This is a genomic window from Micromonospora sp. NPDC049204, from assembly GCF_040647935.1.
Lineage (GTDB): Bacteria > Actinomycetota > Actinomycetes > Mycobacteriales > Micromonosporaceae > Micromonospora.
In genome coordinates this window covers 1-57405 of the sequence record NZ_JBEZDC010000010.1, presented here as the reverse complement: position 1 = coordinate 57405, position 57405 = coordinate 1, and the positions used below count along the sequence as shown (strand labels likewise).

Here is a 57405-nt window from a genome sequence, read left to right as displayed (position 1 = left end):
AGAACGCCACCGCCGGCAACGTGCAGGGCTACGAGGTGAACGAGGACGGCTCGCTGAAGCTCGTCACCACCGTGGAGGGCCTGCCGAAGTTCGAGAACGGCATCGGCATGGAGGGCATCGCCGCCTCCTGAACGGCGTCACCCACTGGTCCCGGTCGCTCGCCGACCGGGACCAGTTCCGTGTGGTGCCCGCACCCGAGGGCCGCGCCCCGCCGAGGACCTGGCCCCGACGTCAGGAACCGACGGCCCGTCGGAGCACGGCAGCCAACTCCGCTGAGCGGTGGTCGGCCTCGACTCCCTCGACGAGGATCAACTCGCCCTCGAGATGCCTCGTCCGCAGGGGTTTGATCTCCTGGTACGCGGGCGAGTGGTACCAGGATCGGGCACTGGCCGAATCGGGAAACTCGACGATGACCAGGTCGCCCGACCACCCACCTTCGAGCACCTCGACAGACCCACCGTGGACGATGAACCGGCCACCGAAGGGCACCAGAGTGGCATCGATGCGCTCCAGGTATTCCAGCACCTCGGCATGGACGGGTGCCCGGCGCAGATGAGCAAGCGCGTACGCGGTCATGATTCTCCTTCGTTGCGGACGGGTCGTGGCCTTTCCGGAAATGATCGCGAGTGCCGGCGCTCGCTGTCGATTACGTCGCAGGTAATAGGGCGTAACCCGTTGTGGTCACTAGGGTCAGGGAGTGACGACCAGGACCAGGCCGGGCCGGGCGGTGGGGGAGCTGCTGCGCGACTGGCGTCGAGCCCGTGGGTTGAGTCAGCTCGACCTGTCGATCGGGGCGGGAGTGTCGGCCCGGCATCTGAGCTTCGTGGAGACTGGACGGTCCCGGCCAAGCCCGGACCTGATCCTGCGGCTGGCGGAGCAGCTCAACATGCCACTGGCGGAGCGCAACACGGTGCTGCTCGCCGGCGGATACGCCCCCGCCTATCCCAGCCAGGAGCTGAGCGACCCGGAACTCGCCCCGCTACGGGCCGCCGTACGGCAGATGCTCGACGGGCACAGCCCGTACCCCGCGGTACTCGTCGACCGGCACTGGCAGCTCGTCGAGGCCAACCCCGCCGTCGCCCTGTTCACCGACGGCGCGGCACCTCACCTGCTGACCCCACCGATCAACGTGCTGCGGCTCAGCCTGCACCCCGACGGGATGGCGTCAAGAATCATCAACCTGCCCGAGTGGCGGGCCCACCTGCTCGCCCGCCTGCGTCAGCAGGCCGAGATGACCACCGACCCGGTCCTGTCCGACCTGCTCGAAGAACTTCGCGGCTACCCCAGTGGCGACGACGTCGTGGCGCCCACCAGCGACGAACGGTCGCGTGTCGTCATACCACTGCGGTACCGCCACGGCGAGCGGGAGCTGTCCTTCATCAGCACCACCACCCTCTTCGGCACCCCGCTGGACGTCACCGTCGCCGGACTGGCCGTCGAGGCATTCTTCCCCGCCGATCCGGTGACCGCCGCCGCGCTGCACGCCCTCGGCACGCCCGGAGCCGGCACGCGCTGACCTCGACGCGTGTCGGGGTGTCCTGTCGGCACACGTCGGCCGGGGCGACTCCTCCCGCGTCCGCCATGCCGGCCGTGCCGCGGGCGTTTCAGAATGAACCTATCGGTCATATTTTCCGTGTTCCCGGTGAGGTCACCCCACCAGAGTCGCGGAGGCACGATGTCAACGGTTCGAACCGGTCCGGTCCTCGGACTGATCGTGCAGATCGCTCTGCTGGCGGTGCTTTCCGGCACGGTCGGTCTCGGCGCTGCGGGATGGGTGGCCGGCCTGGCGTACGGGGTGGGCCTGTGCGTCCTGCTCGGCCGGGGGATGTCCCGGTCGGCCGCGCGTGGTCTGAGCCCGGCGGACCGGGTGACCCTGAGCCGGGCGATCCTCGTCGGCGGCGTGACGGCCCTGGCCGCGGACGCGCTCACCCGGCCGGCGCCGATCGCGTTGATGGTCGCCCTGACCGCCGTGGCGCTGGCCCTCGACGCGGTGGACGGGTACACGGCCCGACGCACCGGGACCACGAGTGAGCTGGGCGCGCGCTTCGACATGGAGATCGACTCGTTCCTGGTGCTGGTGCTCTGCCTCCACGTCGCTCCGGCGGTCGGCGGCTGGGTGCTCGCGATCGGCGCGATGCGCTACGTCTTCGTCGCCGCGAGCTGGGTGCTGGGCTGGATGCGCGGGTCCCTGCCGCCGCGCTACTGGCGCAAGGTCGTCGCGGCGATCCAGGGCGTGGTGCTGCTGGTGGCCCTGGCGGACGCGCTGCCCGGACTGCTGACGACAGTGGTGTTGATGGCGTCGCTGGCGCTGCTGATCGAGTCGTTCGGCCGCGACGTCAGGTGGTTGTGGGTGACCCGGCACCGTCGCCGCACCCCGCTCCACAGCATCCTGGGCGTACCGGCCACGATGGTCCAGGTGAGCAGCCACCGCCCGACGGTTACCGCGACCCGCGGTGACATCGCCCGCGTCTGAGCCGCCCGTACACCGCACCGACCATGGAAGGATGCCCGGGTTGTCGCTCTTGACGCGAGTACGTGAGCTGCCGAGCCAGAGACGAGCGATGCGGGACGGGGTCCCGGGTGGCACCGCCGACGATGGCACCGCGGGCGCGGGTCGAGCGAGGCGTTCCGTCGCCGCCGGGCTGACGGCCGTCCTCGCCACGCTGCTCGTGCTGGTCGTCCTCACCATGCCGTACGACTTCGGCCGTCTCACCCCTGCCGCGTTCGTCCGGATCCCCCTGGAGGCGCTTCTGGTCGTGGCCCTCCTGCTCGCCCTGCCGCAGCGGGGCAGCCGACTGGTCGCCACCCTCGCCGGGGTGGCCCTCGGGCTGCTGGGCCTGCTGAAGTTGCTCGACCTGGGGTTCACGGCCGCGCTCAGTCGGGCGTTCGACCCGGTGCTCGACTGGGCGTTGCTCGACGAGGGGTTCGCCTTCCTCAGCGAGTCGTACGGCCGGCCCGCCGCGATCGGCGTCGCCGCCCTCCTGGCGGTGGTGCTCGTGGGACTGCCCGTCCTGGTGACGCTCTCGGTGCGGCGACTGCGACGGCTGGTGGTCGGGCACCGCACCGGCACCACCCGGGTGGTGGCCGCGCTCGTGGTCATCTGGGTGGCCTGCGCCGCGTTCGATGTGCGGGTGACGCCGGCCGTGCCGGTCGCCGACACGTCCGCGACGACCCTGGCCAACGGCCACGGCTTCCAGGTACGCCTGCGTCTGGACGACCGGAAGACGTTCTCCTCGCTGATCGAGGCCGACCCGTTCCGCGACACCCCGGGCGACCAGCTGTTGACCGCGCTGCGGGGCAAGAACGTGGTGGTCGCGTTCGTGGAGAGCTACGGCCGCGACGCCGTCGAGGACCCGGAGTTCGCGCCGCAGGTCGGTGCCGTCCTCGACGGCGGCACCAGCCGGCTGGGCGCGGCCGGCTTCGCCGCGCGGAGTGGCTTCCTCACCTCGCCGACGTTCGGTGGCGGCAGTTGGCTCGCGCACGACACGTTGCTCTCCGGCCTCTGGATCGACAACGACCAGCGTCACCGCACCCTGCTGGCGAGTGACCGGATGACCCTCAACGGCGCCTTCCGGCGGGCGAGTTGGCAGACCGTGGGAGTGATGCCCGCCGTCAGCAGGGCGTGGCCGGAGGGGTCGTTCTTCGGCTACCAGCGGTTCTACGACGCCAAGGCGCTCGCGTACCGTGGCCCGAAGTTCAGCTTCGGCACGATGCCGGACCAGTACACCCTGGCCAGTTGGCAGCGCCTGGAGCAGGCGAAGCCGGACGGCAACGTGATGACGGAGCTGGCGCTGGTGTCGAGCCACGCGCCCTGGACCCCCGTTCCGCCGATGCTCGACTGGGCCGCCGTCGGCGACGGGTCGGTCTACCGCGCCGCCGGCGCGGACGGGTCGGACGACGACCGGCGCCGGAACACCACCCAGATCCGGGCGGACTACCGCACGTCCATCGAGTACACGCTGAGCACGCTCATCTCCTACGTGCAGACCTACGGAGACGACGACCTCGTGTTCGTCTTCCTCGGCGACCACCAGCCCGCCGCGGTCGTCACCGGTGAGGACGCCAGCCACGACGTCCCGATCACGATCATCACGAAGGACCGGGCCGTGCTGGACCGGATCTCCGGGTGGGGTTGGCAGGACGGCCTCAAGCCGGGACCGCAGGCGCCGGTCTGGCGGATGGACACCTTCCGGGACCGGTTCCTGACCGCCTTCGGACCGTGACCCGGCCCCCGTCGCACCCCACCAACGGACTGGACCCAGACGCATGACGGCTACCACCGACACCAGGATCGCCGCGCTCCGGAGCGATCCGGCGATGTCCCCGCTGCACCGCTCGCTGGACGTCTACTACGGCGATCCCGAACGCGACGCGCGGATGGACGCCTTCTACTCCCGGTTCGTCACCGGTGGGGATCTCGTCTTCGACATCGGCTCCCACGTGGGTGACCACATCGGCAGCTTCCGCCGACTCGGAGCCCGGGTCGTCGCCGTGGAGCCGCAGCCGCTGTGCCTGCGCGCCCTGCGGGCGATCTACGCCGACGACGATCAGGTGAGGCTCGTCGACGCCGCGTGTGGCGCGGCCCCCGGCCGTACCCGGTTGCACCTGAACTCCACCAACCCCACCGTGTCGACCGCCTCGCCCGAGTTCGTGCGGGCGGCCCGGGGCGCGGGCGGGTGGGAGGGCGAGGTGTGGGACTCGGTCATCGAGGTCCCGGTGGTCACCGTCGACGCCCTGATCGACGAGTACGGCACGCCACGCTTCACCAAGATCGACGTGGAGGGTTTCGAGGACGAGGTGCTGGCCGGCCTGAGTGGGCCACTGCCGGCGCTCTCGTTCGAATTCACCACCATCGCGCGCGCGGTCGCCGGTCGGTGTCTCGATCGCCTGACCGTGCTCGGCTTCGACGGCTTCGACGTCGCGCTGGGCGACGACAAGTCGATGACTTTCCAGAGCTGGGTAAGCGCGTACGACATGGCCGCGCACCTCGCCGCGCTGCCGCATTCCGCGAACTCCGGCGACGTCTACTGCGTATCCCTCGGCAGGAAGACCATCGCCACGCCGTAGCCGAGCGCGACGCCACATTACGCGTAGGGCCAGCGGCGGAGACCCCATCACCAGACCGTGCCGCGCCGCCGAGGGTTTGTCGACGACGGTTCTTCCGGCGCGCACCAGATCGCGTACCCTCCGCGGATGGACCTCGATGATCTTCCACTCGCCGAGTTCGCGTTTCCGGGGCCGCTGCGGGACACGCTGGTCGCCGCGATCCTCACTGGCGCGAAGACCTCGACGACCGGCCTGCTGGTCGGTTACGAGTGCGCGAACGAGCCGCTGCCCGAGGTGGGCCAACTGTCCGCCGTGGTGGACTCCGCCGGTCGGCGGGTCGCGGTCATCGAGTTGACCGACGTACGGGTGGTTCGGCTCGCGGACGTCGACCTGGCACACGCCCTGGCCGAGGGCGAGGGCGACGAGTCGGTGGCGCAGTGGCGGGCGGGGCACGAGACGTTCTGGCACAGCGCGGAGGTGCGCGAGGAACTGGGCAATCCCGACTTCACGGTCGACGACGACACCCTGGTCGTGACCGAGCGTTTCCGGCTGGTGCGCGTCGTCTGAGCACCAATGCCCACCGTGGACCGTCGGTAGCGGACCACACCGTCGTGCAAGGTCACCTATGCTCGGCGCGTGATTTCCCCGGCACTGGAGATTCGCGGCCTGGTGAAGACCTTCGGGGCGCATCGCGCGGTGGACGACATCGACCTGACGGTCCACTCGGGCACGTTCCACGGCATCGTCGGTCCCAACGGTGCGGGCAAGTCCACCACCATCGGAATGGCCGTCGGGCTGGTCACTCCGGACGCCGGTGAGATCCGCATCCTCGGGCACGACGCGCTGCGCGACCGCGGCCTGACCCGGGCGCTGACCGGGGTGTTGCCCGACGGCCTCGACTTCCCGGAACGCCTCACCGGCGCCGAACTGCTGCGCTACAGCGCCGGCCTGCGGGGGCTGCACCGCGTCGCGGCCACCGAACGCGCCGCCGAGCTGATCGAGGTGCTCGGCCTGGCCAAGGGCGCCGGCACACCACTCGCCGACTGCTCGACCGGCACCCGCAAGAAGCTCGGCCTCGCCCAGGCGCTGCTGCACGCCCCCCGGCTGCTCGTGCTCGACGAACCGTTCGAGGCGGTCGACCCGGTCTCCGCGGCCACCATCCGCCGGGTGCTGCGCCGGTTCGTGGGCGGCGGCGGCACCTGCGTGCTGTCCACCCACTCGATGCTGCTGGTCGAGCAGATGTGCGACGAGGTCACCGTGATCCATCAGGGCCGGGTCGCCGCCGCTGGGCCGGTCGCCGAGGTCGCCGCCGGCGGCAGCCTGGAGGAACGGTTCGTCGAGTTGGTCGGCGCCGACGCCTCCGGCAGCGCCGGCCTGGACTGGCTGACCGAGGCACGATGAGCGCGCAACCGCACGCCGGCGCCCTGCACACGATCGCGGTGCCGGCCCGGATGCGCGCGGCCATGCTGCGTCGCTCGCTGCGCGAGCATCCGGGACCCACGGTGGCCGGCCTGGCGGGTCTGCTCGCCGCCGTCTGGCTGATCCGGTACGCGCTGCGCGGTGACCAGCACACCCTCGCCCTGCTCGTCGGGGCGTGGGTGCTCGGCTGGATCGTGCTGCCGCTGCTGCTCGGCGGCGGGCGCGGCCGGGTCCGCCCAGCTCACCTACGGTTGGAGCCGATCGGTGGCCTCCCGGCCGCCACCGGTCTGCTCGCCGCGTCGGCGATCGGCATCGGCCCGGCCGTCTCACTCGTGGCGCTCGCCGCGCTGCCGGTGCACGCCGCTCGGCACGGCCTCGTCGCGGTCCTCGTCGCCGCCGTCGGCGCGGTGCTGCTCTGGTTGCTCGGGCTGATCGGTTCGGCGATCGCACTGGAGATCGTCGGCCACGCCGGCGGTCCGGCCGGGGCGCTGCTCACCGGCATCCTCACCGGCACGGCGATGGGTGTCGCCGGGTCGCTCTGGGCGGTCTTCCCCTGGGTGTCGGTCCTGCTCGTCGGGGCGCCGGACGAGGTCGTCCGGGCCATGGGGTATGTGCCGAGTGCCTGGCCGGTCGCCGCCGCTTCCGGACCAACCGGGCAGGGGGTGCGCCTGATGGCGACCCTGGTGGGCATCGTGGCGCTCTGCGCCGCCGCGTACCTCCTGCTCGTGCGAAGGGTGATCACCACGGGCGTGCCGTTCCGGCCGCGCGGGACCACCGCGTTCCCGCCCGTGCGGCGCGACGGCGGTGAGCCGGCCGCGCGGCGCGCGACCACGGCGGCGTCACCGGCCGGAGACGGGCGTCCCGGGCGCGGCTGGCGGGCGTGGGTGCCGGCCGCGACGCGGGCGGTCGTGGGCCGTGAGGTACGGGCCTGGATGCGGCATCCGCTGCGGTTGCAGTATCTGGCGTTCGCGGTGGTGTACGGCGCGCTGCTCGCCGGGCTGCCGCTGCTGTCCGACGTGTACCTGCTGCTGCCGTGGGCCGGGTCGCTCGCCGTGCTCGGCGCGGCGGCGATGTCGGCGGGACTGGTCGGACTGGACGGCACCGCGTTGTGGCTGCCGCTCACCACACCTGGCGGCGAACGGGCCGAGGTCCGCGGTCGGGCCCTGGCCTGGCTGATGCTGATCACCCCGATCGGGGTGCTGCTCGCCGTCGTCGGTGTGCTCCTCGCGCCCGACGTCGACCCGCTGGCCGCGCTCTCCACCCTGCCGGCTCTGCTCGGCGCGGGCGCATCGGTGCCGGTGTGGGTGTCGCTGCTGCGGGTGCGGCCGGTAGCCGACCCACGGCACCCCACCTCGGCCGACAACCCCACCGACATCGTCAGCGTGCTGGTCGCCACCGGGTCCGGGATGGTGGCCGCCGCGCCGGTGCTCGCCCTGGTGATCTGGGGTCCGCCGGAGGTGGCGCCGCTGCTGCCCCTGGTCGGGCTGCTCGGCGGCGCCGCGGCCTGGTGGGGCGGCATCTGGTTGGCCGACGAACGCCTCACCCAGCGCGGAACCGACGTGCTCGCCGCGGCCGGCCAGCGGAGCCGACCCGCGGAGACGGTGCTCCCGCTGAACTGGGACGCGCAGTGGTACCGGGAGAACACCGCGACCGCGTGGGCACTCGGACTGCTCACGGTGGGGTGGATCCCGGTGATCCCGCAGGGGGTGATGCCGTTGGCGTTCGGGATCGACAGCGGGTGGATCGTGGCCGGTCACCTCAGCGGGAGCGCGCACACGGCGGCGGGGTTGGCGATGGTCGGGCTGGGCGTCGCGATGCTGCTCACCGGCCTGGTGCTGTGGGACCGCCGGCCGCGGCCGGGCCGCTCGTGATCGCCACCGTATCTTCTAGTCATGAGAATGGATGCCGCCTCGGCGTACGTGGTCCGGCGGAGCCGGCTCCGGACCGGACTGACGTTGGCGCTGTACAGCCTGTTACCGGTCACGGCCATCGTGGTCGGCCTGCAGGACCTGCGCGTCCGCTTTCTGTTCGTCATCCTCGGCGTGCTGTTCGAGGTCATCTTCGTCAGCATGGGGCTTCGTCGCGTGCGGAGCGCGATGCGGCGGGAGCTGCTCTTCGCCATTGACGAGCAGGGCGTCTATCTGGGTCCGGATGACTTCGGCCGGCCGGCGATGCGCGAGAAGTGGTCCAACATCGACGCGATCGTCTACTTCCACGGTCGGGTGTGGACGACCCGTAATCTGCCACCCATGACCCGTCACGTGGGCATCGTCCAGGGTGGCAGAATCGTCGCCTCCCGGGGGAGGGGCGGCTGGTGGCTGAACGTCCGGCGCGCCTCCGCGGCCGCTGCTCGGTTCGGCGGGGGAACGCCGGTGCTCAAGGCGCCGTTCTACGGCCAGATATCGCGGGAGTGGTTCCACACCATCCCCTTGCCGCCGAACTGGCTCGCCACCCACGCCGGATCTCGCAACAGGTGACTCCGAGCGCGACCCGCCCGGCGTGAGCTGATGTGTCTCTAGGGGAGTGCGACTACAGCATTTCGACGGGGACCAGATTGAGGCCGTCGACCCCGTCGAGTGTCATCAGGTGTGATACCCCGGAGCCCTTGCCATTCAGGGGATGCGCGAACCGCCACGACTCGTGCGGTATCAGCGCCTTGAGCTGCGTGGTCAGGTCACCCTTGCCCTGGCACCGCTTGCGCAGGCGCTCGTACGCGGCGGAACGGTCCTCGAACCCGACCGACGTCGCGTGTGGCAGTGCCCGGACGGCGTCGTGGATGGTGGCTCGTTGGTCGCTTGTCGCCGAGGTCTTCAACCGGACGATGACCCCGATCCGGGAGGGCCGAGGATCGGCGTCCGCCATCCGGAACGACACCCCGTCGACACCGTCGGCCTCGGCCATCACCAACTCGATCGCCTCGGCGATCAGAGAGTCGGTGACGGTGGCGTGCACCAGCTCGGGCGCGTACTCCGGCTTGAGATCCGCCAGCAGGTCGGGCTGGTCCTGGAAATCGGCCTTGGACCGCTCGTACACCTGGTCGCGGGTTTCGAGAGCCACGCCCTGCACGCTCGGCATCGACCGGAGTCGCTGCTGCACGGCGTCTCTCTGTGTCGCCGTCGCGTCGTTGTCCAGGAAGACGGTCAACGCGACGTCCCCGGAGTCGTCGGGCTTACCGGTGCAGGTCGACAGGACCAGGAGGAGCGTGAGTGCCAGGGACCGTGCCACGCGACGCATGGGGCCGATGGTAGGTGATCGTGAAGCGCCACAGGCGCCCACGCGACGTGGTCAGGGACTCAGTCGAGCACTCCGGCCTGGTGGGCGAGGATCGCCGCCTGGACCCGGTTGGTCAGGCCCAGCTTCGCCAGGATCCGGCTGATGTGGGTCTTCACCGTCGCCTCGCTCAGGTAGAGCTCGGCCGCGATAGCGGTGTTGGACAGGCCGCCGCCGACGGCGACCAGGACCTCTCGTTCCCGCTCGGTGAGCACCGTGAGTCGTTGTTCGGCGTTGCTGCGCCGATCGGGGGTCGGGCCGGAGAACTGGCGGAGCAGTCTGCGGGTGACCCGCGGGGAGATCATCGCGTCACCGCGCGCCGCGCTCCGCACCGCGTTGATCATGTCTTCGGCGGTGGCGTCCTTCAGCAGGAAACCGACGGCGCCGGAGCGAAGCGCCGTGTGCACGTACTCGTCGAGATCGAACGTGGTGAGCACGACGACGTGGGGCGGCCGGTCGAGCCGGGCGATCCGCTCGGTCGCGGTGAGCCCGTCGGTCCGCGGCATGCGGATGTCCATGAGGACGACGTCGGGCCGCAGCGTCCGTGCCAGCTCGACCGCCTGGGACCCGTCGGACGCCTCTCCCACCACCGTGATGTCCGCGGCCGCGTCGAGGATGGTGCGCAGCGTCGAGCGCACCATCCACTCGTCGTCGACGATCAACGTCCTAGTCGGTGCGGTCATGATCCTTCCCGGCTGCGATGGGTATCTCGGCGACCAGGCTGAATCCGCCGTCGGGGGTCGGATCCGAGGTCAGTTTCCCGCCGATCAGGTGGACGCGTTCGGCGAGGCCGAGGAGCCCGTGGCCGCCGACCGGCAGGGGCGGGGCGGTGGCCGGCCGTCCGCGCCCATTCCTGATCGTCACCCGCAGCGACTGCTGTGTCTGCCGGATGCATATCCGGGTTCGGGCGCCTGGCGCGTGTTTGTGCACGTTGGTCAGGGACTCCTGCACGATGCGGTAGGCGGCATGCTCGATGAGCAGCGGTAGGCGTTCCCCGGTCACGTTCCCCACCTCCAGGGTGACCGGTACGCCGAGCCGGCGGGAATCCTCGACAAGCGCATCCAGCTCGGCCAGGCCGGGCTGCGGGGCGAGTGGCGCGGCGTCAGCACCGCGCAGGATTCCCACCAGGGTGCGCAGTTCGGCAAGCGCCTCCCGCCCAATCGCCGCGATCTGCCGTCCCCGGGCCACCGCGTCCCGGCCCCTGGCCGACTCCAGTGCGGTGGCCTGAAGCACGATGAGCGCCACCCGGTGGGCGACGACGTCGTGCATGTCACGGGCGATGTTGGCGCGTTCGTCGCTGCGGGCCTGGACCACCCGCTGGTGCTGCTCGCGTTCGAGCCGCTCGGCCCGTTCCCGCATCCGCTCGATCAGCTCCCGCCGGGTCCCGACGTAGAGGCCGAGCAACGCTGGCGCGACGCAGATGGCAACGCTGAGCGGGATCGCCCCATCGGCACCGGAGTACCGCCAGATCGGGATGCCGACCAGGACCACCGAGACCAGGACGCTGGCGGCGACCTTCGGCCATGCCGTGGTGCGCTCGGCCAGCGTGTAGAGCGCGAGCAGGACCGTCACGTGGGCCGACACGAGAAAGGTCGCACCCAGGGAGCAGGCCAGCAACAGCACCGGGGTCTGGCGCCGCCGCCAGGTCAGCAGCCCGACCGCGAGGCCGAGGGGGATGCCGAGCCACAGCGGAGGATAGCGGGGCCTGAAGCCGGCGATGGTGGGGCCGAAGAAATCTGTCCCGAACTCCCCGGTCGCCACGAGCACCGCGATGGCGCACGCCGCCAACGCGTCGATCAGCGGCTGGTGGCGGGACCAGCGCACCACCTGGTCCAGGAGACGCGACGTCATGATGGTGCCAGCGTAGGGCCGATCGACCGGCGCAGGCGTCGGTCGAAAGTTGTACACCGCCCCCGTTGGTCATCGCCGATGGACTGACCCGTTCCATCAGATCCGCCGACGCCCCGACCTGCCCGCCCCGGCGAGGGTGGGGGCATGGCCAGACCACGTCTCAATCCGCGAACAACGCAGCTCGTCTTCGGTGTCTTCGCCGTCACCGCGGGTGCCTTGATCGCGCTGCGTCCCGACCCACCGCACCCGCACTTCACGACCGCGGGGACGTACGGTTACGCGCTTGCCGCGGTGCTGTCGTTCGGCGGCTGGCTCGCGCTCGGGCGCCCCGCACTCGCCGCCCGTACCCGCCAGGTGCTGATCGTCTTCCACCTGCTCTTCGTACCGGCGCAGTTCCTGTTCCTGTTCGCCCACGACACGCCGTGGCTCGGCATGGCGCTGTCCTCGGCGATCGTGGGTGGTCTGAAGCCGCGCTTTCCCCGGCTGGGTCGGATGGCGCGGAAGGTGTGGCTGACGCTGCACGTCGGCATCGGGGTCGGCTGGCTGGGCATCGCGACGGGCATGCTGCTGCTGGCGATCATCGGGGCGACGGCCGACAGCCACGAGCTGCAGCACGGGGCCTACCTGTTGCTGAGCAAGTTTGATGTCTTCCTGGCGATTCCGAGTGCATTGCTGACGATCATCATCGGTGTCGTGGTTTCGCTCGGCACCCCGTGGGGCCTGCTCAAGCACAGGTGGGTGCTGGCCAAGCTGGTCATCGCGCTCGCCATACCTCTCCTGGCGGGCGCCGAGGGCCCCTGGATCGAGGAGCTTGAGGCCCGCGGCGCAGCGGGACTGATCGAGCCCGGCACCACGGGGATGCTGCTCGTCGGCGCCATGGGGCTGTTCACCGTCCTGCTGTGGACCGCGACGATCCTCTCCGTCGTCAAGCCCGGCGGGCGTACCCGGTGGGGCCGCCGCACGGAGGAGCGCCGGCCCGCCCCGAACGCCGAGGCCGCGCGTCCGGTCGCTGCCGGCACCGTTGCCCCGTCCTCCCGATGACCCGGATTCGTCCTCGACGCGTGCGAACGCAACACGTCCCAGAAGGAGAAGAAAGTCCATGACCAGTGCGTACGCCATCGAGGTTGCGGCGCTGACGAAGACGTTCGGCACGCTCAGAGCCGTCGACGGCCTGAGCTTCACCGCCGAGTACGGCAGCGTGGTCGGCTTCATCGGCCCCAACGGCGCGGGCAAGACCACCACCATGCGCTCGCTCGTCGGGCACATCCGGCCGGACAGCGGCCGGGCACACGTCGCCGGACGCCCCTACCGGGAGTTGGCCGACCCGTTGGGCACCGTCGGCACCGTGCTGGAGGCCGGCGCCGTGCACCCGGGCCGCAGCGGCCGCAACCATCTGCGGATCCTGGCCCGCCAGGCCGGGCTCTCCAAGCGGCGGGTCGAGGAGGTCATCGACGACGTCGGCTTGGAGAGCGCTGCCGGCCGCCGGGCGGGCGGCTACTCGCTCGGCATGCGTCAGCGGCTCGCCCTGGCAGCGGCCCTGCTCGGCGACCCGGCGATCCTGATAGTCGACGAGCCCGCCAACGGGCTGGACCCCGAGGGCGTCCGCTGGCTGCGCGAGTTCCTCCGTGGCCTCGCCGCCGAGGGCCGTGCCGTGCTGGTGTCCAGTCACGGGCTGGCCGAGCTCGCGCTGATGGTCGACAAGGCGGTCGTGGTCGGGCACGGCCAGCTCATCGCCCAGGAGACGCTGGCCGGGCTGAGAAAGCTCGCCGGCGACCCGACGGTGCGGATCAGTGTCCCCGAGCCGGACCGTCTCGCCGGTCTGCTGGCCGCACGGGGCCACCAGGTGCTCGAACGCACCGGGACCACCCTCACCGTCGCCGGAGACGACCCGCGCGCCGTCGGCCGGGTCGCCTTCGACAACGGCATCGGCGTGGACCGCCTTCTCGTAACTGAGCCCTCGCTGGAAGAGGCCTACTTCCGCCTCACCCGTGGAAAGGAATCGATCCGATGATCGCACTGACCCGCGCCGAGCTGATGAAACTCCGTACCGTGCGGTCGACCTGGGCGGTGCTCCTCGTCCTTCCGGTCGTGGCCTTCATCAGCCTGCTGGATGTCGCACTCGACCAGGTGGAGGACAACACGAGCGTCGTCGACTTCATGGACGTCTCGCTCGTCGTGGTGGGCGTGGTCGTGGCCGCCCTGGCCGCGGCCGTGGTCGGCAGTGAGTTCGTCCGCCGGACGGTGGGCCTCGACTACCTGGCAGTGCCGCGGCGCTTCCCCGTGCTCGGCGCCAAGGTGTCGGCGTTCGCCTGCGTCGGCGCCGTCCTCGGGCTGCTGTCCACGCTGCTGGCGACCGCTGTCGTCACACCGATCGCCATGGGTCGGGACGTCGTCCTCGACGGACCGGGCGAGGCCGTCCTTCGCATCCTGGCCGTGACGGCGGCGATCAGCGTGCTCGGCGCGCTCGGCGCCGCCATCGGGGTGCTGGTGCCCCAGCCGGCCATCGCCGTCGCGGCCGTCATCGGATGGCAGTTCGTCGAGATGCTCCTCGGGTTCGCCTTCGGTATCGGCGACTACCTGCCGATCGGCCTCGTCACGAAAGTCGCTCATCTGGGCGGCACGGTGGCGTTGCCGGTGGCGTTCGGACTCCTGTTCCTGTACGCCGCGAGCGCCGTGGGCGTCGCCCTGCTCGTCGCGAGGCGCCGCGACCTCACCTGAACGGAGTTGGTGTTTCGTAACCTGGATCCGCCAGACTGCGCGGTATGGGAGATCGTTGGCGTCGGTGGGCGTGGGTCGGGGTGCTCGTCGTCGGGCTGGTTCTTTACCTGGCGGTGCTGCGGACGCTGGTCAGCACCAAGAATCCGAACTTCGTTCCGGCGCTCATCCTGCTCGGCGCGACGCTTGTGCCGTTGACGTTCCTGACGTTCGCGCAGGCGCGTACCGGTCGGTGGCAGGTGCCGGCGTCGGTACTGGTGACGTCGGCGTTCTTCGGCGGGGTGATCGGCACGGTGGTCGCCGGCACGCTGGAGTACGACACCCTGCGCGGCCTCGGCGCCCTGCCCATGCTGTTCGTGGCGTTGATCGAGGAGTCGGCGAAGCTGATCGTCCCGGTGGTGCTGCTGTTCACGGTGGTGGCCCAGCATCGGCGTCGGGTGCCCTCGGACGGGTTGATCATCGGTATCGCCGCCGGCATGGGATTCGCCGCGCTGGAGACGATGGGGTACGCCTTCACCGCGCTGCTGAGTTCGCAGGGCAACATCGGCGCGGTGGAGCAGACCCTGTTCATCCGTGGCCTGACCGCGCCCGCCGGGCACACCGCGTGGACCGGGCTGACCGCCGGCGCGCTGTGGGCGCTGTTGGCCAGCCCGAGCGTCGGCCGGCTCTTCGGCTTCCTCGGCACGTTCCTGGGTGTCGTCGTTCTGCACACCCTGTGGGACACGTTCTCCGGTTCACTGGTCTTCGTCGTGCTGGCGATCATCAGCATCGGCTGGCTGCTCTGGGAGCTGCGCCGCTACCGGGCCTTCGGTGACCACCGGGTTGGGCAGCTCCAGCCGAACTGACCCTCGCCGTACACCACCATGCCTTTCCCGGCCTGCTTGCGAGGGCCGGGGAAGGCATGACTGTTGGTGATCTCGCTGCGATCGGGTCGGTGCCTCGTCTACTGTCAGGCTGTTCACATTTGGTGTGATTAGTCGGGAAGGTGTGGCGATGGGGGTGCGGACCTGGATCGAGGGCTGGCCGGTCTACCGCCAGCTCACCGGCACCGACCCGCTCGGCCGGGGTACGGCGGCCGAGTCCGACGGATCCCGGGCGCTCACCGCCCGCACCGACACCGCCGACTCGATGGCCCGGTCCGTCTGCCCGTACTGCGCCGTCGGCTGCGGCCAGCGGGTGTACGTCAAGGACGGCCAGGTCAGCCAGATCGAGGGCGATCCGGACAGCCCGATCTCGCGGGGTCGGCTCTGCCCGAAGGGCTCGGCCAGCAGGAGCCTGGTGACCAGCCCGCTGCGGCAGACGACGGTCCGCTACCGCCGGCCGTACGGCACCGAGTGGGAGGACCTCGACCTTGACACGGCGATGAACATGATCGCCGATCGGGTCCTGGCCGCCCGGGACGAGACCTGGGAGGACGTCGACGTCGAGGGTCGGCCGCTGAACCGGACGCTGGGGTTCTCCAGCCTGGGTGGGGCGACGCTGGACAACGAGGAGAACTACCTCATCAAGAAGTTGTTCACCGCGATGGGGGCTCTCCAGATCGAGAACCAGGCCCGTATTTGACACTCCGCCACCGTCCCCGGTCTGGGGACCAGCTTCGGTCGCGGCGGCGCCACCCAGTTCCAGCAGGACCTGTCGAACTCCGACGTGATCGTCATCCAGGGTTCGAACATGGCCGAGGCGCACCCGGTGGGCTTCCAGTGGGTGATGGAGGCCAAGCGTCGGGGCGCGAAGGTGTTCCACGTCGACCCACGGTTCACCCGTACCAGCGCGCTGGCTGACTCGTACCTGCCGATCCGGGCCGGCACCGACATCGCCCTGCTCGGCGGGGTGATCCGCTACATTCTCGACAACGAGCTGGACTTCCGGGAGTACGTCGTCGCCTACACCAACGCGGCGACGATCGTGACCGACGAGTTCGCCGACACCGAGGACATGCACGGGCTCTTCTCCGGCTTCAACGACGACAACGCCACCTACGACCAGGCCAGTTGGCGGTACGAGGGACACCGTCAGACCCAGACGACCCGCGACAGCGAGACGCAGCGGGAGACCGCGGCCGGGCTGGAGAACGAGTCGCACGGCGCACCGGTCGGTGGGCAGACCGAACGCGACGAGACGTTGCAGGACCCGCGCTGCGTCTACCAGATCCTCAAGCGGCACTACTCCCGCTACACCCCGGAGATGGTGGAACGGGTCTGCGGCATCCCGCAGGACAAGTTCCTCGAACTGGCCCAGGCGTGGACGGAGAACTCCGGCCGCGACCGCACCGGCATGCTCGTCTACTCCGTCGGGTGGACGCAGCACAGCGTGGGTGTGCAGTACATCCGCACCGGCGCGATCATCCAGCTGCTGCTCGGCAACGTGGGCCGTCCGGGTGGCGGGGTGATGGCGCTGCGGGGGCACGCCAGCATTCAGGGCTCGACGGACATTCCGACGCTGTTCAACCTGCTGCCCGGATACCTGCCGATGCCGCACCACGCCAACCACCCGACCCTGGCCAAGTGGGTGGACAGCATCGCGCACCCCGGGCAGAAGGGCTTCTGGGGCAACGCCCGCACCTACGGCGTCAACCTGCTCAAGGCGTACTGGGGTGACGCGGCCACCGCCGACAACGACTACTGCTACGGCTACCTGCCGCGGATGACCGGCGACCACGGCACGTACCAGCAGGTGCTCGACATGATCGACGGGAAGATCAAGGGGTACTTCCTGCTGGGTCAGAACCCGGCGGTCGGCTCGGCGCACGGTCGCGCGCAGCGCCTCGGCATGGCTAACCTGGACTGGTTGGTGGTCCGGGACCTGTTCGAGATCGAGAGCGCCACGTTCTGGAAGAACGCTCCGGAGATCGAGACCGGCGAGATCATGACGGGGGAGTGCCGGACCGAGGTGTTCTTCCTGCCCGCCGCCTCGCACGTGGAGAAGGAGGGCACGTTCACCCAGACGCAGCGGCTGTTGCAGTGGCGGGAGAAGGCCGTCGAGCCGCCGGGCGACGCCCGCTCCGAGCTGTGGTTCTTCTACCACCTCGGGCGGATCGTCCGGGAACGGCTGGCGACGTCGACGAAGCTGCGCGACCGTGCCCTGCTCGACCTCAACTGGAACTACCCCACGCACGGTCCGCACGCGGAGCCGAGCGCCGAGTCGGTGCTCTACGAGATCAACGGGTACGACGTGGCGACCGGCCGGCCCCTGTCGTCCTTCACCGAGATGAAGGACGACGGCTCCACCGCGGGCGGTTGCTGGATCTACACCGGGGTGTACGCCGACGGCGTCAACCAGGCCGCCCGCCGCAAACCCGGCGCGGAACAGTCCCTGGTGGCCCCGGAGTGGGGGTGGGCGTGGCCGGCGAACCGGCGCATCCTCTACAACCGTGCGTCCGCCGACCCGGACGGCAACCCGTGGAGTGAGCGCAAACGTTACGTGTGGTGGGACGCGGAGAAGGGCGAGTGGACCGGTTACGACGTGCCGGACTTCGAGAAGACCAAACCGCCGTCGTACCGACCGGCCAAGGACGCCTCGGGTGTGGCGGGCATCGCCGGCGACGACCCGTTCATCCTCCAGGGTGACGGCAAGGGCTGGCTGTACGCGCCCACCGGGGTGCTCGACGGACCCATGCCCACCCACTACGAGCCGGTGGAGTCGCCGGTGCGTAACCCGCTCTACCGGCAGCAGGCCAACCCGACCCGCAAGGTCTACACGCACCCGATCAACACGCTCAACCCGAGCCCACCGGAACCACACAGCCAGGTGTTCCCGTACGTGTTCACGGTCAGCCGGCTCACCGAGCACCACACCGCCGGTGGGATGAGTCGGACCGTCCGGACGCTTGCCGAGCTGCAACCGGAGATGTTCGTCGAGGTGTCACCGGAGCTGGCGGTCGAGCGCGGGCTCACCCACCTGGGGTGGGCGCACCTGGTGACCGCCCGCGCCGCCATCGAGGCGAAGGTGTTGGTGACCGACCGGCTCACCCCGCTGCGGGTGGACGGTCGGATCATCCACCAGGTGTGGTTGCCGTACCACTTCGGTTTCGAGGGTCTGGTGACCGGCGACTCCGCCAACGACCTGTTCGGGATCAGTCTGGATCCGAACGTCCTGATCCAGGAGAGCAAGGTCGGCACCTGCGACATCCAGCCGGGGCGACGCCCCCGGGGACTCCAGCTCCAGGAACTCGTCGTCGACTACCGGCGGCGCTCCGGGGACCTCAACCCGCACTACCCACCGCAGGTCACGACCGACTCCGCCGACGGCGGCCCGGACCAGGAGGTCTGACCCATGCCCCACGCCAACGCCCTGTACGGCCCGCTGGATCCGGCCCCGGACGCCGGTTACGAGAACGCGCCGCCGCGGATGGGGTTCTTCACCGACACCAGCGTCTGCATCGGTTGCAAGGCCTGCGAGGTGGCCTGCAAGGAGTGGAACGGTGTTCCGGAGAGTGGCCTGGACCTGCTCGGCATGTCGTACGACAACACCGGCGCGCTGACCGCGAACTCGTGGCGACACGTCGCGTTCGTCGAGCAGCCCCGCCGGGCCGGCCTGGCGACCCCCGCGTTCGAGCAGAACCCGGACGGGCCGGCGATCAGCCCGGCGACGGCGGCGCTCGGCGCGCTGACAAGCGTCGACACCGGGACCAACCCGGGGTTGCCCACCGGGTCGCCCGCGGCGGCGGCGCGCATGTCGGCCGGGCCGCAACCGGAGTTCCTGGGGATGCCGGGGGCGCAGCCGCCGGGCCGGGGGACGGGCGTCGAGGAGCGTACCGATTTCCGGTGGTTGATGATGTCGGATGTCTGTAAGCACTGCACGCATGCGGCTTGTCTGGATGTGTGTCCGACGGGTTCGTTGTTCCGGACGGAGTTCGGGACGGTGGTGGTGCAGGAGGACATCTGCAACGGGTGTGGGTACTGCATTTCGGCGTGTCCGTATGGGGTGATCGATCAGCGTAAGGATGACGGTCGGGCGTGGAAGTGCACACTGTGTTATGACCGGTTGGGTGCGGGGATGACGCCGGCGTGTGCGCAGGCGTGTCCGACGGAGTCGATCCAGTACGGGCCCCTGGAGGAGTTGCGGGAGCGGGCGGCCACGCGGGTGGCGACGCTGCGGGGGCGGGGGGTGCCGGAGGCTCGCCTGTACGGGCACGACCCGCATGACGGTGTGGGTGGTGACGGGGCGTTCTTCCTGTTGTTGGACGAGCCCGAGGTGTACGGGTTGCCGCCGGACCCGGTCGTGACCACCCGTGACCTGCCGGCCATGTGGAAACGCGCCGGGCTCGCCGCCCTCACCATGGCGGCTGCCACCGTGTTCGCGTTCCTCGGAGGTCGGTCATGACCGACCGGCCAGCGAACGAGCCGGCCGGCGCCCGGTTCCGCGAGTTCCAGGACCGCGTCGACCAGGCCGTCGGGCAGCGCCAGCGCGGCCGGGGTCGCGGTCACGACGGCGAGCAACTGACCGTGCCGGTGGCCGACTTCACCTCCTACTACGGCCGGCCGGTCCTCAAACCGCCGGTGTGGAAGCACGACATCGCCGGTTACCTGTTCACCGGGGGCCTCGCCGCCGGGGGCGCGTTGATCGGCGCGGGCGCCCAACTGACCGGCCGGCCCGGCCTGCGTCAGGTGGGGAGGTGGACCGCGCTCGGCGGCGTCACCGCCAGCGCGTACCTGCTGGTGCACGACCTCGGGCGGCCCGCCCGGTTCCACCACATGCTCCGGGTCGCCAAGCTGACCTCGCCGATGTCGGTCGGCACCTGGATCCTCACCGTCTTCGGGCCACTGGCCGGTGTCGCCGCGATCGCCGAATTGGCGCCGCGGCTGCCGCAACACGGTGTGCTCGGCCTCGCCCGCCGGCTGGCACCCCCGGTCGGCAACGCCGCCGGCCTGGCCGCCGCGGCCACCGCCCCGGCGCTGGCCACCTACACCGGGGTGCTGCTCGCCGACACCGCCGTACCGTCCTGGCACGACGCGTACCCGTCGTTGCCGTTCGTGTTCGCCGGCAGCGCGCTCGCCGCCGCGTCCGGGGTCGGACTGATCGCGGCGCCCGCCGCGGAGACCACCCCGCTGCGGCGACTCGTCCTCGCCGCCGCGAGCACCGAGTTGATCGGCGGTCGCCGGCTGGAGCGGATGGGCCTGACCGGCGAGCCCTACACGCACGGTCGCAGCGGCCAACTGGTCCGGGCGGGCCGGGTGCTTCTCGGTGTGGGCACCGTCGCCGCGTTGTTCAGCCGGCGGAGCCGGATCCTGTCCGCGCTCTCCGGCGCCGCGCTTGTCGCATCGTCGGTGGCCACCCGGTTCGGCGTCTTCGAGGCGGGCATGGCGTCGGCGCGCGACCCGAAGTACACGGTCGTGCCGCAACGGGAGCGGCGCGACCGCAGGGAGGGCCGGTCGCCGGCCGAGAAGGGGACATAGCTCGACCAGCAGGCGCCAGCCAATGAGCCAGCAGACGGGGGACTCAGCTCATGGCACACTCCGCAACCGACCAAGGAAGATCCACGCCGACGCGGGGCCGATGGGGTCTCGTCGTCGCCGCGGTGCTCGTCCAGCTCGCGCTCGGCGCGGTGTACGCGTGGAGCGTGTTCAACAAGCCGTTGCAGGACGAATTCGGCTGGGCCAAGTGGGAGGCCGTGCTGCCGTTCGAGGTGGCGATCGGCACGATCTTCATCGGCAGCCTGATCGGCGGTCGCATCCAGGACCGGCGTGGCCCGCGACCGGTCGCGCTCGGCGGTGGGGTGCTCTACGCGGTCGGCAACATGCTGGCCTCGCTCACCTCGTCGGAGGACGACCTGTGGTTGCTGGTGCTCACCTACGGCGTGCTGGGGGGAATCGGCCTGGGGGCCGCGTACATCACCCCGATCGCGATGCTCGCCAAGTGGTTCCCGGACCGGCGCGGCCTGATCACCGGCATCGCGGTCGCCGGGTTCGGCTTCGGCGCCGTGATCGTCGCGCCGGTGGCGAAGGGGCTGCTCAACGGCACCGACGATCCCACCCACGTGTTCTTCCCACTGGGCGTCGCGTACCTGATCGCGATCCTGCTCGGGGCGTCGTTCTTCCGTAACCCGCCGGCGGGTTACCAGGTGCCCGGGTTCACGCCGAAGACCGCCGGTCGGGCCATCGCCGGCACCCGGGTCTACACCCTGCGCGAAGCTCTGCGCACCCGGCAGTGGTACCTGCTCACCGGCATCCTGGCGCTCAACGTCACCTGTGGCATCGCGCTGATCTCCCAGGCGTCCGATGCCGCCCAGGTGATCACCGGGGCCAGTGCGGCGGCGGCCGCCACCCTGGTCGGTGTGCTCGGTCTGTTCAACGGGGCCGGGCGGGTGGCCTGGGCGTGGTTGTCCGACCGCACCGGGCGGATGCCGGCGTTCCTGGGGATGCTGCTGCTCCAGGCGATCTGCTTCTTCATCCTGCCGCACGCCGCGTCGCTGGCGCTCTTCGCGGTCCTGGCCGCCCTGGTCTACCTGGCGTACGGCGGCGGATTCGGCACGATGCCCGCCACCGCGGCCGACTACTTCGGCACGCCCAACGGCGGTGCCATCTACGGCGCGATGATCGTGGCCTGGAGCATCGGCGGCGTGGTCGGACCACTTGTCACGTCGCTGCTCTACGAGGCGAGCGGCAAGAGCTACACGCTGCCGTTCACGGTCATCGCGATCGTCGCCCTCATCGCGCTGATCCTGCCGCCGATCACCCGGATGCCGTCCGAGCCCAACCCCTAACAGCCCGCCCACCGCGCCCCTGCCCCGTCGATCATGGAGTTGTGGTGGGGGACAGACCACTCGTCGTGCATCACATCAGGCACCACAAGTCCATGATCGACCGGGGCGGGGGCGCGGCTCACTCGCGGGAGAACCCGCCCTTGGGGGCGATGATTTCTAGGTTGGTGCCGTCGGGGTCATTGAAGTACGCGACCTCGGTGCCGACGGCGGCCGGCGGGTTCACCTCGCCGTCGGCGAAGGTGTACGGCTGCCCGAGGAACTCGATCCCGGCCGCGCTCATCCGGTCGAAGACCGCCCGCACGTCGTCGACCTGGAAGCACAGGTGCATCGAGCCGGGCCGGTTGGCGGCGACCTGGGCGGCGTCGCCGACCGGCTCCTGGAACTGGATCAGGTCGATGCCGAGGTTGTCGAGGTTGAACGTGGCGTACCGCAGCTTCGTGGTCGGCAGCCCCTGCGCCTGCGCGAACCCGGCTCCGTGCATGTTCTCGTCCCGTACGACCGGCTCCGCGCCGAGCAGGGCCTGGTAGAACGCGACCGAGCGGTCAAGGTCACTCACCGCGATCCCGACGTGCGCGGCCGAGGTGAGGCCGATGGACACCGTCGGGGGGTTCGGGAATGCCATGCTGACTCTCCTTACCAGCGTTCTTCGTCGCCTTGTCGTTGCTGATCTTGGTGTCGTACCCCCTTCGCGCTGGATCATGCGAGGACGTGTCCGGCCGCATACACGCCGCCTGCCCACATCAGGCAGGCGTCACGCTCTTTCGATGCGCGGATGCCGACGATCGGTCAGCCGCAGCCCGACGCCTCGTACCGCTTCGATGCTGGCTCCGGTGTCGAGCTCGTGCAGCTTGCGCCGCAGCCGCTTCACCAGGGACTGCACGTCCGCCCTGCGCTCCCGACCCTCGTCCCGCCAGACCGACCGGTGCAGGTCGGCGTAGCTCCAGACCCGGACCGGCTCGGTGGTCAGGCAGATCAGCAGGTCGTGCTCCAGCCGGGTGAGGTCGACCTCGCGGTCCCGGTAGCGGGCGACGGACCGGGCGGAGTCGATCACCAGCGCGGAGTTCGCGGCGGGCGTCGTGCTGGCCGGCTGCTGCGGCACGGCGATCAGTCGGCGTAGCTCGTCGAGGTCGGCCACCAGCAGCAGTGGCGCGATGCCGTCGAGGCGTTCCGCGAGCCGGATCCGTTCGGCCGGGGACGAGGTCACCGCGATCAGCAGCGGGAACGGCTCGTCGGCCGGATCACCCCGATTCCACGTCGCCTCGTCGTCGTCCTCGGCCACAGCACCGCCCGGGATCGATGGGCATCCCTGCCCAGCTATCGTCATGGTCCTGACAATGATTGGCAAGCGCGTCGCCAGCAGGGCAACTCTTAGCGACAAGTTGCTCACGGCAAGTTCTTGATCGCCCGTTCATCTCGATCATAGTGTCCAGTCGGGCAACCGGCGTGACCCGCGCGGTGCATGGGGAGGCATGGGGGGTTCGATCGCTCGGCCCGCCGAGACGATCCTCCCGCACCCTCACCATGGCCCATTGACACCCTGGGTCGTTCTGAGGGAGGCAGCACCAATGTTCAGACGTCCACAATGGGGGCGCGCGGCCAGATCACTGGTCAGCGCCGGGGCGGCGACGATCCTCGCCGCAACCTGCTTGGTCACCATCGGATCCGGCGCGCAGGCCGCGCCGGGCGGCGCGATGGGGGCGGGAGACAAGATCCGACCGGAGCTCGCGAAGCAGCTCCAGGCCAAGAGTGAAGGGGACTTCTGGATCCGGTTCAAGGACCGGGCGGACCTGAGCAAGGCCAGCGCCATCAAGGACTGGTCGAAGCGCGGCACGGCGGTCGCGGACGCTCTGCGCAAGACCGCCGCGGCGAGCCAGGGCAAGATCCGGGCCGACCTCGAAAGCGCGGGCGCGAAGTACCAGACCTTCTGGGCCACCAACGCGATCAAGGTGAACAGCGGCTCCCTCGCGATGGCGCAGAAGTTCGCCGGCCACGCCGAGGTCGAGGGCCTCTACGCCCCGGTCGCCTACAAGCTGCCCGAGACGATCAAGGGCACCGACGAGAAGACCGTGAACGCCCTGGAATGGGGCATCGCCAACATCAACGCCGACGACGTCTGGTCCCAGTTCGGGGTCAAGGGCGAGGGCATCACCGTCGCGAGCATCGACAGCGGGGTCCAGTTCGACCACCCGGCGCTGGTGAACTCCTACCGCGGCAACAACGGCGACGGGACGTTCGACCACAACTACAACTGGTTCGACGCCGCCGACGCCTGCGCGACCGGCCCTTGCGACGACGACGGCCACGGTACGCACACGATGGGCACCATGGCCGGCTCCGACGGCGCGAACCAGATCGGTGTCGCCCCCGGGGTCAAGTGGATCGCGGCCAACGGTTGCTGCCCCACCGACGCCGCCCTGATCGAGTCGGGTCAGTGGATGCTCGAACCGCTCGACCTCAACGGCCAGAACGCGGACGCGAGCAAGCGACCGAACGTCATCAACAACTCGTGGGGCACGATTGACCCGTCCAACGAGCCCTTCATGGAGGACGTGACGGACGCCTGGGCCGCGTCCGGGATCTTCGGCGTCTGGTCCAACGGCAACAGCGGGCCGGCCTGCCAGACCAGCGGCTCACCCGGCAGCCTCGCCAGCAACTACTCCACCGGCGCGTACGACGCCAACAACAACATCGCCGGCTTCTCCGCCCGTGGTGCCGGGCAGAACGGCGAGATCAAGCCCAACATCTCCGCCCCCGGTGTGAACGTCCGGTCGAGCATCCCGGGCAACGCCTACGGCAGCGCCAGCGGCACCTCGATGGCAGCGCCGCACCTCGCGGGCGCGATCGCGCTGCTGTACTCGGCGGCCCCGTCGCTCATCGGTGACGTCGACGCGACCCGTGCGCTGCTCAACGGCACCGCGATCGACAAGGCCGACGCCCAGTGCGGCGGCACCGCGGCCGACAACAACGTCTACGGCGAAGGCCGGCTGGACGCCCTCGCGTTGCTCACCGCCGCGCCGACCGGCGACATCGGCACCCTGGCCGGCACGGTCACCGACACGGCCACCGGCGCCCCGATCGCCGGCGCGACCCTGACGCTCACCGGCCCGACCGCGCGTGAGGTGACCACCGGCGCCAACGGCACGTACTCGACCCAACTCCCCACCGGCGACTACCAGGTCGCCGTGGCGGCCTTCGGTTACGCCAGCACCACGAAGTCGGCGACGGTCACCAAGGCCACGACCACCACGCTCAATGTCGCGCTGACGCCGGTGCCGAGTGTGAACGTCACCGGGGCGGTCACCGACGGCTCCGGCCACGGCTGGCCGCTGTACGCGAAGGTGACCGTGACCGGCGTGGCCGGTGTCTACGACTACACCACGCCGTCGAACGGCCGATACAGCCTCAAGCTGCCGGCCGGGCAGACCTACACCCTGACGTACGAGTCGCAGTACCCGGGCTACCAGACCGTCACCAAGCAGGTCGTGGTCGGCTCGGGCAACACCACCGCCAACGTCGCGGTGCCGGTGGACACCACCACCTGCACCACCGCGCCCGGCTACACGTTCGGCTCCGACGGTGAGTACGAGTCCTTCGACGGCACGACCGCGCCGCCCGGCTGGACGGTCGTGGACAACGCGGGCAGCGGTCAGGTCTGGACGTTCACCGACGACGGCGACCGGGGCAACCTGACCGGCGGCAGCGGCAACTTCGCGATGATCGACAGTGACAACTACGGTGCGGGCACCAGCCAGGACACCTCCCTGGTCAGCCCGGTGGTCGACCTGACCGCCGTCACGGCCCCGGTCATCCGGTTCAACCAGGACTTCAACCAGCTCAACGACGACACCGCCGACGTGGATCTGAGCATCGACGGTGGTGCCACCTGGACAAACGTGCTCCGCCAGGAGACCGACGTCCGGGGCCCGAAGGTGACCGAGATCGCGATCCCGCAGGCGGCCGGTCAGGCGCAGGTGCAGGTGCGGTTCCACTACTACGACGCGAGCTACGAGTGGTGGTGGGAGGTCGACAACGTCCTGATCGGCAGCCAGATCACCTGCGTGCCGGTCGACGGCGGGCTGGTCGTCGGCAACGTCCGCGACAAGAACGACAACAGCTACGTCAACGGCGCGACCGTCACCAGCAAGGACAGGCCGGCCGAGAAGGCGGTCACCGTGGCGACCCCGGACGACCCGGAGTTGGCCGACGGCTTCTACTGGATCTACTCGACGCTCACCGGCACGCACCCGTTCACCGCGAGCGCCGGTAACTATGTCAGCCAGACCAAGCAGGTCGACGTGGAGGCCGACTGGGCGACCGTCGCGAACTTCCAGCTCGCGGCCGGTCGGCTGTCGGTGACGCCGACGCAGTTGAGCGCCACGCTCCAGATGCCCAGCGGCAAGGCCAGCAAGACGTTCACGGTGACCAACACCGGTGGCGCGCCGGTCGAGGTCAAGTTCGCCGAGCGGGACAACGGATTCGAACTCCTCCGGGCGGACGGGTCCACGGTCACCCGCCAGCAGGTGCTCGGTGGCTCCGGTGCGCCGGAGCAGCGGATCACCGCCCCGACGTCCTTCGCCGCGAAGGCGTCCGGCAAGCAGGCCAAGGCGACCACCGCCGGGGTCGGCGCGCAGGCGGCGCCGTGGACCGACATCGCCGACTACCCGTCCACCATCATGGACAACCGGGTGGTCAACCTGGGCGGCAAGGTCTACTCGCTCGGCGGTGGCGACGGGAGCGCCTCCACCACGAAGAACTACGCCTACGACCCGGTCGCGCAGACCTGGACGGCGATCGCCGACCTTCCCGGTGCCCGCACCGCCCTGACCGCGGGCGTCGTGGAGGGGAAGATCATCGTCAGCGGCGGCTGGGGTGACTCGGGGCCGGACTCGGCCACCTGGTCGTACGACCCGGGGGCCAACACCTGGACTGAGCTGGCCGACAACCCGGCGCCGCGATCGGCGGCCGGTCAGGCTGTCGTCGACGGCAAGCTGTACGCCATCGGCGGCTGCACCACCGCCGCCTGCACGCCGATGTCGAACAGTGTGGTCCGGTACGACCCGGGCAGTGACACCTGGACGACGCTTGCCAACTACCCGAAGTCGGTGGCCTTCGCCTCCTGCGGCGGCATCGACGGCATGATCTACTGCACCGGCGGCAACGACGGGGCCGCGGCGCAGAAGTCCAGCTACGCCTACGACCCGGGTGCCAACACCTGGACCACGATCGCCGACGCGCCGAGCGACAACTGGGCCAGCTCGTACGCCGTCGCCAACGGCAAGCTCCTCGTCGTCGGTGGTTCGCAGGGTGGTGCCATCAGCAACGCGGGCTTCGCCTTCGACCCGGGCGCCGGTTCGTGGTCGAACCTGCCGAACGCCAACACCCCGCGTTACCGCGGCGGGGCGGCGTGTGGCTTCTACAAGATCGGCGGCTCGTCCGGCAGCTTCAACGCGGCCCCGGACAGCGAGGTGCTGCCCGGCTTCGAGGGCTGCGCCGAGTCGGCGGCCGATGTCAGCTGGCTGGCGATCGACAAGACGGCGGCCACCCTCGCGCCGGGTGCGAAGGTCACGGTCACCGTCACGATGACGGCGAACGTGGACCAGCCGGGCACCTACTCCGGTGCGGTCGCGATCGCGGAGAACACGCCGTACTCGGTCGCGCCGGTCGCGGTGACCATGACCGTGAACCCTCCGAAGACGTGGGGCAAGCTCATGGGCACGGTCACCGGCACCACCTGCCAGGGTGCGACCTCGCCGCTCACCGGCGCGGTCGTGCAGGTCGACTCGTGGGCGTCGTCGTGGACCTTCGCGACCGACGCCGAGGGCAAGTACGCCTACTGGGTGGACCGCCGCAACAACCCGATCACGATGATCGTCGCCAAGGACGGTTGGAAGCCGCAGACCCGTCAGACGAAGATCAACGTCAGCACTCCCACGGTGGAGGACTTCGGGTTGGCGCCGATCCGGTGCTGACACCCCAGCGGTAGCGACAAGTCCGGCCCGCCTGGTCGCCGACCAGGCGGGCCGGACCGGGTCCGGCAGATCAGACCGGGACGAGCCGGAAACCGACCCCGCGTACCGAGTGGATCGTCGCCGCGGCGTTCAGCCGGGCGAGCTTGCCGCGTACCCGGCGGACCACCGAGTGCATGTCGGAGCCGCGCCCGAGGTGCCGGTTGCCCCAGACCTCAAGGTGCAGGCGCTCGTAGGTCCAGATCTGCCCGGGCGCGTGCACCAGGCAGAGCAGGACGTCGTGCTCCAGACGGGTCAGGTCGATCTCCTGGTCGCGCCACCGCAGCACCCGCCGGTCGGAGTCGACGGTCAGCTCCGACGGCGGCGGTGGGCTCGGCGCCCCCTCGGCGAGCACGTCCGTGACCGGGGGAGTCGGAAGGGGAGGCGTCTCGATCACCCCGAGGAACTCCCGCGCCTGGTCGACTGTCGAGACGATCAGGAAGGCGTCGCTTCCGCCGAGCAGCCGGGCCAGCTGTCGGCGTTCGGCCGGCGACGACGCGATGCCGATGACCAGGCTGGCAACTGGAGTTTCCTGCATTCCCCCAACCCCTTCCGGTTCCCCAACTCACTCCGGATGGATTTTTCGCACCGTCGACGCACACATCGATCGGCGCCCTGACCCTAGTGGCGGCTGATCTCGGGCGGGTTAAACATCGTTGCATGTAAGCAGATGAATTTGACCACGTCGCGGGGGCGCCAGCGGGGCCGCGGGCGGTCCGACAGCAGTTGTGACAGAACCAAGACATTCCGCGTACGGCGCACGGACCTGTCGGCGCGAGCATGGTCGCCATGTCCATCGGATCGTCGTACCCCGTCGGGCGGTCGACGCCCGGCCCGCAGCCGGCGCGGCCGCTGCCACACGCCCGCGCGGCGGTGCCGCCGGGTCTCCGGCTGCTCGCGGCGTCGCTGTGCGGCCTGCTCGCCCTGACCCTCACGGCGGCCGTCTTCGTGCGCACGTACCCCGGTCAGTGGTGGGACGGCGCGCTCCTGCCGCGCGCCGAGCGGGGCGGCGGGTACGAGCAGCAGACCGTCCTGGTGGGTCCGGCCAAGAGCGTCCTGGCCGCGTTCGGCAGCCCGACACTCCTCGCCGCCCTGCTCGGCGCGGTGCTGGTGGTGGGTGCGCTCCGCCGCCGGCTGGCGGCGGGCGTGGTCGGCGTGGGCCTGGTCCTGTGCGCGGTGGTGGTGGCCGGCGTGGTGAAGTCGGCGCTGCCCCGCCCGGATCTCCAGATCGAGAGTTCGACCACCCACAACAGTTTTCCCAGCGGCCACGTCGCGGCGGCGACGGCGCTGCTGCTGGCGTTCATGCTGGTCCTGCCCGGTTGGGCCCGGCGGTGGTTGGTGGTGCCGGGCGCGGCCGGTGTGGCGGTCATCGCCTCGGCCACGATGATCGCGGGCTGGCACCGGTTCAGTGACGCGCTCGGCGGCGTACTGCTGGGGGTGGCGTTGTTCTGCCTGGCCGCGGCGGCGCTGGTGGCCTGGCGCGGTGACCAGGGCGCGGACGGCCGACCGGAGGGCGGCGGCCGGTGGCGCGGCCTGGCCGCGGCGGCGGCCGGCCTGGTCGTGCTGGTGTGGGCGCTGGTGGTGGTCGTGCCCGGGCTGGCCGCGTCGGTGCCGCGCGGGGCGCTCGTCGCCATCGTGGGGGTCGGCGCGGTGACGATGGTCCTGGTGGGTTCGGTGGTGTTCCTGGTGCGGACCTCCGACTTCGCGGGCCCGCCTCCCGCGCGGTCGCGGTCATCGACCGGATCCCAAAAGATCTCATGATGGGATACTTGACGACATGTCCCAGGTGCTGCTGATCGAAGACCACCAGACGGTGCGGGACGGGCTGCAACTGGCGCTCACCCGACAGGGCCACACCGTGCACGCCGTCGGGACCGGTGAGCAGGGGTTGGACCGGCTGCGCACGACCTCGTCCGACGTGGTGGTCCTCGACCTGATGCTGCCCGGGATGGACGGGTTCGAGGTGTGCCGCCGGATTCGGCAGCTCGGCGACCTGCCGATCATCATGCTCACCGCCCGCAACGACGACATGGACGTGGTGGCGGGCCTGGAGGCCGGCGCGGACGACTACGTGGTCAAGCCCGTGCAGGCCCGGGTGCTCGAGGCGCGCATCCGCGCGGTGCTCCGCCGCACCGGTGGCGAGTCGCGGCGTCCCGCCGGCGAGCGCGCCGCGGTGGAACAGTACGGCCCGCTGACCATCGACCGGGCCGCGCTCGTGGTCAGCAAGGACGGGACGCCGGTCGGCCTGGCGCCGACCGAGCTGCGCCTGCTGCTCGAACTCTCGCACACCCCGGGCCAGGTGCTCAGCCGCCAGCAACTGCTGGAGGCCGTGTGGGAGCACGGGTATCTCGGGGACTCGCGACTCGTGGACGCGTGCGTCCAGCGGCTGCGTGCCAAGATCGAGGTCGACTCGTCGGCGCCGGTCTTCATCCAGACCGTGCGCGGCTTCGGCTACCGTTTCGGGCCGCTGTGACCCGCTGGGCCAGTGCCCGGGTCCTGGGCCTGCGGGTCCGGCTGCTGCTGACCTTCGCGCTGCTGGGCGTGACCACAACGGCGGCCGTGGCCAGTGGCAGCTACGTCCAGGCCCGCACCGTCATCCTGCAACAGGCGCAGGACGCCGCCGTGCTGTCGCTGACCGACCAACTCACCACGGTCTACCCGATCGCCCAGCTCCCGCCGACCCAGGCTGACCTCGACCTGCTGGCCCAGCGGCTCTCCGACCGGCAGAGCTTCGCGGTGGTCGTCTACCGGGACATGCGGTCACCGGGCGGCGCGGAGATCGCCGACCCGCTCACCCCCGAGCTGCGCCGGGAGGTCGACGACGGACGGATCGCCTGGCAGCGGATCTCGCGCGACGGACAGCCCTGGCTGCTCATCGGCACCCAGCTGGCCCTCGAGGTGTCCGACGGCACGTCCCGGCCGTCCGGGCTGGAGGTCTACTCGGTGCGCAACCTCGTGCCCGAGCAGCAGAGCATCGACCGGCTCGCCACCCGGGCGTGGCAGACCGGCGGGCTGTCCCTGCTCCTCGCCGTCCTGCTGGCCCTGCTCGCCGCCCGCGGTGTGCTGCGACCCGTCCGCGACCTGGGCCGGGCGGCACGCCGCCTCGGCGAGGGCGACCTGAGCACCCGGCTGACCGTCCGGGGCGCCGACGAGCTGGCCGATGTGGCGCGAACCTTCAACGACACCGCCGGGACGCTGGAACGGCAGGTCGGAGAGCTGCGGAGGATGGAGTCCGACGCCCGCCGCTTCGTGGCCGACGTCTCGCACGAACTGCGTACGCCACTGGCGGCGATGACGGCGGTCACCGACGTGCTCGACGAGGAGGCGGAGCACCTGCCCGGTGACGCGGGCCGGGCCGCCCGGCTGGTCAGCCGGGAGACGCAGAACCTCACCCAGCTGGTCAACGACCTCATCGAGGTCAGCAGGTTCGACTCCGGCACCGCACGGCTCGCCCTGGACGACGTGGACGTGGCCGCGGCGGTGACCGCGACCCTGCGGATCCGGGGTTGGCTCGACCGGGTACGCGCCGACCTGCCGCCCGGAGTCGTGGCCCGGCTGGATCCCCGCCGGCTCGACGTCATCGTCGCCAACCTGGTGGGCAACGCCTTCCGGCACGGCACCGAGCCGGTGTCCGTACGCCTGCGCGCGGACGCGGACTGGGTCACCATCGAGGTCGCCGACCAGGGGCCGGGGCTGGACCCGACGGTCCTGCCGCACGTGTTCGACCGCTTCTACAAGGCCGACACCGCGCGGACCCGCTCCGAGGGCAGCGGCCTCGGCCTCGCCATCTCCTGGGAGAACGCGCGTCTGCACCACCACGGCGACCGGCGGGGGAGCCTCGTCGCGGGCAACGCCCCCGGCGGCGGAGCGGTGTTCACCCTCCGCCTGCCCCGCGACCCGGCGAACGCCGGAGGTGCCCGGTGACCAGGCGCGCGCTGCTCGCCGGTGGCGTCGTGCTCACGCTGCTCGCCACCGGCGGCTGCGGGGTCCGGCCCAGTGGGGTCATCACCGGCCGGCCCGCGGTCAGCGGACCCTCCCGGGGCGTCGGGCTCTACCTGCTCGCGCAGGGTGAACTCGTGCTGGCCCTCCGCCCGGCGTCGGCGGACGCCTCGCCCGCCAACGCGCTCACCCTGCTCGCTGCCGGCCCGGACGAAAACGAACGCAAGCAGGGCTTCACCAGCGAGGTGCCCGCCGGGCTCGACCCGGTCACGCTGACGTCCGGAAGCAACCGGCCCGACGACCTCACGGTGCGGACGGCCGGCGCGGCGCGGTCGCTGTCGTCGAGGGCGGCCGACCAGATCATCTGCACGGTGGCCGACGCCGCGGCCCAGTCCGGCCTGGCGGAGAATTCCACGCCGGTCACCATCGTCGGGTCCGACGGCGCCCGGCCACCCCGGCCGTGCCCGCTCAGGTGACCGCGTGCCGACCGCCGCTGCGCGCCAGGTCGACGGGTCGCGCCTGCCGGGGCAGCCCGGTGTGGCGACCCCGGTCCTCATCGACGAGCGCGCCGGCGATCAGGATGTCGATCAGCGCGGCGAAGCCGAGACCGGCCTGCGCCCAGATCTGCGGGAACTGCGACGCGGCGGTGAAACCCGGGAACGTGTTGACCTCGTTCACGATGGGCTCGGGTGACCCCTCGGCGGGCAGGAAGAAGTCGACCCGGAGCAGGCCACGGCAGTCCAGGGCGCGGAAGGCGCGGATCGCCCGGTCCTGGAGCACCTCGGTGGTCTCCGCGTCGAGCGGGGCGGGGATCTGGAACGCCGCCCCGCCGTCGTACTTCGCGTCGTAGTCGAAGAAGCCGGGACCGGTCACCCGGATCTCCAGCGGCGGGCCGGCCTGCACCCGCCCGTCCGGGTGCTGGAGGACCGCCACGTCGATCTCCCGCCCGCGCGCCCCCTGCTCGACAAGCACCTTCGGGTCGACCGCACGGGCCTGCTCCAGCGCGGCGGGCACACCCGCCCACTCGTCCACCTTGACCACGCCCAGGCTGGAACCGGCCCGGGCCGGCTTGACGAAGACCGGCAGGTCCAGCCGTTGCCGGTCGGTGGGCGACAACTCCTCGCCGGGACGCAGGGTCACCCCCGGGCTGACCCGCAGGCCCTCCGCCGCGAGGAGCCGCTTGGTGACACCCTTGTCCATGCCGGCGGCGCTGGCGAAGACACCGTTTCCGACATACGGCACGCCGAGCCACTCCAGCAGCGACGCCACCGTGCCGTCCTCGCCGTACGGGCCGTGCAGGGCCGGGAACACCACATCCTGTGTACGCAGCACGCGCAGCGCCTGGGGGAGTGTCGTCGGGCGACCGCCGACGTGCCACCCGCCGGCACGGTCGATGAGTACCTCGGTGACCTCGTACCGCTCCCGGTCCAGGTTGGCGAGGATGCTCTGCGCCGAGCGGCAGGACACCTCGTGCTCGCCGCTCTGCCCGCCGTACAGCACTGCCAGTCGGGTCGTCATGAATTCCGTGCCCTTTCGTGGAGATGGTCGCGGGCCACCCGCGGCCCGATCCCGGTCAAGATCTCGTGCGGGTTGGTGTCGGCCCAGCGGGCCCACTCGACGACCGTCGGTGGGGCCTGGTCACCCTCGGTGGGGCCGAAGACCACGACCGGGTCGCCGATCGTCACCGGAAGGTCCCCGGCGTCGACCACGCACTGGTCCATGGCGACGCGCCCGACGATGGGGCAGCGTCGGCCGCCGAGCCACACCTCGGCGCGACCGCCGGTGGCGCGGGGCAACCCGTCGGCGTAGCCGAGCGGCAGCAGCGCCAGCGTGGTCGGCGCGGCGGTGACGTGGTCGGGACCGTAGGAGACGCTCGTGCCGGCCGGCACCCGCTTGACGTTGACCACACTCGTGCGCAACGTCATCGCCGCGGTCAGCCCGAACTCGCCCGGACCGCTCGCCCCGAACGGGTCCACGCCGTACAGCGCGATCCCGATCCGGCAGAGGTCGTAGCGGGTCCGCGGTGCGGACAGCGCGGCAGCCGAGTTGGCCAGGTGAACCAGGTCCGGGTCGAGGCCGGCGGCGCGGGTCACCCGCAACGCCTCCTCGAAGGTCGCCACCTGCCGATTCAGCTCGGGAGCGCCCGGCAGGTCCGCGTCGACGAGGTGGGACCACACCCCGCGCACCCGGACCGCGCCCTCCCGCTCGTACTTGCGGGCCCAACCCACCAACTCCGGCCAGTCGTCCCCGGCGGCCCCGTTGCGGGACAGACCCGTGTCCGCCTTGAGCTGCACCATCGCCGGTACGCCGAGCAGGTGGACCGCGTCGACGACGGCATGCAGGTGCGTCGTGGTGGACACCCCGATGTCGACGCCCGCCGTGATCAACGCCTCGAAGTCGTCGTTCGGCCGGTGCAGCCAGCTCAGCGTGGGGGCGGTCACACCCGCCGTACGCAGGGCCAGCGCCTCGGCCGTCGAGGTCACCCCCAGCCAACGGGCGCCGGCGCGCAGCGCGGCACGGGCCACCTGCACCGCGCCGTGGCCGAACCCGTCCGCCTTCACCACCGCCATCAGGTCGGTGCCGGTGAGCGACGTGATGGCGCGCACGTTGTCGGCGATCGCCCCGAGGTCGACCACCGCCTCGGCCAGGGCGCTCATCCGGCCGCCTCCGCCCGGTGGGGGCCGGGGAGCGCGAACAGCCAACGCGCGTGCACCGCCAACAGCCCGCGGTGGACGGCCAGGCTCAGGACGATCACCAGCCCGCTCAGCAGAATCGGATAACCGAGCACGATCAGGCCCTGGGCGGACCGGTCCAGGCCGGAAACCGGTACGAGTAACAGCCGGTGCAGCAGGGCCAGGACCGGCATGTGAATGACGTAGATCGGCAGTGTGATGCGGCCGAGCCTAGCCAGCGGAGTGCTGAGCGCCGACCACCGGGCCAGCCGGGCAGCGGCGGTTATGCCGAAGATCACTGCCAGCACGGACACCGCCGTCCATACGCCGAACCACTGCTGGGCGCCGGCCGCCGCCATCGCGGCGAGCGCGAGCGCGTAGGCGCCCGAGGTCAGCACGAGGCGGCGTCCGCTGGCGGTGTCCGCCCACCGCTCGACCTGCGGTCGCAGGGACAGGCCGGCGAGGAAGAAGACCAGGTTCTGATAGAGGCCGGCCCGGTTGCCCGGGGTGTCGAGCAGGCCGGCGGCGGCGATCGCGGACAACGCCGCGGCGGGTACGAGGACCAGCGCCCGGGGCACCCGGCGGGTCGCCTTGGCGAGGGTGAAGTACAGCGCCAGCGCGTACAGGTACCAGAGGTTGGACGGCGTGATGGTGAGCTGCTCCAGCAGGCCGAGGACGGAGGTGGCGCGGTCGGTCGGCAACTGTGGGGCGGTGGCGAGGACCGCGGTGTGGATCAGCAGCCACACGACGTACAGGTAGAGGAACCCGCCGATCCGGCTGCGGGCGACGACCCGCCACGGCCGCTGCGCGGCGTTCGCCGCGAAGACGCCCGAGATGGTGAAGAACAGCGGCATCCGTAGCGGCAGGAACTGCTCACCGAGCGTTCCCCACAGGCCCGGCACCGGTACGCCGACGTGCCAGTCGATCTGCAGGTAGTCCTTCACCACGACGTGCCACAGGACGACGAGGATGATGCAGACGCCCTTCGCCGCGTCGGCCCACTGCGCCCGGTGTGTCTGCCGCCCGCTGGAGACGGTCCCGGTCCAGTACCGGTGGCGAAACCGGACGCGCGTCGCCTCCGGTTGCGTTTCGACGGGCTGGGACTCGGTGGGAGACAACTGTTGGATCACTCAGCAGAAGCTGCCAGCCGGATATCCGCGCGTGGTCCACGAATTGTCATGAACCGGTAATGGACGCGACCAGCCCACGAGACAGGTCGCGAGACGTCCCCTAGGCTCGGTGCGGAGGTGCCGAACATGAAGCTCGGGCTGCACTACTGGAACTACTCGACCCCGGCCGATCCGACCGCGATCGCGCCCACCCTGGCGCAGGCGGCCACCACCGCCGAGCAGGCCGGCGTCGCGTCGTTCACGGTGATGGACCACTTCTTCCAGATGGACGCGGTGTTCGCCGCCGACGAGCCGATGCTGGAGGCGTACACGACGCTGGGCTACGTCGCGGCGAAGACCCAGCGGATGACGTTGGGCGTGCTGGTAACCGGTGTGATGTACCGGTACCCGGGGTTGCTGGCCAAGACCGTGACGACCCTCGACGTGCTCTCCGGCGGCCGGGCCCGCCTCGGCATCGGCGCCTCCTGGTACGAGCGGGAGCAGCTCGGGCTGGGCGTGCCGGTGGTACCGGTGGCCGAGCGGTTCGAGCGGCTGGAGGAGACGCTGCGCATCTGCCTGCAGATGTGGAGTGCCGACGACGGCCCGTTCGACGGACGCCACTACCAGCTCGCCGAGACCATCAACTCGCCGCAGCCGCTGCGCCGACCGCACCCGCCCATCATGATCGGTGGCGGGGGCGAGAAGAAGACGCTGCTGCTGGTGGCGCGCTATGCCGACGCCTGCAACCTGTTCGGCCGTGCGGGCGCCGACGACGTGGCGCGCAAGCTGGACGTGCTGCGCGGGCACTGCGCCGCCGAGGGCCGCGACTACGACACCATCGAGAAGACGGTGGTCGCCTCCCGGTCGCCGCTGGACGACACCGACGCGTTCCTCGCCGAGGTGTCCGACTACGCCGCGCTCGGTGTGAGCGAGGTGCAGGTGACCCCGGACCGGCACCCGGTCGAGTTCGCCGAGCGGCTCGGCGACGAGGTGCTGCCCCGACTGGCGGACATCGGCTGACTTCGCCGCGACGCGGTCGCGGAAAACGGAGCCACCGTGTACAGAGGACCAATTTCGCGGCGGTAATGAGACGGATCACGTTAGCGGCCGTTCCGACTGCCCGAAAATTGCTCGCGCGGCGTCCCAGGTAGCCTCTCCGCGTGTCGCAGATGTTGCCGCTTCTTGTTACCGATCGGTATGACGTCGTGGAACTCCTCGGCCAGGGCGGAATGGGCCGAGTGTGGAAAGCCCACGACCGAATGTTGCAGCGGGACGTGGCTATCAAGGAAATCGTTCCACCGCCCGGTCTGACCAATGAGGCGCGCCAGGAATTGCGGATCCGGTCGCTTCGGGAGGCTCGGGCGATCGCGCAGCTCGACCACGTCAACGTCGTCCGGGTCTTCGACGTGTTGGTGGGCGCCGACGGTGATCCGCAGATCGTGATGGAGTACGTGCCGTCCCGGTCACTGCACGACGCCATCACCACCGACGGCCCGATCCCACCGGTGCGGGCGGCCGCCATCGGGCTGGCCGTGCTCGGCGCGCTCCGCGCCGCCCACCGCGCCGGCATCATGCACCGCGACGTCAAACCCGCGAACATCCTCGTCGGCGCGGACGGCCGGATCGTGCTCACCGACTTCGGCCTGGCCACCGCCGTCGAAGACGTGAACCTGACGCTCAGCGGTGTGGTGCTCGGCTCGCCCGCGTACGTCTCCCCGGAGCGCGCCATGCGCGGCACCGTCGGCCCCGAGGGCGACCTGTGGTCACTCGGCGCGACCCTGTACGCGGCGGTCGAGGGTCAGTCGCCGTACGCCCGGCCGTCCAGTCTGATGAGCCTCACCGCGCTGGTCACCGAACCACCACCGACCGCGCGGAACGCGGGACCGCTCGCCCCGGTGTTGGCCGGCCTGCTGCGCAAGGACCCGGCCGAGCGGATGGACGCCGACACCGCCGAGCGGCTGCTGCGCGCGGCCCTCGACGGCACCGCGCTGCCCACGGCGGGAACGCGTCCACCGGGGACCCCCGCCCTGGCGGTGGCGGCCGGGTCCGGCACCGACGACGTACCCCCGACCGGGCCTGGCTCCCGGTTGGACGGTGACGGCCCCGCGACGGGCCGCCGTCGGCGGACCTGGCTGCTCGGTGGTGTCGCGGTCGCGCTGGCGCTCGGCCTGGTGATCGGCATTCCGCTGGCCATCCGATCCACGCCGCGTCCGAATGGCGACGGTGCCGAGCTGGTGGGGGCCGCCGCGCCGGGTACGACGCCGACGCCCGGCGGCCCACCGAGCGTCGCCGCTCCCGGGCCGATCGCCTGGTCGGCCTACCGGGACGGCAGTGGCTTCGTGGTGCCGGCGCCGCGCGACTGGCAGATCGTCCGGCGGGGCCAGCGGGTCGAGTTCCACGAGCCGGACGGCGAACGGATGCTCGTGGTCAGCCAGACCGACACGCCGCGCACCGACCCGCTGGCCGAGCTGGACGGCTCGGCGGTCAGCGAGCGGTATCGCGACTATCGCCAGGTCGAACTGCTCGCCGTCAACTACCAGCTCAGGGCCGCCGACCTGGAGTGGCTCTACACCGGCGACGGTGGCACGGCGATGCACGCCCGTCAGCGGACCTTCCGGACGGCGGACCGCAAGGGCTACAGCCTCGCCTGGTTCACGCCCGAGACCGCCTGGGGTGTCGACGCGTTCCGGAAGGTCACCTCGGGGTTCCGGCCCGCGTCGGCGGGGGTCGGCAGCACACCGACCGGCACACCTCCGAGCAGCGGATCACCGACGCCGAGCACGTCACCGGCCCGGTCGGGCTACCGGCTCGTCGGGACCGCGAGCAAGCGGTGCCTGGACATCGCGACGCCGCAGTCGCCCGACCCGGTCCGGCTCCGACTCTGGGACTGCCGCGACGACCGCGCCGCCAACCAGCTCTGGACGACGGGACCGGACGGCAGCGTGCGGCTCGGTGGCCGGTGCCTGGACGTGCTCGGCGCCTCCAGCGACGCCGGTGCGGCAATCCAGCTCACCACCTGCAACACGACACCGGCGCAGCGGTTCACCCTCGACGCGGACCGCCACCTGGTCAACGCGCACAGCCAACTGTGCCTGGGCGCGGTCGACCAGAGCACCGCGGACGGCGCGCTCGTCGAACAGCGCGGCTGCGGCGCCGGGACGAACGACCTGCGCTGGACCCGGAGTTGACGGCTGCCCCGGGACAGCCCGAGGGGCTGTCCTCCCCGTGCGGGGGAGGGCAGCCCCTCGGTGTGCGGGTCAGGCGACCGTGGCGGGGAACCTCTCCCACACCCGGTGCGCGGCCATCAACTGCTGCACGGCCGCTAGCGCCTCGGCACCGGAGTCCGCCGTCACGACGCCGGGCGTGCCGGCCACCCCGGCCTGCTCCAGCACGGTGACGCCGGCACCCCAGGCGCCGACGGCCTTGGCGTGCCGCCAGCTCTCCTCGACGAGCAGCAGCACGCGCGGATCGACGGCGGCCGGTCCCGGCCTGCCCGCCTTGGCATCGCGGGCCGGGACGGCATCCGGCGCGGGCACCGGCGCTCCGGCCAGCAGGACCGCGTCGAATTCGACGGACCGGCCGGTGGCGAAGGTGCGCTGCACCGCCATGCCGCCCACCGTGCCACCGTGCGGGGCGATCAGCAGCGGCACCATGCCGGCCGCGAAAACGGCCCGCCGGACCTCGTCGACGTCGTCCAGGTCGCCGTCGGGGTCGACGACGATGCCGACCATCCGGCCGTCACTCGGCCACTCCCGGCCGACCTGCGACAGCGCCGGGCTGGGCGTGACGTCGGGCAGCGGCACGGTCGGCTGCGGGGCGGGCAGGCCCAGCCCCGTGGCGACCTGCTCGCAGAGCACCGGGTCGACGTTGGCGAGGCACTGGAGCTGACGCTCCTTGATCGCCTGGTGGTAGCACTTGCCCAGCTCGAAGGTGTACGCCCGGATGATGTGCTCCTTCTCGACCGGCGACATGCTCGACCAGAAGAGGCGTACCTGGCTGTAGTGGTCGTCGAACGAGGCCGGGTTGGCGCGTACCTTCGGCGCCTGCGCCACCGTGACCGGCACGTCGACGAACGCGTGCTCGGCGTCGCCTGCGGGGAACGGGTTGCCGCCGTCGAGCGAGTTCGGCCGGTACGGGGCGACGCCCGCGTGCACGGCGTGCTGGTGGAAGCCGTCGCGCAGCATGTCGTTCACGGCGGCGTGCGGGCGGTTGATCGGGATCTGCGTGAAGTTGGGACCGCCCAGCCGGGTGAGCTGCGTGTCGACGTACGAGAAGAGCCGGCCCTGCAACAGCGGGTCGTTCGTCACGTCGATGCCGGGCGGCAGGTGGCCCAGGTGGAAGGCGACCTGCTCGGTCTCGGCGAAGAAGTTCGTCGGCGTCCGGTTGAGCACCAGCCGCCCGATGGGCTGCACCTCGGCCAGCTCCTCCGGCACGATCTTCGTCGGGTCCAGCAGGTCGATGCCGGCGAAGGTCTCCTCCGGGGTGTCCGGGAAGACCTGGATGCCCAGCTCCCACTCGGGGTACGCGCCGGCCTCGATCGCGTCGTAGAGGTCGCGCCGGTGGAAGTCCGGGTCGATGCCCCCGATCAGCTGTGCCTCCTCCCAGGTCAGGGAGTGCACACCGAGCTTGGGCTTCCAGTGGAACTTGGCCAGCACCGTCTCCCCGGCCTCGTTGACGAGGCGGAAGGTGTGCACACCGAAGCCCTCCATCGTCCGGTACGACCGCGGGATGCCCCGGTCGGACATGTTCCAGATGGTGTGGTGCTGCGCCTCGGTGTGCAGCGAGACGAAGTCCCAGAAGGTGTCGTGGGCGCTCTGCGCCTGCGGGATCTCCCGGTCCGGGTGCGGCTTGCCGGCGTGGATGATGTCCGGGAACTTGATCGCGTCCTGGATGAAGAACACCGGGATGTTGTTGCCGACCAGGTCGAAGGTGCCCTCGTCGGTGTAGAACTTGGTCGCGAAGCCGCGGGTGTCGCGGACCGTGTCGGCCGAACCGCGCGAGCCGAGCACGGTGGAGAACCGCACGAAGACGTCGGTCTCGCGTCCCTTCTTGAGGAAGCCGGCCCTGGTGACCGCCTCGGCGGTGCCGTACGCGGTGAACACGCCGTGCGCACCGGCGCCCCGGGCGTGCACCACGCGCTCCGGGATGCGCTCGTGATCGAAGTGCGTGATCTTCTCGCGTAGGTGGTGGTCCTGCAGGAGCACCGGGCCGCGCGGGCCGGCCTTGAGCGAGTGGTCCGTGTCACGCAGCCGCGCCCCGTTCGCGGTCGTGAGGTAGGCGCCCTGCTGACCGTTCGCGGTCGTGGGTGCGCCGGTCTCCGCGCCGGTCGGCGTACGCGTCTGCGGTGCCCCCTGTTCCGCCTTCGGCGGCAGCGGGTCGTGCGGCGTCGTCGGCTCCTCGACGCTTGGTGGCGCGCTACCCGGTGCGCCGGGGACATCCGGGGTCAGGGCGTCGGCGATCTTTCCGGAGGCCGTCTTCACGGCGTTCTTGACCGCCTCGGCGGGCTTGCTCGTTTCCACTTGACGAACCTCTCCATGGAGCGTGTGTGGGCAGGCGAGAGCCCTGCTACCCCTGGTCAGAGGGTCGAAACACGACCGATCCCGGCAACCTGCGTCGGAACTGGTGATTTCGCCGATGCGCGGACCGGCGGACCGGCCAAAACTGACGTACGTCGATATCCCTCGACCCTAGGGAGTGCCCGACGTGTCCTCACCAACCACCACCCGTCCCCGTTCCGTCGTAGCCCGACTCGCGGTGGCCGCCGTCCTGGTCGCCGGTGGCGTCCTCTCCGGCCCGACCGGTGCCGCGCAGGCCGCCGGCCCGTACGAGCGCGGCCCGGCACCGACCACCTCGATCCTGGAGGCCAGTCGCGGCCCGTTCGCCACGGCGTCGCAGAGCGTGTCGTCGCTGAGCGTCACCGGCTTCGGCGGCGGCGTCATCTACTACCCGACCAGCACCAGCGAGGGCACCTTCGGCGCCATCGCCATCTCGCCCGGTTACACCGCCGCCTGGTCCAGCATCAGCTGGCTCGGACCGCGGATCGCCTCGCACGGCTTCGTGGTGATCGGCATCGAGACCAACAGCCGGCTGGACCAGCCGGACAGCCGGGGCCGCCAGTTGCTGGCCGCGCTCGACTACCTCACCCAGCGCAGCTCGGTCCGCACCCGGATCGACAGCAGTCGACTCGCGGTGGCCGGGCACTCGATGGGTGGCGGGGGCTCCCTGGAGGCGGCCTCGTCGCGGCCGTCGTTGCAGGCCGCGGTGCCGCTCGCGCCGTGGAACCTGGACAAGAGCTGGTCCGAGCTGCGGGTGCCCACGCTGATCATCGGTGGCGAGAGCGACAGCGTCGCGCCCGTCGCGTCGCACTCGGTGCCGTTCTACAACAGCATCCCGGCCTCCGCCGAGAAGGCGTACCTGGAGCTGAACGGGGCGAGCCACTTCTTCCCGCAGACGACGAACACGCCGACCGCCCGGCAGATGGTGGCCTGGTTGAAGCGGTTCGTCGACGACGACACCCGCTACGAGCAGTTCCTCTGCCCCGGGCCGAGCGGATCGCAGATCGAGGAGTATCGCAACACCTGTCCCAGTTCCTGAGCGTGGTCGCGGGGCGGTCGCCGGTGGCGGCCGCCCCTTCGGCGTGCACGCAGGGCCATTGAAGGTCTTGACGCGATACCCGAGAAACGTACACTGCGAGTGTAAATAAACACCCGCCACGACAGAGGGATGGGTGATGGAGCGCGGCCTTGAACTGCACCACATCGGCGTCCGTTTCGGCGGCCTCACCGCCCTCGACGACGTCTCCCTGCGGGTGCCGCCCAACCGGGTGGTGGGCGTGATCGGGCCCAACGGCGCCGGCAAGACCACGCTGTTCAACGTGATCTGCGGGTTCGTCGCGCCGGAGACCGGCTCGCTCACCCTCGACGGTCGACCGCTGCGGCCACGTCCGCACCGGCTGACCCGGCTCGGCATCGCCCGGACCCTGCAGGGGACCGGCCTCTTCGCCGGTCTGACCGTGCTGGAGAACGTGATGACCGGCGCCTCCCACACCGCCCGTGCGGGCTTCGTCCCGGCCCTGCTCGGGCTGCCGGCCAGCGACCGCGACGAGCGCCGGCTCCGTCAGCACGCCCTGGCCATCCTCGACGACCTGGGGATCGCCGGGCACGCCGAGGCCGCGCCCACCACACTGCCCTTCGCCGTACGACAGCGGGTCGCCCTGGCCCGCGCGCTCGCCGCCCGTCCCCGGCTGCTGCTGCTCGACGAGCCCGCCGGTGGCCTCGGCGCCGACGACATCGCCGAACTGGCCGAGCTGGTCCGGCACCTGCCCCGGCGCGACGACGACCCCTGTGCGGTGCTGCTGGTCGAGCACCACATGGACCTGGTGATGGCCGTCTGCGACGAGCTCGTGGTGCTCGACTTCGGCCGGGTCATCGCCGCCGGCACCCCGGACGAGATCCGCGACGACCCGGCGGTCACCGACGCCTACCTCGGCGCCACCGTCGAGGAGGTCTCCCCATGACCGCGACCGATCTGCTCGTGGTGCGGGGGCTGGTCGCCGGTTACGGCGCCGCGCCCGTGTTGCGGGCCATCGACCTCACCGTCCCGGCCGGCACCATCGCCGCGGTCGTCGGCGCCAACGGCGCCGGCAAGACCACCCTGCTGCGCGCGCTCTCCGGCATGATCCGCCCGGCCGCCGGCCAGGTGCTCCTCGCCGGGGAGGACCTGCGCGGCACGCCGGTCGAGCAGCTCGTCCGGCGCGGCATGGCGCACGTGCCGGAGGGGCGGGGTGTGATCAGTGAACTGACCGTCGACGAGAACCTGCGGCTCGGCGGGTTGTGGCGGCGCGACCGGGCCGACGCGGCGCGTGCCCTCGACGAGGTCTACGAACTCTTCGAGCCGCTGGCCCGACGCCGCCGACACCTCGGCCACCAGCTCTCCGGCGGTGAGCGGCAGATGCTCGCGCTCGGCCGGGCACTCGTCGGCCGACCTCGCCTGCTGCTGCTCGACGAGCCGTCGCTCGGCCTGGCGCCCCGGGTGGTCGCCCGGACCATGGCCCTGCTGCGCCAGCTACGCGACCGTACCGGCCTGACCGTCCTGCTGGTCGAGCAGAACGTGCGCAGCGCGCTCGCCGTCGCCGACCAGGGCGTCGTGATGTCCCTCGGTCAGGTGGTGATCGCCGCCCCGGCGGCGAAGCTGCGTGACGACGTCGACCTGCGCCACGCGTACCTCGGATTCTGACCACCACCTCGTCCCCCGGAGGGAGGACTGTTGGACCGCTTCGTCTTCCTCACCATCGACGGCCTGTCCCGGGGCGCGGTGTACGCCGCGTTCGCGCTGGCCCTGGTGCTCATCTGGCGGGCGGCGCGGGTCGTCAACTTCGCCCAGGGGGCGATGGCCGTCGCCGCCGCGTACGTCGCCTACACCGTCAGCGCCGCGACCGGCTCCTACTGGCTGGGCTTCCTGGTCGCGATCGTCGCCGGCCTGCTGCTCGGCGCGCTTGTGGACCGCGTCGTGATGCGGCACGTCGACCACGCCTCGCCGCTCAACCCCGTGATCGTCGCGCTCGGGCTGGTGCTGTTGATCCAGGCCGTGCTGGGCATGGTGTACGGCAACGAGTTCCGTCCCGCCGAGGCGCCGTTCAGTCGGTCCGCGCTCACCGTCGGCGGGGTGGCCGTACTGTCACCGTACGACCTGTTCGTCTTCGCCACGATCGCGGTGGCGGTCAGCGGCCTGGCCTGGATGTTCGCCCGTACCCCGGTCGGGTTGCGGATGCGCGCGGCGGCCTTCGCCCCCGAGGTGTCCCGGCTGCTCGGGGTCAACGTCGGTGGCATGTTGACCCTCGGCTGGGCGCTCGCCTCCGGGGTGGGCGCGCTGGCCGCCATGCTGGTGATGCCGACCGAGCTGGGCCTGCACCCGCACGCGATGGACCTGGTGTTCGTCTCGGCGTTCACCGCGGCGGTGGTCGGTGGGCTGGACAGCCCACCGGGGGCGGTGGTCGGCGGCCTGGTGGTGGGGCTGCTGCTCTCCTACGTGAGCGGATACGCCGGGAGCGACCTGACGCCGCTCGCGGTGCTGGTCCTGCTGTTGGCGGTGCTGCTGGTCCGACCCGGTGGGCTGTTCGCCCCGGTCGCGGCGAGGCGGGTGTGAGCGCCACGAGGGCGGCAGTGCCGCCGATTCAGCAGACCGCCGAGGCGGACCGCCCCGTCGACCGGCGACGCGGCTCGACCCTGCTGCGCCACCTCGCGATCGTGCTCGTCGTCGGGCTCCTGCTGGTCGGGGTCAGCTACGCCGTCGAGCCGTTCCGCAACTTCCAGCTCGCCACCGTGGCCGCCTACCTCTGCGCGACCGCCGGGCTGACCGTCCTCACCGGACTCAACGGTCAACTGTCGCTCGGGCACGGCGCGTTGATGGCCACCGGGGCGTACACCGTGGCCCTGTGCCAGAACGCGTTCGCCGACCGGGGGATGACGAGCGGCTGGCTGCTGCCGCTCTCGCTGGGCGCGGCGATCGTCAGCACGGTCGCGGTCGGTGCGGTGGTCGGCGTGGCGGCGGCCCGGCTGCGCGGTCCCTACCTGGCCGGGGTGACCCTCGCGGTGGCCGTCGTCGTGCCGGCGCTGGCCGTCACCTTCGACGGTGTCTTCAACGGCGAGCAGGGGCTGTCGGTGCCGGTGGAGCCGCCGCCGATGTCGCTCGGCCCGTACTTCCCCTACGAGCGGTGGCAGCTCTGGCTCACCGGCGCGGCGACCCTGCTGGCGTTGCTGCTGCTGGCCAACCTGATCCGCAGCCGGTACGGGCGCACCTTCCGGGCGGTTCGGGACGACGAGGTGGCGGCCCGACTGGCCGGCATCCACGTGGCCCGCACCCAGGTCCTCGCGTTCGTGGTCAGTGCCGCCACCGCCGGGCTCGGCGGGGCGCTGCTGGCGGTGCTCGCGCAGAGCGTCTCGCCCGGGGCGTTCTCGCTGACCCTGTCGCTGTTCCTGCTGATGGCCGTGGTGATCGGTGGTCTCGGCCGCCTCACCGGCGCGTTGTGGGGGGCCGTCCTACTGGTCGCCCTGCCCGACCTCACCCACTCCGCGACCGAGTTGCTCACGCTCTCGCCCGCGGTGGCGCAGCGGCTGGAGGGAAACCTGCCGCTGGCGATCTTCGGCCTCACCTTGATCGTCGTCATGATCGCGGCACCCGGTGGCGTACAGGGACTGCTGTCCCGTCTTGGTCGGCGTCTGCGGACCCGGCGTTCCTGAGCTGCTCCGTGCCCGGCCCCGGCCGGGCGTTCCACCACCCACACCGTTCCCCACAAACCGGACCGAGAAAGGTCGGTGTTCTCCATGCACCGTTTGGCACAACGTGGTCTCGCGATCGCCAGCACCATCGCCCTGTTGGCCGCCGCCGCTGGTTGCAGCGGTGACGACGGCTCCGGTCCCGGCGGGGCATCGGTGCCGGGCGTCACCGACACCGAGGTCGTCGTCGGCACCCACATGCCGCTCACCGGGCCGGCCTCGGCCGGCTACTCGAAGATCGCCCCGGCGACGAAGGCGTACTTCGACTACGTCAACGCCAACGGCGGCGTGCACGGTCGGAAGATCACCTACAAGATCATGGACGACGGCTACAACCCGGCGAACACCCAGCAGGTCGTACGTCAGCTCGTCCTGCAGGACAAGGTCTTCGCCGTCCTCAACGGTCTCGGCACGCCGACGCACAGTGGCGTGCTCGACTTCCTGAAGAGCAACCGGGTGCCGGACCTCTTCGTCGCCTCGGGCAGCCGCAGTTGGGACCAGCCGGACAAGTATCCGGGCACGTTCGGGTTCAACCCGGACTACACGGTCGAGGGCAAGATCCTCGCCAACTACGCGAAGGCGAACCTGGCCGGCCAGAAGGTCTGCTTCCTCGGCCAGGACGACGACTTCGGCCGGGACAGCCTGGCCGGCGTGGAGAAGGTGCTCGGCGCCGGTGCCGTGGCGGTCAAGCAGACCTACGTCACCAGCAACACCAACGTGGCGCCGCAGATCGGCGCGTTCAAGGCGGCTGGGTGCAAGGTCGTCGTGCTCGCCACCGTGCCCGGCTTCACCGCGCTCTCCGTCGGCACCGCCGCCCGGCTGGGCTTCAAGGCGCAGTGGCTGGTCTCCAACGTCGGCGCCGACTACCCGACCCTGGCCAAGCAGCTCGGCGCGGCCGCCCCGATCCTGGAGGGCATGGTCGGCACCAACTACCTGCCGATGCAGAACGACACCGCGAACCCTTGGATCCAGCTCTTCACCAAGATCAACAAGGAGCACAACGGGGACGCGCCGTTCGACGGCAACACCGTCTACGGCATGTCGGTCGGTTACCTCTTCGTGCAGACGTTGCTCGCCGCCGGCAAGGACCTCACCCGGGAGAAGGTGCTGGAGGCCGTGCAGAAGGGCGGCTTCCAGGGTCCCGGGCTGGTACCGCTGCGCTTCTCCGCGAAGGACCACTCCGGGTACGGCGGTCAGCGGCTGAGCCGGGTGACCGGGGGAGTGCAGAGCTACTTCGGGCCGGCGTACGAGACCGACGAGGCGGACGGGCCGGTCAACGAGTACACGGCCACCCCGGCCGCGCCACCGGCGAACGGGGTGCCCACGGCCTCCTGAGCGTCGCCGAGCCTCGCCTTCCTGCTCCGCGATCGTGCACGTTCGGTCCCGGCGCACGGGGGCATCCCCCCACTGTCGACAACCGAAACCGTGAGTTCGGAGGGCTAGGAGCGTCCGGCCGGGCGTGGTCACGCGTGACCACGCCCCCCCCCCACGGGCCCCCCCACCAACCCCGCATTACAGCGAGAAGGTTCGCGGCAACCCTGCCCCCCCCACCCGTGACCGGTTCGCGGCGCGCTCCCGCCGCCCGGGGGGGGGGGCCGCCCGCCCCCCCCCCCCCCCGGCCGGACGGCTGCGCGCCCCCCCGGCGGTGTTCCCGGAAGACGTTGACCGACACCGATCGCCGCTCCTACTATCTGCACTGTGAATGCATATTCGGGCCGGCTTGCGGGCCGCGTCGCCATCGTCACCGGCGCCAGTCGCGGGATCGGCCTGGCCATCGCCGAACGCCTCGTCGCCGAGGGTGCCCGGGTCGGCGTCACCGCCCGACACCCCGAGGCGCTGGCCGAGGCGGTCACCGTCCTCGGTGGGCCGGAGTACGCCCTGGCGGTGCCGGGCCGCGCCGACGACCCCGCGCATCGAGCCGCTGCCGTGCGTCAGGTCGGCGCGACGTTCGGGCCGGTGGATCTCCTGGTCAACAACACGGGCATCAACCCGGTGCACGGTCCGCTGCTCGGGCTGGACGCGGCCGCCGCCCGCAAGATCCTCGACGTCAACCTGGTCGCCACGCTCGGCTGGGTGCAGGAGGTCTGCGCCGCGGGCATGACCGAGCGCGGCGGCTGCGTCGTCAACGTCTCGTCGATCGCCGGTCTCGCGCCGTCGCCCGGCATCGCCTTCTACGGCGTCAGCAAGGCCGCGCTCAACCACCTTACCGCCAGCCTCGCGGTGGAGCTGGGGCCGGCGGTCCGGGTCAACGCGGTCGCCCCCGGCGTGGTGAAGACCCGCTTCGCCGCCGCGCTCTACCGGGGGCGGGAGGAGGAGGTCGCGGCACACTACCCGCTCGGACGCCTCGGGCTGCCGCCGGACGTGGCGGGCGCGGTCGCCTTCCTGGCCTCCGACGACGCCGCCTGGATTACCGGGCAGACAGTCGTCTGTGACGGTGGCGTCTCGCTGACGGGCCGAGCCGGATGAGCAGGCCAGCGGTCGGCCCGGGGTCGCTGATCACCGCCTGTCTAGACTCGTCGGTGCGTCGGGAGGCGCCGTGGCGGTGAAGGGGCGGGGGCGGATGGACGGGGTCGAGGTCGCGAGCCGGGTCGACGGGCGTACCGCCCGGGCCGAGCGCACCCGCGCGGCCATCGTCGAGGCTCACCTCGCGCTCATCGGCGAGGGGGACCTGCGCCCGACCGGGGAACGCATCGCCGATCGGGCCGGCATCTCGCTGCGGACGCTCTGGACCAACTTCAAGGACATGGAGACGCTCTTCGAGGCCAGCGGCGCGGAGGTGCTCCGGCAGCAGGACGCCGCGCATCGGCCGATCTCTCCCGGGCTGCCGCTGGCGAAGCGGGTCGACGCGTACTGCCGGCAGCGGGCCCGGTTGCTCCAGCTCATCGCGCCGTCGGCGCGGGCCGCCCAGATGCGCGAGCCGGTCTCCGAGCAGCTGCACCGCAACCGCCTCAAGCACATCGAACGGGTCCGCGACGAGGTCGCCGAGCTCTTCGCCGTCGAGCTGGCCGCGGCCGGGCCGGGGCGGGAGCAGTTGCTCAACGCCCTGGTGGCGGCGAGCACGTGGCAGGCCTGGTCGATGCTGCGCTACGGGCTCGGGCTGGGCGTGGACTCGGCCCGCGCCGTGATGGCCCGGACGGTGGGCGCGCTGCTGGCCGAGGTCGCGGCCGACTGATTCCGGCTCGGCCCGATATCGCCTCCTCTTTCCATTCGGTTACCGATGAGTGACACTTCATGCATGGTTACTGCATCGAGAGTGCAACTAACCGTGCTGCGTGGCCGGGACGACGAATGCCGCGCCGTCCGGTGCCTGCTCGACGGCGTGACCAACGGTGGCGGTGCCCTGCTGCTGCACGGTGAACCGGGTTCGGGCCGCACCGCGCTGCTCGGCCACGCCCACTGCCACGCCGAGGGCGTCACCGTCCTCGCCGCGAGCGGACTGGCCGAGGAGGCCGCGCTGCCGTACGCGGGTCTGCAACGACTGCTCGACCCGGTGCTGCACCACGCCGCGGCCCTGCCAACGCCGCAGCGCGACCTGCTCCGGCGGGCACTGGGTGGGGACGGGTGCCCAGCCCATCGCCGGCTGGCCCTCTCGATGGCCGTGCTCGGGATCCTCGCCGACGGGGCACGGGACCGCCCGTTGCTCGTCACCATGGACGACGTGGATCGGGGCGACCCGCTGACCGGGCAGGTGCTGGCCGTCGTGGCCCGCCGGCTGCGGCACCTACCGATCGTCGTCCTGCTCACCGCGGACGTCGGGGTCACGATCGACGGGATACCGGCGCACCGCCTCCGGCCGCTCGACGCGCGCAGCAGCGTCGCCGTCCTCACCGACCGGCTACCCGAGCGGCCCGCCGCGTCGGTGGTGACCGCCCTGGCCGCGATCGGCGGCGGCAACCCGCAGGCCCTGGTGGACCTCGCCGAGGTACTCAGCCCGGCCCAGTGGCGGGGCGAGGAGCCGCTACCCGCCGCGCCGCCGGAGGACGGCGCGCTGGGCCGCGCGTACCGGGCGCGGCTGGACCGGTTGCCGCCGGACACAAGGCGGATGCTGCTGCTCGCCGCGCTCGACCAGGACGGTACGCCGGGCACGCTGATCCGGGCTGCCGGAGCCGCCGGCACCGAGGTCGAGGCCCTCGCCCCGGCGGAGGTCGCCGGCCTGGTCCGCGTCGAGCCGCAGGGCGTCACCTTCCCCCAACCGTTGGTTCGCACGATGATCGTGGCCAGCGCGCCGCTCGCCGAGCGCCGCGCCGCACACCGGCTGTTGGCCGGGGTGCTGAGCGACGACGGGCAGCGGCTGCGCCGGGCGATGCACCTGGCCGCCGCCACGGCAGGCACCGATCCGGCCCTGGCCGCGGAGTTGGAGGAGGCGGCCTCGGGCGGCGCCGGTGGCTGGGCCGTTGCCGCGGAGGCGCTGCGCTGGGCCGCCGACCTCAGCGACAATCCGACCCAGACGGCCGTCCGGCTGCTGGGCGCCGCCCAGTACGCCTGGGCCGGCGGGCGACCCGAGGTGGCCCGGCTGCTGCTCGACCGCCTGCGTGCGGTCGCCCCGGACCCGACCCTGCGGGGCCGCGCCGACCTGCTGCGCGGCGAGTTGGAGCTGCGGTGCGGCACGGCGTCGGGTGCCTCGGCCCGACTGCTGGACGCGGCCGGAGCGGTCGCCGACAGCGACCGGTTCCTGGCGATGTCCGGGCTGGTACGAGCCGGCGAGGCCGTCTGCTTCGCCGGCGACCAGTACCGGTACGCCGAGGTCGGTCGGCGGGCGCTGGCCCTACGGCGGCCGACCGACCCGCCGGCGATGGAGCTGATGGGCAGCCTGGTCACCGGGGTGGCGGCGACCCTGCGGGGCGACCACGAACGGGCCGGCCCGACGCTACGCCGCGCCGTCGTGCTGGGTGCCCGGTTGAACGGGTCGGCGATGACCCCCACCGCGCTCACCTGTGCGGCGGCGGCCGGCCTGGTGGTCGCCGTGGACGGCGCGGCGCACCGGCTCGCCGAGCGCGCGGTCGCGCTGGCCCGCGATCGGGGTGAGTTGTCCATGCTGCCGCGAGCGCTGGAGCTGCGGGCGATCGCCGAGTACTGGCAGGGCCGGCACGAGGCGGCTGCGGAGACCTCCCGCGACGGGCTGCGGGTCGCTCGCGCCACGGGTCAGGTCAACTGCGCCAACGTCCACCTGGGCATGCTCGCGGTGCTCGCCGCGATCCGGTCCGACCGCGACACCAGCCTGCGGCAGATCCGCGAGATCGGCGAGTCGCCGACGCCGGGCAGCCGTCCACACGCGCTCGCCGGCTGGGCGCTGGCGGTGCTCGACCTCATCGACGGGCGGCACGCCGAGGCCGCGGACCGGCTGGCGTCGCTGGCTCGGCTCGGCACCGGTCGAGGCCAGGTCCTGGTGCAGGTGATGGCGACGCCGTACCTGGTGGAGGCGGCGGCGCACCTCGCACACCGACCGGCGGCCGCGGCCGCGCTCACCGTGTTCGACAGATGGGCCAGCAGCACGGCGAGCCCGCTGCGCCGGGCACTGTCCGCCCGGTGTCACGCGCTGCTCGCCCCCCGGGGCAGCGCCGAGGCGGAACGCAATTTCCAGGCGGCGCTACGGCTGCACCCGACGGAGGCCGGCACGTTCGAGCTGGCCCGCACCGAGCTGCTCTTCGGCCAGGAACTGCGGCGCAGCCGACGCCCACGTGACGCGCGTACGCACCTGCACCGGGCCCGGGAGACGTTCAACCTGCTCGGGGTGGCGTGCTGGGCCGAGCGGGCCACCTCGGAGCTGCGGGCCGCCGGGGAGTCGGTCGGGCCGCCGGACCTGCCGGCGGCGCGGCTGCTGACCGGCCAGCAACTGCGGATCGCGGAGCTGGTCGCGGAGGGTGCCACCAACCGCGAGATCGCGGCCCAGATGTTCCTCTCGATCCGCACGGTCGACCATCACCTGCGCAATGTGTTCCACCGCCTCGGTATTCGCTCGCGGACCGAGTTGGCCCGCGCGTTCGCGGGCGAGCGGCACGCCGGGCTGGCCTCCGACCGGTGACCCGGGGTCCGCTCTGGACGGCATAAACTATCACCGCTAGTTTAAAGGCCATGGACCTCACCCTCTCCGCCGAGCAGGCCGCGGTCCGCCAGCTGGCCGCCGAGTTCGCCGACCGTGAGCTGGTGCCGCACGCCGCCGTCTGGGACCGGCGCGAGTCGGTCGACCCCGCCATCGTCGGCATGCTCGGCGACCTGGGCTTCCTGGGGCTGACCATCGCCGAGGCCGACGGCGGTTCCGGCGGCGACCACCTCGCGTACTGCCTGGTCCTGGAGGAGCTGGGCCGGGGCGACTCGGCGGTGCGCGGCATCGTCTCGGTCTCCCTCGGCCTGGTCGCGAAGTCGATCGCCGGCCACGGCACGGCCGAGCAGCGGGCCGAGTGGCTGCCCCGGCTCTGCGCCGGCACCGCGCTTGGCTGTTTCGCGCTGACCGAGCCGGACAGCGGCTCGGACGCCGCCGCGCTGCGCACCCGCGCGGTCCGTGCCGGCACCGACTGGCTGCTCACCGGCACGAAGACGTTCATCACCAACGGCACCACCGCCGACGTCGCGCTGGTCTTCGCCCGCACCGGCGGCCCCGGGCACCGCGGCATCAGCGCGTTCCTGGTGCCCACCGACAGTCCGGGGCTGACCCGACGGGAGATCCACGGCAAGCTGGGACTGCGCGGCCAGGCCACCGGGGAGTTGAGCCTCGACGGGGTACGCGTGCCCGACGCCGCCCGCCTCGGCGGCGAGGGCGCCGGGTTCCGGCTGGCCCTCGCGACCCTCGCCAAGGGCCGGATGTCGGTGGCCGCCGGGTGCGTCGGCATCGCCCAGGGCTGCCTCGACGCGGCGGTCGGCTACGCCGGGCAGCGCACCCAGTTCGGCAAGCCCATCGCGGGGCACCAGCTCGTCCAACAACTGCTCACCGCCATCGCCGTGGACACCGCCGCCGCCCGGCTGCTGGTGTGGCAGGTGGCCGACCTGATCGACCGGGACCAGCCGTTCGCCACCGAGGCGTCGATGGCCAAGCTCTTCGCCAGCGAGGCCGCCGTCCGCGCGGCCAACAACGCGGTCCAGGTCTTCGGCGGGTACGGCTACATCGACGAATACCCGGTCGGCAAGTACCTGCGTGACGCCCGGGTCGCCACCCTCTACGAGGGCACCAGCCAGATCCAGCAACTCCTCATCGGACGCGCGCTCACCGGCGTCAACGCCTTCTAGTCTCCGGGAGACCTGACATGCGAGTCTTCAGCTCGGTCGAGGAACTGGCCACCGCGGTCGGCGAGACCCTCGGACCCGGTCCGTGGGAGCGGATCGAGCAGAGCCGGGTCGACCTCTTCGCCGACGCCACCGACGACCACCAGTGGATCCACCTCGACCCGGTCCGGGCCGCTTCGGGCCCGTTCGGCGGGACCGTCGCCCACGGGTACCTGACGCTGTCGCTGCTGCCGGCGCTGGCCGGCCGGCTCTACCGGGTGGAGGGGGTGGCGATGGGGGTCAACTACGGGCTGAACCGGGTCCGCTTTCCCGCCCCGGTGCGGGTCGGCGCCGCCGTCCGGGCCGCTGTCACGTTCGCCGAGGTGTCCGCGGTGACCGGCGGCGTGCAGGTGGTCGCGACGGTCACCGTGGAGAGCGACAGCGGCGGCAAGCCCGTCTGTGTGGCCGAGACCGTCAGCCGGCTCTACCACGCGACGAGGTGATGATGGTCGCCGGCTGCGCCCACCGCCTCAGCCAGGTGCGGAATTCCTCGTCCAGGTCGTCGTTGCGGCGGCTCTGCCTTGCGGAGAAGTTCCGGAACTTGTGGCCCACCCGTCTCCGCCGCGCTGTCCCGCCCGTCGGCTCCCCACCTCTCGCTCCCGCCAACTAGACGCCCACCAGGGCAGCTGTCTGGTCGGCAGCTGCACGGCGCCCTGCGGGTCTCGTAAAACTTCCGGAAATTGTTGCTCGTCGATCAGCGGCGCTGACATACTCCACATCCATCGGAGTCGATGACCACCACCACCCACCGGGGTGCCGCGTCAGTCACCCCAGCCCGGGTTCACCGGAAGGAAAGACATGACCGAAAGGTGCCACGGGGACACCCGCCCACGAGCGCGTACGGCTATCGTCCTCGCCGCCGCGGCTCTGCTCGCCGCGACAGGTGCAGCGTTCCTGCCGAGCACGGCGAGCGCCGGAACCACCCTGGGCGCGTCCGCCGCCGAGAAGGGTCGCTATTTTGGCACGGCGGTGGCCGCGAGCCGGTTGAGCGACAACGCGTACACCACGATCTTGAACCGTGAGTTCAACATGGTCACGGCCGAGAACGAGATGAAGATGAACGCCACCGAGCCGCAGCAGGGTCGGTTCAGCTACACCGCGGCGGAGCAGATCGTCAACCACGCGCGAAGCCGCGGCATGAGCGTGCGGGGTCACACCCTCGCGTGGCACTCGCAGCAGCCCGGCTGGATGGAGAGCATGAGTGGCAGCGCGCTGCGGCAGGCGATGCTCAACCACGTGACGCAGGTGGCCACGCACTTCCGTGGTCAGGTGGTCGCGTGGGACGTGGTGAACGAGGCGTTCGCCGACGGCAGCTCCGGGGGCCGTCGCGACTCGAACCTGCAGCGCACGGGCAACGACTGGATCGAGGCGGCGTTCCGGGCGGCGGACGCCGCGGATCCGGGCGCGAAGCTCTGCTACAACGACTACAACACCGACAACTGGACGCACGCCAAGACCCAGGGCGTCTACAACATGGTGCGCGACTTCAAGGCCCGTGGCGTGCCGATCGACTGCGTCGGCTTCCAGTCGCACTTCAACAACAACTCGCCGTACGTGAGCAACTACCGCACCACGTTGTCGAGCTTCGCGGCGCTGGGCGTGGACGTGCAGATCACCGAGCTGGACATCCAGGGCGCTCCGGCGAACACCTACCGCAGCGTGGTGGAGGACTGCATGGCCGTGCCCCGCTGCAACGGGATCACGGTCTGGGGCATCCGCGACAGCGACTCGTGGCTGGCCTCGCAGACGCCGCTGCTGTTCAACAGCAACGGCTCCAAGAAGCCGGCGTACGACGCCGTCCTCGCCGCGCTGAACAACGGCGCCCCGGTCCCGACGACGGCCCCGCCGACGAGCGCCCCGCCGACCTCCACTCCGCCGACCTCCACTCCGCCCACCTCCGCGCCGCCGACCACCGCGCCGCCGACCTCCGTGCCGCCCACCACGCCTCCGCCCGGCGGCGGTTGCACCGCGACGCTGCAGGACAGCACCCGGTGGGGCGACCGGTTCAACAGTCAGGTGACCGTCAGCGGGGCGAGCAACTGGAGCGTCGTGGTGGCCGTCACCCCGCCACAGAAGGTGTCCGCCACCTGGAACGGCAGCCCCACCTGGGACAGCAGCGGAAACGTCATGACGATGCGGTCGAACGGCAGCGGCAACGTCTTCGGCTTCACCACGATGGCCAACGGCAACTGGACACGTCCACAGGTGCTTTCCTGCACCGCCTCCTGAGCACCACCGCACGCTGACGGGGCGGCGACGGATTCCGTCGCCGCCCCGTCCTCTGTGACCAGATCGGATCCACGGCTGGCCGACGTCAGCTCAGCGCCGCCGCCTTGCCCAGGAGGACCGAGCGCTCACGCTGGTTGGCGCACAGCCGGGCGGCCAGCTCCAGTTCGGCGCGCGCCTCCGGTCGCCGGCCGAGGCGGGTCAGTAGCTCACCGCGTACGGTCGGGACCAGGTGCGAGCCGGGGAGCCGGTTCGCGCCGATCAGCTCGTCCACGATGGCCAGGGCTGGTGCGGGACCCGAGGCCATGGCCACGGCGACGGCCCGGTTGAGCTCGACCACCGCAGAGGGCGCGGCCCGGCCGAGTGCCTCGTAGAGCACCACGATCCGGTCCCAGTCGGTCTCCTCGACCGAGGGCGCCGCCGCGTGGGTGGCGGCGATCGCGGCCTGCAGGCCGTACGGGCCGCGTGTCGACGCCCGGGCCAGCGCGGCCAGCCCGCGGCGGATCGCCGTACGGTCCCACAACCGGCGGTCCTGATCGGCGAGCAGCACCGGCGCGCCATCCGGACCGGTTCGGGCCGGAAAGCGCGCGGCCGTCAGCTCGCACAACGCGAGGAGGCCGTGCACCTCCGGTTCGTCCGGTTGCAGCGCCGCGAGCGTACGGGTCAGCCGGATCGCCTCGGACGCGACGTCGGGGCGCAACAGCCGGTCGCCCGACGTGGCCGTCGACCCTTCGGTGAAGATCACGTAGAGGACGCTGAGCACACCGTCCAGGCGTTCCCGGCGCTCGGCGGCCGGCGGCAGCTCGAACGGCACCCCGGCCGCCGCGATCGTCTTCTTGGCCCGGGTGATGCGGGCCTGCACGGTCGGCACGGGTACCAGGAGCGCCCGGGCGACCTCCTCGCTGGTCAGCCCGCCGACCACGCGCAGGGTCAGCGCCACCCGGGCCGCCGGGGAGAGCACCGGGTGGCAGCTGACGAACATCAACGCCAGGACGTCGTCGTCGATCCGGTCGGGATCGACGTCCTCGTCGACAGGTGGGTCGACGGCCGGGTCGGCCGCCAGCAGGGCGTACCGGTCCTGGAGGGCGACGCGGCGGCGGATCGCGTCGATCGCCCGCCGCCGGGCCGTGGCCATCAGCCAGCCGGCCGGGTTGGCAGGTGAGGCGCGCGGCCACGACACCAGCGCCTCGGCCACCGCCTCCTGGGCGGCGTCCTCGGCCAGCCCGAAATCGCCGGTGAACCGGGTCAGCGCGGCGACGATCCGGGCCGACTCGACCCGCCAGACGGCCTCGACGTCGGCCGTACCCATCAGATCTGGCCGTTGCTCTCGCTGCCGTGCGGGACCTCGTCGGGCTCGGCCACCCGCCGGACCTCGATCTTGGACCCGCGGCCCGCCGGGAACCGCTTGGCCCACTCGACCGCCTCCTGTTGGGTGGCGACATCGAGCAGGAAGTAGCCGCCGAACAGTTCCCTGGTCTCGCCGTACGGCCCGTCGGTGACCACCGGGGCCTCGCCGCTGAAGTCGACCACGACGCCCCGGCCCGGATCGTCCAGCCCTTCGGCCGCGACGAGAACACCGGCCTCCATCATCTCCTCGATGAACCGGCCGGTCGCGGCCATCGCCTCGTCGATGTTGGCCATCATGGCCGCGTTCGTCTCGTCGGTGCCCCGCATGATGAGCATGTACTTCGACATCGCGTTCTCCTCGTCCGGCGGGGCCACCTCCCGGCCCGCGCACCTCCATGTCGAACGAGCGGCGCGCGGATCGACACGGCGCCTCAATGATCTCTTGCCGCGGGCGGTGGCGGGGGGGGGGGGCCCGGCCCCCCCCCCCGGTCTGGGGCGGTGGGGGCGGTGCGGGGGGTGAGGGGGGTGGAACTGCGGGGGGTGGCCCTGAGGGGGGTGGGTTGCGGGGGCGCC

The 57405-nt window shown here is 71.5% G+C and carries 48 protein-coding genes and 1 pseudogene (1 of these 49 only partly in view); 36 read left to right on the top strand and 13 right to left on the bottom strand.

All coding sequences use genetic code 11. From position 1 onward, the window contains the following. Nucleotides 1–131, top strand: partial view of a beta-propeller fold lactonase family protein gene (locus AB0A90_RS20130; protein WP_357249848.1) — the 3' portion only. Its footprint begins 1042 nt before the window's first position; only the last 131 of its 1173 coding nucleotides appear in the window; its start codon lies off the left edge, out of view; it ends in the stop codon at nucleotides 129–131. A gap of 100 nt (nucleotides 132–231) precedes the next feature. On the opposite strand, the gene AB0A90_RS20125 is transcribed toward AB0A90_RS20130, so the two are convergent. Then, nucleotides 232–576 carry a DUF1330 domain-containing protein gene (locus AB0A90_RS20125; RefSeq protein WP_357249845.1) on the bottom strand — a complete coding sequence of 115 codons (345 nt, stop codon included), beginning with the start codon at nucleotides 574–576 and terminating at the stop codon, nucleotides 232–234. Nucleotides 577–697: 121 nt separating this feature from the next. On the opposite strand from AB0A90_RS20125, the gene AB0A90_RS20120 reads away from it, so the two are divergent. The 8 genes and pseudogenes from AB0A90_RS20120 (at nucleotide 698) to AB0A90_RS20085 (ending at nucleotide 8942) form a co-directional block, all read left to right on the top strand. Further along, the gene (locus tag AB0A90_RS20120; RefSeq protein WP_357249842.1) at nucleotides 698–1516 is read left to right on the top strand and encodes a helix-turn-helix transcriptional regulator; all 819 of its coding nucleotides are present in this window, start codon (nucleotides 698–700) and stop codon (nucleotides 1514–1516) included. A 159-nt stretch (nucleotides 1517–1675) separates the two neighbouring features. Further along, nucleotides 1676–2350: pseudogene (locus AB0A90_RS20115) on the top strand (CDP-alcohol phosphatidyltransferase family protein); the annotation flags it as partial. Nucleotides 2351–2561: 211 nt separating this feature from the next. Further along, nucleotides 2562–4223: a sulfatase-like hydrolase/transferase gene (locus AB0A90_RS20110; RefSeq protein ID WP_357249839.1), complete on the top strand. Its 1662-nt coding sequence runs from the start codon at nucleotides 2562–2564 to the stop codon at nucleotides 4221–4223. 43 nt (nucleotides 4224–4266) lie between these two features. Beyond that, nucleotides 4267–5067: an FkbM family methyltransferase gene (locus AB0A90_RS20105; RefSeq protein WP_357249836.1), complete on the top strand. Its 801-nt coding sequence runs from the start codon at nucleotides 4267–4269 to the stop codon at nucleotides 5065–5067. Nucleotides 5068–5193: 126 nt separating this feature from the next. Further along, nucleotides 5194–5613, top strand: coding sequence for an ASCH domain-containing protein (locus AB0A90_RS20100; RefSeq protein WP_357249833.1), 420 nt, complete (start codon nucleotides 5194–5196; stop codon nucleotides 5611–5613). 69 nt (nucleotides 5614–5682) lie between these two features. Continuing rightward, complete coding sequence (locus AB0A90_RS20095) at nucleotides 5683–6447, top strand: ABC transporter ATP-binding protein (protein ID WP_357249830.1); 765 nt, start codon at nucleotides 5683–5685, stop codon at nucleotides 6445–6447. After that, nucleotides 6444–8336, top strand: a complete 1893-nt coding sequence (locus AB0A90_RS20090; protein ID WP_357249828.1) for a hypothetical protein — start codon at nucleotides 6444–6446, stop codon at nucleotides 8334–8336. The genes AB0A90_RS20095 and AB0A90_RS20090 overlap by 4 nt, the downstream gene beginning before the upstream one ends. 21 nt (nucleotides 8337–8357) lie before the next feature. After that, on the top strand, nucleotides 8358–8942 hold the full coding sequence (locus AB0A90_RS20085; RefSeq protein ID WP_357249825.1) for a hypothetical protein: 585 nt from the start codon (nucleotides 8358–8360) through the stop codon (nucleotides 8940–8942). A 52-nt stretch (nucleotides 8943–8994) separates the two neighbouring features. Here the strand turns inward: AB0A90_RS20085 and AB0A90_RS20080 are convergent, their stop codons facing one another. Genes AB0A90_RS20080 through AB0A90_RS20070 form a run of 3 tightly spaced genes read right to left on the bottom strand, consistent with a single transcriptional unit; the run spans nucleotide 8995 to nucleotide 11586 of the window. Further along, entirely contained in the window at nucleotides 8995–9699 is a 705-nt protein-coding gene (locus AB0A90_RS20080) for a permease-like cell division protein FtsX (RefSeq protein WP_357249822.1), read from the bottom strand. A gap of 59 nt (nucleotides 9700–9758) precedes the next feature. Beyond that, the gene (locus AB0A90_RS20075) at nucleotides 9759–10418 is read right to left on the bottom strand and encodes a response regulator transcription factor (RefSeq protein WP_357249819.1); all 660 of its coding nucleotides are present in this window, start codon (nucleotides 10416–10418) and stop codon (nucleotides 9759–9761) included. Then, a complete protein-coding gene (locus AB0A90_RS20070; RefSeq protein ID WP_357249816.1) occupies nucleotides 10402–11586 on the bottom strand; it encodes a histidine kinase in 1185 nt (394 codons plus the stop codon). Before AB0A90_RS20070 ends, AB0A90_RS20075 begins: the two co-directional genes overlap by 17 nt. Before the next feature lie 144 nt (nucleotides 11587–11730). On the opposite strand from AB0A90_RS20070, the gene AB0A90_RS20065 reads away from it, so the two are divergent. The 8 genes from AB0A90_RS20065 (at nucleotide 11731) to AB0A90_RS20030 (ending at nucleotide 22003) form a co-directional block, all read left to right on the top strand. Next, nucleotides 11731–12627, top strand: coding sequence for a hypothetical protein (locus AB0A90_RS20065; RefSeq protein ID WP_357249813.1), 897 nt, complete (start codon nucleotides 11731–11733; stop codon nucleotides 12625–12627). Nucleotides 12628–12685: 58 nt separating this feature from the next. Beyond that, the gene (locus AB0A90_RS20060) at nucleotides 12686–13597 is read left to right on the top strand and encodes an ATP-binding cassette domain-containing protein (RefSeq protein WP_357249811.1); all 912 of its coding nucleotides are present in this window, start codon (nucleotides 12686–12688) and stop codon (nucleotides 13595–13597) included. Continuing rightward, the gene (locus tag AB0A90_RS20055; protein ID WP_357249808.1) at nucleotides 13594–14304 is read left to right on the top strand and encodes a hypothetical protein; all 711 of its coding nucleotides are present in this window, start codon (nucleotides 13594–13596) and stop codon (nucleotides 14302–14304) included. Before AB0A90_RS20060 ends, AB0A90_RS20055 begins: the two co-directional genes overlap by 4 nt. Nucleotides 14305–14348: 44 nt before the next feature. Next, nucleotides 14349–15146, top strand: a complete 798-nt coding sequence (locus AB0A90_RS20050; protein WP_357249805.1) for a PrsW family intramembrane metalloprotease — start codon at nucleotides 14349–14351, stop codon at nucleotides 15144–15146. Between the two features lie 148 nt (nucleotides 15147–15294). Continuing rightward, nucleotides 15295–18570, top strand: coding sequence for a formate dehydrogenase (gene fdh, locus AB0A90_RS20045; protein WP_357249802.1), 3276 nt, complete (start codon nucleotides 15295–15297; stop codon nucleotides 18568–18570). A gap of 3 nt (nucleotides 18571–18573) precedes the next feature. Beyond that, a complete protein-coding gene (locus tag AB0A90_RS20040) occupies nucleotides 18574–19623 on the top strand; it encodes a 4Fe-4S dicluster domain-containing protein (RefSeq protein WP_357249799.1) in 1050 nt (349 codons plus the stop codon). Continuing rightward, nucleotides 19620–20696: an NrfD/PsrC family molybdoenzyme membrane anchor subunit gene (gene nrfD / locus AB0A90_RS20035; RefSeq protein ID WP_357249796.1), complete on the top strand. Its 1077-nt coding sequence runs from the start codon at nucleotides 19620–19622 to the stop codon at nucleotides 20694–20696. The genes AB0A90_RS20040 and nrfD overlap by 4 nt, the downstream gene beginning before the upstream one ends. Before the next feature lie 50 nt (nucleotides 20697–20746). After that, nucleotides 20747–22003, top strand: coding sequence for an OFA family MFS transporter (locus AB0A90_RS20030; RefSeq protein WP_357249793.1), 1257 nt, complete (start codon nucleotides 20747–20749; stop codon nucleotides 22001–22003). 118 nt (nucleotides 22004–22121) lie between these two features. Here AB0A90_RS20030 and AB0A90_RS20025 read toward each other — a convergent pair whose 3' ends face one another. Next, a complete protein-coding gene (locus AB0A90_RS20025) occupies nucleotides 22122–22625 on the bottom strand; it encodes a VOC family protein (protein WP_357249790.1) in 504 nt (167 codons plus the stop codon). A gap of 129 nt (nucleotides 22626–22754) precedes the next feature. Continuing rightward, complete coding sequence (locus AB0A90_RS20020; protein WP_357249787.1) at nucleotides 22755–23282, bottom strand: winged helix-turn-helix domain-containing protein; 528 nt, start codon at nucleotides 23280–23282, stop codon at nucleotides 22755–22757. A gap of 367 nt (nucleotides 23283–23649) precedes the next feature. On the opposite strand from AB0A90_RS20020, the gene AB0A90_RS20015 reads away from it, so the two are divergent. Then, entirely contained in the window at nucleotides 23650–27972 is a 4323-nt protein-coding gene (locus AB0A90_RS20015; RefSeq protein WP_357249784.1) for a S8 family serine peptidase, read from the top strand. Between the two features lie 70 nt (nucleotides 27973–28042). Here AB0A90_RS20015 and AB0A90_RS20010 read toward each other — a convergent pair whose 3' ends face one another. Beyond that, nucleotides 28043–28546, bottom strand: a complete 504-nt coding sequence (locus tag AB0A90_RS20010) for a winged helix-turn-helix domain-containing protein (RefSeq protein ID WP_357249781.1) — start codon at nucleotides 28544–28546, stop codon at nucleotides 28043–28045. A gap of 251 nt (nucleotides 28547–28797) precedes the next feature. Here AB0A90_RS20010 and AB0A90_RS20005 point away from each other — a divergent pair, with 251 nt between their 5' ends. From AB0A90_RS20005 to AB0A90_RS19990, 4 genes are read left to right on the top strand one after another with little or no spacing between them, the layout of a single operon-like run. Further along, on the top strand, nucleotides 28798–29769 hold the full coding sequence (locus AB0A90_RS20005; protein ID WP_357249778.1) for a phosphatase PAP2 family protein: 972 nt from the start codon (nucleotides 28798–28800) through the stop codon (nucleotides 29767–29769). A 16-nt stretch (nucleotides 29770–29785) separates the two neighbouring features. Beyond that, nucleotides 29786–30481 (top strand): response regulator transcription factor, encoded by a 696-nt coding sequence (locus tag AB0A90_RS20000; protein ID WP_357249775.1) that lies wholly within the window; start codon nucleotides 29786–29788, stop codon nucleotides 30479–30481. Next, entirely contained in the window at nucleotides 30478–31932 is a 1455-nt protein-coding gene (locus AB0A90_RS19995) for a HAMP domain-containing sensor histidine kinase (RefSeq protein ID WP_357249772.1), read from the top strand. Before AB0A90_RS20000 ends, AB0A90_RS19995 begins: the two co-directional genes overlap by 4 nt. Continuing rightward, nucleotides 31929–32423: a hypothetical protein gene (locus AB0A90_RS19990; RefSeq protein WP_357249769.1), complete on the top strand. Its 495-nt coding sequence runs from the start codon at nucleotides 31929–31931 to the stop codon at nucleotides 32421–32423. Before AB0A90_RS19995 ends, AB0A90_RS19990 begins: the two co-directional genes overlap by 4 nt. Here the strand turns inward: AB0A90_RS19990 and AB0A90_RS19985 are convergent. The 3 genes from AB0A90_RS19985 to AB0A90_RS19975 are packed head-to-tail and all read right to left on the bottom strand — an operon-like array spanning nucleotide 32416 to nucleotide 35749. Next, nucleotides 32416–33465 (bottom strand): D-alanine--D-alanine ligase family protein, encoded by a 1050-nt coding sequence (locus AB0A90_RS19985; RefSeq protein WP_357249766.1) that lies wholly within the window; start codon nucleotides 33463–33465, stop codon nucleotides 32416–32418. The two genes, AB0A90_RS19990 and AB0A90_RS19985, sit on opposite strands and share 8 nt — an antisense overlap. Further along, nucleotides 33462–34604 (bottom strand): alanine racemase, encoded by a 1143-nt coding sequence (gene alr / locus AB0A90_RS19980; protein WP_357249762.1) that lies wholly within the window; start codon nucleotides 34602–34604, stop codon nucleotides 33462–33464. Before alr ends, AB0A90_RS19985 begins: the two co-directional genes overlap by 4 nt. Beyond that, complete coding sequence (locus tag AB0A90_RS19975) at nucleotides 34601–35749, bottom strand: acyltransferase (RefSeq protein WP_357249759.1); 1149 nt, start codon at nucleotides 35747–35749, stop codon at nucleotides 34601–34603. Before AB0A90_RS19975 ends, alr begins: the two co-directional genes overlap by 4 nt. Nucleotides 35750–35875: 126 nt before the next feature. Here AB0A90_RS19975 and AB0A90_RS19970 point away from each other — a divergent pair, with 126 nt between their 5' ends. Both AB0A90_RS19970 and AB0A90_RS19965 read left to right on the top strand, forming a co-directional pair. Further along, nucleotides 35876–36748 carry an LLM class F420-dependent oxidoreductase gene (locus AB0A90_RS19970; RefSeq protein ID WP_357249756.1) on the top strand — a complete coding sequence of 291 codons (873 nt, stop codon included), beginning with the start codon at nucleotides 35876–35878 and terminating at the stop codon, nucleotides 36746–36748. Nucleotides 36749–36897: 149 nt separating this feature from the next. Continuing rightward, on the top strand, nucleotides 36898–38916 hold the full coding sequence (locus tag AB0A90_RS19965; protein WP_357250297.1) for a serine/threonine protein kinase: 2019 nt from the start codon (nucleotides 36898–36900) through the stop codon (nucleotides 38914–38916). A gap of 69 nt (nucleotides 38917–38985) precedes the next feature. Here the strand turns inward: AB0A90_RS19965 and AB0A90_RS19960 are convergent, their stop codons facing one another. Next, the gene (locus tag AB0A90_RS19960) at nucleotides 38986–41247 is read right to left on the bottom strand and encodes a catalase (protein WP_357249753.1); all 2262 of its coding nucleotides are present in this window, start codon (nucleotides 41245–41247) and stop codon (nucleotides 38986–38988) included. A gap of 184 nt (nucleotides 41248–41431) precedes the next feature. Here AB0A90_RS19960 and AB0A90_RS19955 point away from each other — a divergent pair, with 184 nt between their 5' ends. The 12 genes from AB0A90_RS19955 (at nucleotide 41432) to AB0A90_RS19900 (ending at nucleotide 55488) form a co-directional block, all read left to right on the top strand. Further along, nucleotides 41432–42322, top strand: coding sequence for an alpha/beta hydrolase (locus tag AB0A90_RS19955; protein WP_357249750.1), 891 nt, complete (start codon nucleotides 41432–41434; stop codon nucleotides 42320–42322). Between the two features lie 136 nt (nucleotides 42323–42458). Continuing rightward, nucleotides 42459–43244 (top strand): ATP-binding cassette domain-containing protein, encoded by a 786-nt coding sequence (locus AB0A90_RS19950; protein WP_357249747.1) that lies wholly within the window; start codon nucleotides 42459–42461, stop codon nucleotides 43242–43244. Then, nucleotides 43241–43963 (top strand): ABC transporter ATP-binding protein, encoded by a 723-nt coding sequence (locus tag AB0A90_RS19945; RefSeq protein WP_357249744.1) that lies wholly within the window; start codon nucleotides 43241–43243, stop codon nucleotides 43961–43963. Before AB0A90_RS19950 ends, AB0A90_RS19945 begins: the two co-directional genes overlap by 4 nt. Before the next feature lie 30 nt (nucleotides 43964–43993). Further along, complete coding sequence (locus tag AB0A90_RS19940; RefSeq protein ID WP_357249741.1) at nucleotides 43994–44872, top strand: branched-chain amino acid ABC transporter permease; 879 nt, start codon at nucleotides 43994–43996, stop codon at nucleotides 44870–44872. Next, complete coding sequence (locus tag AB0A90_RS19935) at nucleotides 44869–45966, top strand: branched-chain amino acid ABC transporter permease (protein ID WP_357249739.1); 1098 nt, start codon at nucleotides 44869–44871, stop codon at nucleotides 45964–45966. The genes AB0A90_RS19940 and AB0A90_RS19935 overlap by 4 nt, the downstream gene beginning before the upstream one ends. An 84-nt stretch (nucleotides 45967–46050) precedes the next feature. Continuing rightward, nucleotides 46051–47337, top strand: a complete 1287-nt coding sequence (locus tag AB0A90_RS19930) for an ABC transporter substrate-binding protein (RefSeq protein WP_357249736.1) — start codon at nucleotides 46051–46053, stop codon at nucleotides 47335–47337. Between the two features lie 363 nt (nucleotides 47338–47700). Next, nucleotides 47701–48468 (top strand): SDR family oxidoreductase, encoded by a 768-nt coding sequence (locus tag AB0A90_RS19925; RefSeq protein ID WP_357249733.1) that lies wholly within the window; start codon nucleotides 47701–47703, stop codon nucleotides 48466–48468. A 94-nt stretch (nucleotides 48469–48562) separates the two neighbouring features. Then, nucleotides 48563–49174 carry a TetR/AcrR family transcriptional regulator gene (locus tag AB0A90_RS19920; RefSeq protein WP_357250294.1) on the top strand — a complete coding sequence of 204 codons (612 nt, stop codon included), beginning with the start codon at nucleotides 48563–48565 and terminating at the stop codon, nucleotides 49172–49174. Between the two features lie 63 nt (nucleotides 49175–49237). Continuing rightward, on the top strand, nucleotides 49238–52024 hold the full coding sequence (locus AB0A90_RS19915; RefSeq protein WP_357249730.1) for an AAA family ATPase: 2787 nt from the start codon (nucleotides 49238–49240) through the stop codon (nucleotides 52022–52024). Nucleotides 52025–52074: 50 nt separating this feature from the next. Then, nucleotides 52075–53223, top strand: a complete 1149-nt coding sequence (locus AB0A90_RS19910; RefSeq protein WP_357249727.1) for an acyl-CoA dehydrogenase family protein — start codon at nucleotides 52075–52077, stop codon at nucleotides 53221–53223. A 17-nt stretch (nucleotides 53224–53240) separates the two neighbouring features. Continuing rightward, nucleotides 53241–53702 carry a MaoC family dehydratase gene (locus tag AB0A90_RS19905; RefSeq protein ID WP_357249724.1) on the top strand — a complete coding sequence of 154 codons (462 nt, stop codon included), beginning with the start codon at nucleotides 53241–53243 and terminating at the stop codon, nucleotides 53700–53702. A gap of 355 nt (nucleotides 53703–54057) precedes the next feature. Then, on the top strand, nucleotides 54058–55488 hold the full coding sequence (locus tag AB0A90_RS19900; protein WP_357249722.1) for an endo-1,4-beta-xylanase: 1431 nt from the start codon (nucleotides 54058–54060) through the stop codon (nucleotides 55486–55488). Nucleotides 55489–55573: 85 nt separating this feature from the next. On the opposite strand, the gene AB0A90_RS19895 is transcribed toward AB0A90_RS19900, so the two are convergent. Next, nucleotides 55574–56794, bottom strand: coding sequence for a sigma-70 family RNA polymerase sigma factor (locus tag AB0A90_RS19895; RefSeq protein ID WP_357249719.1), 1221 nt, complete (start codon nucleotides 56792–56794; stop codon nucleotides 55574–55576). Then, on the bottom strand, nucleotides 56794–57180 hold the full coding sequence (locus AB0A90_RS19890) for a YciI family protein (RefSeq protein WP_357249716.1): 387 nt from the start codon (nucleotides 57178–57180) through the stop codon (nucleotides 56794–56796). The genes AB0A90_RS19895 and AB0A90_RS19890 overlap by 1 nt, the downstream gene beginning before the upstream one ends. Nucleotides 57181–57405: the final 225 nt, after the last annotated feature.

What these genes read in the sequence shown, in the direction of transcription:
- AB0A90_RS20125 (WP_357249845.1), bottom strand. Translation starts at nt 576, where the DNA reads ATGACCGCGTACGCGCTTGCTCATCTGCGCCGGGCACCCGTCCATGCC.
- AB0A90_RS20110 (WP_357249839.1), top strand. Translation starts at nt 2,562, where the DNA reads ATGCGGGACGGGGTCCCGGGTGGCACCGCCGACGATGGCACCGCGGGC.
- AB0A90_RS20105 (WP_357249836.1), top strand. Translation starts at nt 4,267, where the DNA reads ATGACGGCTACCACCGACACCAGGATCGCCGCGCTCCGGAGCGATCCG.
- AB0A90_RS20100 (WP_357249833.1), top strand. Translation starts at nt 5,194, where the DNA reads ATGGACCTCGATGATCTTCCACTCGCCGAGTTCGCGTTTCCGGGGCCG.
- AB0A90_RS20090 (WP_357249828.1), top strand. Translation starts at nt 6,444, where the DNA reads ATGAGCGCGCAACCGCACGCCGGCGCCCTGCACACGATCGCGGTGCCG.
- AB0A90_RS20085 (WP_357249825.1), top strand. Translation starts at nt 8,358, where the DNA reads ATGAGAATGGATGCCGCCTCGGCGTACGTGGTCCGGCGGAGCCGGCTC.
- AB0A90_RS20080 (WP_357249822.1), bottom strand. Translation starts at nt 9,699, where the DNA reads ATGCGTCGCGTGGCACGGTCCCTGGCACTCACGCTCCTCCTGGTCCTG.
- AB0A90_RS20075 (WP_357249819.1), bottom strand. Translation starts at nt 10,418, where the DNA reads ATGACCGCACCGACTAGGACGTTGATCGTCGACGACGAGTGGATGGTG.
- AB0A90_RS20070 (WP_357249816.1), bottom strand. Translation starts at nt 11,586, where the DNA reads ATGACGTCGCGTCTCCTGGACCAGGTGGTGCGCTGGTCCCGCCACCAG.
- AB0A90_RS20065 (WP_357249813.1), top strand. Translation starts at nt 11,731, where the DNA reads ATGGCCAGACCACGTCTCAATCCGCGAACAACGCAGCTCGTCTTCGGT.
- AB0A90_RS20060 (WP_357249811.1), top strand. Translation starts at nt 12,686, where the DNA reads ATGACCAGTGCGTACGCCATCGAGGTTGCGGCGCTGACGAAGACGTTC.
- AB0A90_RS20055 (WP_357249808.1), top strand. Translation starts at nt 13,594, where the DNA reads ATGATCGCACTGACCCGCGCCGAGCTGATGAAACTCCGTACCGTGCGG.
- AB0A90_RS20050 (WP_357249805.1), top strand. Translation starts at nt 14,349, where the DNA reads ATGGGAGATCGTTGGCGTCGGTGGGCGTGGGTCGGGGTGCTCGTCGTC.
- AB0A90_RS20040 (WP_357249799.1), top strand. Translation starts at nt 18,574, where the DNA reads ATGCCCCACGCCAACGCCCTGTACGGCCCGCTGGATCCGGCCCCGGAC.
- nrfD (WP_357249796.1), top strand. Translation starts at nt 19,620, where the DNA reads ATGACCGACCGGCCAGCGAACGAGCCGGCCGGCGCCCGGTTCCGCGAG.
- AB0A90_RS20030 (WP_357249793.1), top strand. Translation starts at nt 20,747, where the DNA reads ATGGCACACTCCGCAACCGACCAAGGAAGATCCACGCCGACGCGGGGC.
- AB0A90_RS20025 (WP_357249790.1), bottom strand. Translation starts at nt 22,625, where the DNA reads ATGGCATTCCCGAACCCCCCGACGGTGTCCATCGGCCTCACCTCGGCC.
- AB0A90_RS20010 (WP_357249781.1), bottom strand. Translation starts at nt 28,546, where the DNA reads ATGCAGGAAACTCCAGTTGCCAGCCTGGTCATCGGCATCGCGTCGTCG.
- AB0A90_RS20005 (WP_357249778.1), top strand. Translation starts at nt 28,798, where the DNA reads ATGTCCATCGGATCGTCGTACCCCGTCGGGCGGTCGACGCCCGGCCCG.
- AB0A90_RS20000 (WP_357249775.1), top strand. Translation starts at nt 29,786, where the DNA reads ATGTCCCAGGTGCTGCTGATCGAAGACCACCAGACGGTGCGGGACGGG.
- AB0A90_RS19985 (WP_357249766.1), bottom strand. Translation starts at nt 33,465, where the DNA reads ATGACGACCCGACTGGCAGTGCTGTACGGCGGGCAGAGCGGCGAGCAC.
- alr (WP_357249762.1), bottom strand. Translation starts at nt 34,604, where the DNA reads ATGAGCGCCCTGGCCGAGGCGGTGGTCGACCTCGGGGCGATCGCCGAC.
- AB0A90_RS19970 (WP_357249756.1), top strand. Translation starts at nt 35,876, where the DNA reads ATGAAGCTCGGGCTGCACTACTGGAACTACTCGACCCCGGCCGATCCG.
- AB0A90_RS19965 (WP_357250297.1), top strand. Translation starts at nt 36,898, where the DNA reads ATGTTGCCGCTTCTTGTTACCGATCGGTATGACGTCGTGGAACTCCTC.
- AB0A90_RS19950 (WP_357249747.1), top strand. Translation starts at nt 42,459, where the DNA reads ATGGAGCGCGGCCTTGAACTGCACCACATCGGCGTCCGTTTCGGCGGC.
- AB0A90_RS19945 (WP_357249744.1), top strand. Translation starts at nt 43,241, where the DNA reads ATGACCGCGACCGATCTGCTCGTGGTGCGGGGGCTGGTCGCCGGTTAC.
- AB0A90_RS19930 (WP_357249736.1), top strand. Translation starts at nt 46,051, where the DNA reads ATGCACCGTTTGGCACAACGTGGTCTCGCGATCGCCAGCACCATCGCC.
- AB0A90_RS19920 (WP_357250294.1), top strand. Translation starts at nt 48,563, where the DNA reads ATGGACGGGGTCGAGGTCGCGAGCCGGGTCGACGGGCGTACCGCCCGG.
- AB0A90_RS19915 (WP_357249730.1), top strand. Translation starts at nt 49,238, where the DNA reads ATGGTTACTGCATCGAGAGTGCAACTAACCGTGCTGCGTGGCCGGGAC.
- AB0A90_RS19910 (WP_357249727.1), top strand. Translation starts at nt 52,075, where the DNA reads ATGGACCTCACCCTCTCCGCCGAGCAGGCCGCGGTCCGCCAGCTGGCC.
- AB0A90_RS19905 (WP_357249724.1), top strand. Translation starts at nt 53,241, where the DNA reads ATGCGAGTCTTCAGCTCGGTCGAGGAACTGGCCACCGCGGTCGGCGAG.
- AB0A90_RS19900 (WP_357249722.1), top strand. Translation starts at nt 54,058, where the DNA reads ATGACCGAAAGGTGCCACGGGGACACCCGCCCACGAGCGCGTACGGCT.
- AB0A90_RS19895 (WP_357249719.1), bottom strand. Translation starts at nt 56,794, where the DNA reads ATGGGTACGGCCGACGTCGAGGCCGTCTGGCGGGTCGAGTCGGCCCGG.
- AB0A90_RS19890 (WP_357249716.1), bottom strand. Translation starts at nt 57,180, where the DNA reads ATGTCGAAGTACATGCTCATCATGCGGGGCACCGACGAGACGAACGCG.